Annotated in this window: 54 protein-coding genes and 1 tRNA gene (1 of these 55 only partly in view); 28 read left to right on the forward strand and 27 right to left on the reverse strand. The window is 60.3% G+C overall.

The window, feature by feature from the left end; genetic code table 11:
* The first annotated feature begins 536 nt into the window (after positions 1-536).
* Positions 537-1,049: a hypothetical protein gene (locus ACR0E6_RS16895; RefSeq protein WP_170453266.1), complete on the forward strand. Its 513-nt coding sequence runs from the start codon at positions 537-539 to the stop codon at positions 1,047-1,049.
* Positions 1,050-1,073: 24 nt separating this feature from the next.
* On the opposite strand, the gene ACR0E6_RS16900 is transcribed toward ACR0E6_RS16895, so the two are convergent.
* The 7 genes from ACR0E6_RS16900 to ACR0E6_RS16930 all read right to left on the reverse strand — a co-directional run bounded on the left by ACR0E6_RS16900 (position 1,074) and on the right by ACR0E6_RS16930 (position 8,011).
* Complete coding sequence (locus tag ACR0E6_RS16900; RefSeq protein ID WP_170453265.1) at positions 1,074-1,751, reverse strand: GntR family transcriptional regulator; 678 nt, start codon at positions 1,749-1,751, stop codon at positions 1,074-1,076.
* A 45-nt stretch (positions 1,752-1,796) separates the two neighbouring features.
* Complete coding sequence (locus tag ACR0E6_RS16905; protein WP_480585406.1) at positions 1,797-2,822, reverse strand: trans-3-hydroxy-L-proline dehydratase; 1,026 nt, start codon at positions 2,820-2,822, stop codon at positions 1,797-1,799.
* A gap of 15 nt (positions 2,823-2,837) precedes the next feature.
* Entirely contained in the window at positions 2,838-4,088 is a 1,251-nt protein-coding gene (locus tag ACR0E6_RS16910; RefSeq protein ID WP_480585409.1) for an NAD(P)/FAD-dependent oxidoreductase, read from the reverse strand.
* A gap of 23 nt (positions 4,089-4,111) precedes the next feature.
* On the reverse strand, positions 4,112-5,044 hold the full coding sequence (locus ACR0E6_RS16915) for a 4-hydroxyproline epimerase (RefSeq protein WP_480585412.1): 933 nt from the start codon (positions 5,042-5,044) through the stop codon (positions 4,112-4,114).
* On the reverse strand, positions 5,035-5,994 hold the full coding sequence (locus ACR0E6_RS16920) for a dihydrodipicolinate synthase family protein (RefSeq protein WP_480585415.1): 960 nt from the start codon (positions 5,992-5,994) through the stop codon (positions 5,035-5,037). The genes ACR0E6_RS16915 and ACR0E6_RS16920 overlap by 10 nt, the downstream gene beginning before the upstream one ends.
* 130 nt (positions 5,995-6,124) lie before the next feature.
* On the reverse strand, positions 6,125-7,243 hold the full coding sequence (locus tag ACR0E6_RS16925; protein ID WP_480585418.1) for an acetoin utilization protein AcuC: 1,119 nt from the start codon (positions 7,241-7,243) through the stop codon (positions 6,125-6,127).
* A 69-nt stretch (positions 7,244-7,312) separates the two neighbouring features.
* Positions 7,313-8,011: a GntR family transcriptional regulator gene (locus ACR0E6_RS16930; protein WP_170624190.1), complete on the reverse strand. Its 699-nt coding sequence runs from the start codon at positions 8,009-8,011 to the stop codon at positions 7,313-7,315.
* A 138-nt stretch (positions 8,012-8,149) separates the two neighbouring features.
* On the opposite strand from ACR0E6_RS16930, the gene ACR0E6_RS16935 reads away from it, so the two are divergent.
* From ACR0E6_RS16935 to ACR0E6_RS16965, 7 genes are all read left to right on the forward strand, one after another.
* A complete protein-coding gene (locus tag ACR0E6_RS16935) occupies positions 8,150-9,400 on the forward strand; it encodes an NAD(P)/FAD-dependent oxidoreductase (protein ID WP_480585421.1) in 1,251 nt (416 codons plus the stop codon).
* A gap of 56 nt (positions 9,401-9,456) precedes the next feature.
* Positions 9,457-10,437, forward strand: a complete 981-nt coding sequence (locus ACR0E6_RS16940; protein WP_170624186.1) for a TRAP transporter substrate-binding protein — start codon at positions 9,457-9,459, stop codon at positions 10,435-10,437.
* Positions 10,438-10,538: 101 nt separating this feature from the next.
* On the forward strand, positions 10,539-11,066 hold the full coding sequence (locus ACR0E6_RS16945) for a TRAP transporter small permease subunit (RefSeq protein ID WP_170453256.1): 528 nt from the start codon (positions 10,539-10,541) through the stop codon (positions 11,064-11,066).
* 5 nt (positions 11,067-11,071) lie between these two features.
* On the forward strand, positions 11,072-12,385 hold the full coding sequence (locus ACR0E6_RS16950; protein WP_170453255.1) for a TRAP transporter large permease subunit: 1,314 nt from the start codon (positions 11,072-11,074) through the stop codon (positions 12,383-12,385).
* Between the two features lie 49 nt (positions 12,386-12,434).
* The gene (locus ACR0E6_RS16955) at positions 12,435-12,869 is read left to right on the forward strand and encodes a universal stress protein (RefSeq protein ID WP_480585425.1); all 435 of its coding nucleotides are present in this window, start codon (positions 12,435-12,437) and stop codon (positions 12,867-12,869) included.
* 39 nt (positions 12,870-12,908) lie between these two features.
* Positions 12,909-14,033, forward strand: coding sequence for an enolase C-terminal domain-like protein (locus tag ACR0E6_RS16960; RefSeq protein WP_170453253.1), 1,125 nt, complete (start codon positions 12,909-12,911; stop codon positions 14,031-14,033).
* A gap of 68 nt (positions 14,034-14,101) precedes the next feature.
* The gene (locus ACR0E6_RS16965; protein ID WP_170453252.1) at positions 14,102-15,835 is read left to right on the forward strand and encodes a thiamine pyrophosphate-binding protein; all 1,734 of its coding nucleotides are present in this window, start codon (positions 14,102-14,104) and stop codon (positions 15,833-15,835) included.
* Between the two features lie 87 nt (positions 15,836-15,922).
* On the opposite strand, the gene ACR0E6_RS16970 is transcribed toward ACR0E6_RS16965, so the two are convergent.
* From ACR0E6_RS16970 to ACR0E6_RS16990, 5 genes are all read right to left on the reverse strand, one after another.
* Positions 15,923-16,681 carry an aspartate/glutamate racemase family protein gene (locus ACR0E6_RS16970; RefSeq protein ID WP_170453681.1) on the reverse strand — a complete coding sequence of 253 codons (759 nt, stop codon included), beginning with the start codon at positions 16,679-16,681 and terminating at the stop codon, positions 15,923-15,925.
* A 226-nt stretch (positions 16,682-16,907) separates the two neighbouring features.
* Positions 16,908-18,488: a phage tail sheath family protein gene (locus ACR0E6_RS16975; RefSeq protein WP_480585429.1), complete on the reverse strand. Its 1,581-nt coding sequence runs from the start codon at positions 18,486-18,488 to the stop codon at positions 16,908-16,910.
* Between the two features lie 66 nt (positions 18,489-18,554).
* Complete coding sequence (locus ACR0E6_RS16980; protein ID WP_170624174.1) at positions 18,555-19,025, reverse strand: hypothetical protein; 471 nt, start codon at positions 19,023-19,025, stop codon at positions 18,555-18,557.
* Positions 19,022-20,431, reverse strand: coding sequence for a hypothetical protein (locus ACR0E6_RS16985; RefSeq protein WP_480585433.1), 1,410 nt, complete (start codon positions 20,429-20,431; stop codon positions 19,022-19,024). Before ACR0E6_RS16985 ends, ACR0E6_RS16980 begins: the two co-directional genes overlap by 4 nt.
* Before the next feature lie 194 nt (positions 20,432-20,625).
* A tRNA-Ser gene (locus tag ACR0E6_RS16990) sits at positions 20,626-20,715 on the reverse strand.
* Positions 20,716-21,059: 344 nt separating this feature from the next.
* On the opposite strand from ACR0E6_RS16990, the gene ACR0E6_RS16995 reads away from it, so the two are divergent.
* Both ACR0E6_RS16995 and ACR0E6_RS17000 read left to right on the forward strand, forming a co-directional pair.
* Positions 21,060-21,962: a FecR family protein gene (locus ACR0E6_RS16995; protein ID WP_480585436.1), complete on the forward strand. Its 903-nt coding sequence runs from the start codon at positions 21,060-21,062 to the stop codon at positions 21,960-21,962.
* A 40-nt stretch (positions 21,963-22,002) separates the two neighbouring features.
* On the forward strand, positions 22,003-24,225 hold the full coding sequence (locus ACR0E6_RS17000) for a CHASE2 domain-containing protein (RefSeq protein ID WP_480585439.1): 2,223 nt from the start codon (positions 22,003-22,005) through the stop codon (positions 24,223-24,225).
* Between the two features lie 74 nt (positions 24,226-24,299).
* On the opposite strand, the gene ACR0E6_RS17005 is transcribed toward ACR0E6_RS17000, so the two are convergent.
* The 8 genes from ACR0E6_RS17005 to ACR0E6_RS17040 all read right to left on the reverse strand — a co-directional run bounded on the left by ACR0E6_RS17005 (position 24,300) and on the right by ACR0E6_RS17040 (position 32,359).
* Positions 24,300-25,076, reverse strand: coding sequence for a hypothetical protein (locus tag ACR0E6_RS17005; RefSeq protein ID WP_480585442.1), 777 nt, complete (start codon positions 25,074-25,076; stop codon positions 24,300-24,302).
* 120 nt (positions 25,077-25,196) lie between these two features.
* On the reverse strand, positions 25,197-26,090 hold the full coding sequence (locus ACR0E6_RS17010) for an RDD family protein (RefSeq protein WP_480585445.1): 894 nt from the start codon (positions 26,088-26,090) through the stop codon (positions 25,197-25,199).
* Entirely contained in the window at positions 26,087-27,082 is a 996-nt protein-coding gene (locus ACR0E6_RS17015) for a stage II sporulation protein M (RefSeq protein WP_480585448.1), read from the reverse strand. Before ACR0E6_RS17015 ends, ACR0E6_RS17010 begins: the two co-directional genes overlap by 4 nt.
* Positions 27,082-28,344, reverse strand: coding sequence for a DUF58 domain-containing protein (locus ACR0E6_RS17020; protein ID WP_480585451.1), 1,263 nt, complete (start codon positions 28,342-28,344; stop codon positions 27,082-27,084). The genes ACR0E6_RS17015 and ACR0E6_RS17020 overlap by 1 nt, the downstream gene beginning before the upstream one ends.
* A gap of 17 nt (positions 28,345-28,361) precedes the next feature.
* The gene (locus ACR0E6_RS17025; RefSeq protein ID WP_480585454.1) at positions 28,362-29,318 is read right to left on the reverse strand and encodes an AAA family ATPase; all 957 of its coding nucleotides are present in this window, start codon (positions 29,316-29,318) and stop codon (positions 28,362-28,364) included.
* A complete protein-coding gene (locus tag ACR0E6_RS17030) occupies positions 29,308-30,618 on the reverse strand; it encodes a hypothetical protein (protein ID WP_480585457.1) in 1,311 nt (436 codons plus the stop codon). Before ACR0E6_RS17030 ends, ACR0E6_RS17025 begins: the two co-directional genes overlap by 11 nt.
* Entirely contained in the window at positions 30,615-31,313 is a 699-nt protein-coding gene (locus tag ACR0E6_RS17035) for a hypothetical protein (protein WP_480585459.1), read from the reverse strand. The genes ACR0E6_RS17030 and ACR0E6_RS17035 overlap by 4 nt, the downstream gene beginning before the upstream one ends.
* A gap of 158 nt (positions 31,314-31,471) precedes the next feature.
* A complete protein-coding gene (locus ACR0E6_RS17040; protein ID WP_170453242.1) occupies positions 31,472-32,359 on the reverse strand; it encodes a MurR/RpiR family transcriptional regulator in 888 nt (295 codons plus the stop codon).
* 96 nt (positions 32,360-32,455) lie between these two features.
* Between ACR0E6_RS17040 and ACR0E6_RS17045 the strand changes: the two genes are divergently transcribed.
* From ACR0E6_RS17045 to ACR0E6_RS17070, 6 genes are read left to right on the forward strand one after another with little or no spacing between them, the layout of a single operon-like run.
* A complete protein-coding gene (locus ACR0E6_RS17045; RefSeq protein WP_480585462.1) occupies positions 32,456-33,538 on the forward strand; it encodes an alcohol dehydrogenase family protein in 1,083 nt (360 codons plus the stop codon).
* Positions 33,535-34,113 (forward strand): dimethylsulfonioproprionate lyase family protein, encoded by a 579-nt coding sequence (locus tag ACR0E6_RS17050; RefSeq protein WP_480585465.1) that lies wholly within the window; start codon positions 33,535-33,537, stop codon positions 34,111-34,113. The genes ACR0E6_RS17045 and ACR0E6_RS17050 overlap by 4 nt, the downstream gene beginning before the upstream one ends.
* Positions 34,110-35,216 (forward strand): mandelate racemase/muconate lactonizing enzyme family protein, encoded by a 1,107-nt coding sequence (locus ACR0E6_RS17055; protein ID WP_480585468.1) that lies wholly within the window; start codon positions 34,110-34,112, stop codon positions 35,214-35,216. Before ACR0E6_RS17050 ends, ACR0E6_RS17055 begins: the two co-directional genes overlap by 4 nt.
* Positions 35,213-35,497, forward strand: coding sequence for a cupin domain-containing protein (locus ACR0E6_RS17060; RefSeq protein WP_480585471.1), 285 nt, complete (start codon positions 35,213-35,215; stop codon positions 35,495-35,497). Before ACR0E6_RS17055 ends, ACR0E6_RS17060 begins: the two co-directional genes overlap by 4 nt.
* Positions 35,494-36,600 (forward strand): mandelate racemase/muconate lactonizing enzyme family protein, encoded by a 1,107-nt coding sequence (locus tag ACR0E6_RS17065; protein WP_480585474.1) that lies wholly within the window; start codon positions 35,494-35,496, stop codon positions 36,598-36,600. The genes ACR0E6_RS17060 and ACR0E6_RS17065 overlap by 4 nt, the downstream gene beginning before the upstream one ends.
* Before the next feature lie 34 nt (positions 36,601-36,634).
* Entirely contained in the window at positions 36,635-37,921 is a 1,287-nt protein-coding gene (locus tag ACR0E6_RS17070; protein WP_480585477.1) for an aspartate aminotransferase family protein, read from the forward strand.
* Positions 37,922-38,133: 212 nt separating this feature from the next.
* Here ACR0E6_RS17070 and hemC read toward each other — a convergent pair whose 3' ends face one another.
* The gene (gene hemC / locus ACR0E6_RS17075) at positions 38,134-39,096 is read right to left on the reverse strand and encodes a hydroxymethylbilane synthase (RefSeq protein ID WP_480585480.1); all 963 of its coding nucleotides are present in this window, start codon (positions 39,094-39,096) and stop codon (positions 38,134-38,136) included.
* Positions 39,097-39,202: 106 nt separating this feature from the next.
* On the opposite strand from hemC, the gene hemE reads away from it, so the two are divergent.
* Positions 39,203-40,237 carry a uroporphyrinogen decarboxylase gene (gene hemE / locus ACR0E6_RS17080; protein ID WP_480585483.1) on the forward strand — a complete coding sequence of 345 codons (1,035 nt, stop codon included), beginning with the start codon at positions 39,203-39,205 and terminating at the stop codon, positions 40,235-40,237.
* 58 nt (positions 40,238-40,295) lie between these two features.
* Here the strand turns inward: hemE and ACR0E6_RS17085 are convergent, their stop codons facing one another.
* Positions 40,296-41,405 carry a CaiB/BaiF CoA transferase family protein gene (locus ACR0E6_RS17085; protein WP_480585486.1) on the reverse strand — a complete coding sequence of 370 codons (1,110 nt, stop codon included), beginning with the start codon at positions 41,403-41,405 and terminating at the stop codon, positions 40,296-40,298.
* A 204-nt stretch (positions 41,406-41,609) separates the two neighbouring features.
* On the opposite strand from ACR0E6_RS17085, the gene ACR0E6_RS17090 reads away from it, so the two are divergent.
* The 7 genes from ACR0E6_RS17090 (at position 41,610) to uvrC (ending at position 48,315) form a co-directional block, all read left to right on the forward strand.
* Positions 41,610-42,539 carry an ABC transporter ATP-binding protein gene (locus ACR0E6_RS17090; protein WP_480585489.1) on the forward strand — a complete coding sequence of 310 codons (930 nt, stop codon included), beginning with the start codon at positions 41,610-41,612 and terminating at the stop codon, positions 42,537-42,539.
* Positions 42,536-43,297, forward strand: a complete 762-nt coding sequence (locus tag ACR0E6_RS17095) for an ABC transporter permease (RefSeq protein ID WP_170453233.1) — start codon at positions 42,536-42,538, stop codon at positions 43,295-43,297. Before ACR0E6_RS17090 ends, ACR0E6_RS17095 begins: the two co-directional genes overlap by 4 nt.
* Before the next feature lie 114 nt (positions 43,298-43,411).
* A complete protein-coding gene (locus ACR0E6_RS17100) occupies positions 43,412-44,209 on the forward strand; it encodes a S49 family peptidase (protein ID WP_170453232.1) in 798 nt (265 codons plus the stop codon).
* 1 nt (position 44,210) lies between these two features.
* Entirely contained in the window at positions 44,211-44,381 is a 171-nt protein-coding gene (locus ACR0E6_RS17105) for a hypothetical protein (protein ID WP_170522062.1), read from the forward strand.
* The gene (locus tag ACR0E6_RS17110) at positions 44,378-45,349 is read left to right on the forward strand and encodes a calcium/sodium antiporter (RefSeq protein ID WP_170522064.1); all 972 of its coding nucleotides are present in this window, start codon (positions 44,378-44,380) and stop codon (positions 45,347-45,349) included. The genes ACR0E6_RS17105 and ACR0E6_RS17110 overlap by 4 nt, the downstream gene beginning before the upstream one ends.
* A 21-nt stretch (positions 45,350-45,370) precedes the next feature.
* Entirely contained in the window at positions 45,371-46,150 is a 780-nt protein-coding gene (locus tag ACR0E6_RS17115) for an SDR family oxidoreductase (protein WP_480585492.1), read from the forward strand.
* A 290-nt stretch (positions 46,151-46,440) separates the two neighbouring features.
* The gene (gene uvrC / locus ACR0E6_RS17120) at positions 46,441-48,315 is read left to right on the forward strand and encodes an excinuclease ABC subunit UvrC (RefSeq protein ID WP_480585495.1); all 1,875 of its coding nucleotides are present in this window, start codon (positions 46,441-46,443) and stop codon (positions 48,313-48,315) included.
* Here the strand turns inward: uvrC and ACR0E6_RS17125 are convergent.
* Positions 48,312-49,196 (reverse strand): DMT family transporter, encoded by an 885-nt coding sequence (locus tag ACR0E6_RS17125; RefSeq protein ID WP_480585498.1) that lies wholly within the window; start codon positions 49,194-49,196, stop codon positions 48,312-48,314. The two genes, uvrC and ACR0E6_RS17125, sit on opposite strands and share 4 nt — an antisense overlap.
* A gap of 169 nt (positions 49,197-49,365) precedes the next feature.
* On the opposite strand from ACR0E6_RS17125, the gene pgsA reads away from it, so the two are divergent.
* From pgsA to ACR0E6_RS17140, 3 genes are read left to right on the forward strand one after another with little or no spacing between them, the layout of a single operon-like run.
* On the forward strand, positions 49,366-50,034 hold the full coding sequence (pgsA, locus tag ACR0E6_RS17130) for a CDP-diacylglycerol--glycerol-3-phosphate 3-phosphatidyltransferase (RefSeq protein ID WP_170453227.1): 669 nt from the start codon (positions 49,366-49,368) through the stop codon (positions 50,032-50,034).
* Between the two features lie 3 nt (positions 50,035-50,037).
* Complete coding sequence (gene moaD / locus ACR0E6_RS17135) at positions 50,038-50,283, forward strand: molybdopterin converting factor subunit 1 (RefSeq protein ID WP_170453226.1); 246 nt, start codon at positions 50,038-50,040, stop codon at positions 50,281-50,283.
* A gap of 1 nt (position 50,284) precedes the next feature.
* Entirely contained in the window at positions 50,285-50,755 is a 471-nt protein-coding gene (locus tag ACR0E6_RS17140; RefSeq protein WP_170624137.1) for a molybdopterin synthase catalytic subunit, read from the forward strand.
* A 234-nt stretch (positions 50,756-50,989) separates the two neighbouring features.
* Here ACR0E6_RS17140 and ACR0E6_RS17145 read toward each other — a convergent pair whose 3' ends face one another.
* On the reverse strand, positions 50,990-52,003 hold the full coding sequence (locus ACR0E6_RS17145) for an alpha/beta hydrolase family protein (RefSeq protein ID WP_480585500.1): 1,014 nt from the start codon (positions 52,001-52,003) through the stop codon (positions 50,990-50,992).
* 120 nt (positions 52,004-52,123) lie between these two features.
* Here ACR0E6_RS17145 and ACR0E6_RS17150 point away from each other — a divergent pair, with 120 nt between their 5' ends.
* A complete protein-coding gene (locus ACR0E6_RS17150) occupies positions 52,124-53,155 on the forward strand; it encodes a helix-turn-helix domain-containing protein (protein WP_480585503.1) in 1,032 nt (343 codons plus the stop codon).
* 403 nt (positions 53,156-53,558) lie between these two features.
* Here ACR0E6_RS17150 and ACR0E6_RS17155 read toward each other — a convergent pair whose 3' ends face one another.
* The 3 genes from ACR0E6_RS17155 to ubiA all read right to left on the reverse strand — a co-directional run.
* Positions 53,559-53,879 (reverse strand): prefoldin domain-containing protein, encoded by a 321-nt coding sequence (locus ACR0E6_RS17155; protein WP_170453223.1) that lies wholly within the window; start codon positions 53,877-53,879, stop codon positions 53,559-53,561.
* A gap of 1 nt (position 53,880) precedes the next feature.
* Complete coding sequence (locus ACR0E6_RS17160) at positions 53,881-55,794, reverse strand: OmpA family protein (RefSeq protein ID WP_480585506.1); 1,914 nt, start codon at positions 55,792-55,794, stop codon at positions 53,881-53,883.
* 64 nt (positions 55,795-55,858) lie between these two features.
* Positions 55,859-56,022: the end of a 4-hydroxybenzoate octaprenyltransferase gene (gene ubiA / locus ACR0E6_RS17165; RefSeq protein WP_480585509.1), read on the reverse strand. It continues 799 nt past the right edge of the window; 164 of the gene's 963 nt are visible here — the last part of the coding sequence; the start codon falls outside the window, past its right edge; the stop codon is at positions 55,859-55,861.

A 56,022-nucleotide genomic window follows, 5' to 3' on the forward strand; every position in this document is an offset into this window, starting at 1 on the left:
GGAAGTTAAGCACTGCCGCGCCAATGGTACTTGGGCTTAAGCCCCGGGAGAGTAGGTCACCGCCAAACCTAGTAAAAGCCCATATCTCTCTTACGATCGAAAATCCCCTAACACCAGAATCTAATGCCAATGAAGGCTGTGTTGTTCCGGCGCACCCGCGCTTTCCAAGAAACGCACGGTTCCATATCGACGCGCATTGCATTCGACAAATCAGCTTTGTTCGCGGAATATTGCACGCGTAACCGAAGCAAGCTGAAAGTCGCATTTTGAAGGTCGTGATCCATCAGGGGTTTCACAAAACAGGCACCAGAACCCTGCAAACGATGTTGTTCAGGAACCGGTCCCTGTTGGAGGATCGACTGAACGTTCTAATTCCCCGCGATCTGAAGGAAGCAGGGTTTTCTGCGCGGCGCTATTCCCTTGTTCAAAAGGACCAAGTCCTCAGGAAATTCCGCCAAAGGGTTCGGCATGCCCTTGAGCCTTTCGACGGGCGGACAGACACACCTCTGCTTATCAGCAGCGAGGAGTTTGCCGGGATGATTCCGGGGCGCAAGGATGTGTGGACTTATTCTCAGACTCATGTCCTGGCAGAAACTCTGGTCGATGAAATCGACCGGTTTTCAGATGGTACCGCGCGTATCACCCTGTTCTTCACAACCAGAAACGCCAGCGACTGGGTGCGCAGTGTCTATTGGCAGAACATCCGCGCGGACAGGATTCAGCAAGACCTTGTGGAATATAGCGAGCGCCTGCGACAAGCTGCGGATCTTGACGGCGTGGTGAACCGGGTAGAGGAGGCTGTATCACCCCGTGCGGACGTCGTGCGCCTCAACGTGTCCGGGCTTGATGATCGCCTGTTCCCCGTAACCAAGGCGCTGTCGATGCTTAATGTCAGGTCCGATGATCTGTTGCCCGTCAACAACCTGAATGTTCAGCCTGAAGGAGCGGCAGAGTATTTTCTGGAACTGAACCGATCAACCATGACCGACGAAGACGTCGCGGCGGCAAAGCGCGCCTATCTGGACGGTTTGAAGGCCGCAAGGCGGTAATCCGCAAACCGTCTGTCTGAAAGGTCAGAGGGAACGCTTCCGCTTTGAAGCAATGAGTTCCAGAATTTGGTCCCTGGTTCGCTCAATATGGGTTTTCAACAGCTCACAAGCCGCGTCTACATCGCCGGACCGGGCCATAGACAGAAGCTGGTGATGCTCTATTTTTGCGGGTTCCCTTTGCTTCATCACGCTCAGATGCATGCGGACGTACCGGTCCGCTTGCGTGTTGATGCGGTCGAGCATGTCGCGCGTCAATTGCCTGTCGGCACCTGCATAAAGGGCCGAGTGGTATTGGTGGTTCAGAATACCCCATTTGCCGACGTCATTCTGATCGAAGGAGGCGTCCATCCGGTCCAATATCTCGGCGCAGCGCGCGAAATCCATTTGGGTCATATTTGGAATGGAACGGCGAAACAGGTCCACTTCGATCAGGGTGCGCAGGTCGAATATCTCGCCAATTTCCGTCAGAGAATGCTTGATGACCGAACCACCGCGATTGGTGGACCATTTCACCAACCCCTCGGCGTTCAGCCGTTTCAGGGCCTCGCGGATGGGCATGCGTGAAACGTCGTATTCTTCGGCCAAAGCCTCTTGCCGGATGGTTTCGCCCTCGGCCAGTTCGCCGTTCAGAATGCGTTCCCGCAGGTCATCTGTGATGATGTCCGGCAGGCTTTTCTTGGTGATTGCGCGGGTCCCAGGCATGTCAGGTCCTTTATTGATTAGTGTTGGTGGCAATCGACAGCATCGTCACGCGCCCCACGTATCTGACAGTCGATAGCCACCCGGCCAGGGGTCATCGGGGTCGAGCATGTGTTGATGAACACCGGTGATCCAGCCGCGCCCGCTGATTTCGGGGAGAATTGCGTTGCGCCCTGCGACCTTGGTGGTGCCAAGAATTCTGCCGGTAAAGCGCGACCCGATGATGGATTGCGCGTCGAATGTCTGGCCCGGTGTCATCTGACCTTTCGCCAGCATCAGCGCCATGCGGGCCGAGACTGCTGTGCCTGTGGGGGACCGGTCGATCTTGCCCGGTTGGATGGCGACGGCGGATTTGCCCGCCAAACCGGTTTCCGTTTCGCTTAACGGGCCACAGAAGGCGCAAAAGGATATATGGGTCCAATCCGGGTTGTCAGGATGGCTGAACCCAAGCTGTTCATTGGCTGCGTTGGTGATCCTGACGCCCAATTGGGCAAGCGCCTTGGCTTCGCTTTCGATGATCTCAAATCCAAGATCCTGTGCGTCAACGACGACGAAACTGTCACCGCCATAGGCTGTATCGACGGTTATCCTGCCAACACCCGGAACATCGAGCGAAACCGCGATCTGATCGGCAAAGCTGGGCAGGTTCTGCACGAAGATGCGCTGTGCTTTCCCATCCCGGCATTCCGCCCGAACCTGCACCAGACCGCCCGGCGCTTCGAGCGTCAGGTGGGTTTCCGGTTCCTGCATTGGCAGGATACCCGAATCCAGCAGAACCGTTGCCACGCAGATCGAGTTCGACCCGGACATGGGGGGCGTGTCCTCGGGCTCCATGATGATAAAGGCGGCATCGGCGTCGGGGTGTTTGGGGGGCACCAACAGGTTCACGTGACGAAACACTCCGCCACGCGGTTCGTTCAGGACAAAATTCCTGAGCGTCTGATCCTGAGCGATGAATGTGCGTTGGTCCCAAAGCGTATCTCCGGGCGGTGGCGCGACGCCGCCGACAATGACGTCGCCAACCTCACCCTCGGCATGGGCAGAGATCACATGGATCGTTTTTGTGCTGCGCATCAAGGGCCTCCGAGGTCAGAACCGCGTTGCAGAAAAGGGGGACAGGTCGATTGCGGGATTGGCATCCATCACCAGATCCGCCACCAGCTCGGCCGTTCCGGCGGATTGGGTCAGCCCGAGATGGCCATGCCCAAATGCATAGTGAACCCGCGGGGCCTTGGGGGCGCGGTCGATGACCGGCAGGCTGTCCGGCAGTGAGGGGCGGAACCCCATCCATTGCGTGCCGCCACTGATATCGAGGTCGGGCAGGAACTGGCCCGCTTTTGCCAACAGGGTGTCGGCCCGTTTGAAATTCGGTTTCAGGGACAATCCGCCAAGCTCGACCGCGCCGCCCACGCGCACGCCGCCATTTATGCGCGTCGCCACAAACCCATGGCCGCTGAAGGTCAGATGCGTGCGCAGATCGAACGCACCCTGTGGTAGGGTCGTGTTATACCCCCGCTCGGTTTCCAGGGGGATTATGTCCCCCAGCTGCCGGGCCAGAATATGAGACCACGCGCCAGCTGAAATCACCAGATGTCGGGCGTGAACTTGCCCCGACGGGGTTTCCAGAACAACCCGTTCCCCTTGCTGCGTTACCGATGACACGGGCTGCACATCAATTCGCCCGCCGCGTGCCTGAAATTGTGTGGCGAGATGTTCGGTCCAGGCTTTCGGGTCCCTTGTGTTCATCCAATGCGGCGTGAATCCGGCATGGGTGAAGTGGCGGCTCAGACCGGGTTGTATCTCGGCAATCGCCTCGGGGCTGTGGAGCAGATCGAAATCCACCCCATGATCGCGCCGCAGGGTCCAGGCGGATTGACTGGCGCGGAATTGCGCGATCCCTTCATAAAGTTGCAACTGACCGTCGCGCTGTATCATCGCTTCGCCATCGACCTCGGCGATTTGGCGTTCGGTCGCCAGGCGGCAGTGCTTCATCAGCGCCCCCTGCGCCGCCAGCGACGCGCGATAGCGATCCTTCCAGCTAGATCGCCAAAAGCGCAGCATCCAGGGCGCGATCTGCGGCGCGTAGGACGGGGGCACCGAAAGCGGCCCAAGGGGATCGAGCAGCCATTTCGGTGCCTCGCGCATGATGCCCGGCTTGGCCAGCGGCTCGATCTCGGCAAAGGCGAAGGCCCCGGCATTGCCTTGCGATGCGCCTGCGGCGACCCCTTCACGGTCCAGCACCAGAACATCGCGCCCGCGCCGTTGCAGTTCCAGCGCGATGCTGATGCCGATGATCCCGGCTCCGACGATGACGATGTCAATTGGGTCTTCAGGCGGCATTTGTGCTGTCCGTTTCAGGCGTGTCAGATCGGGATACCCAGTTTGAAGGGGTCATTCTCGGCGAAGACGAGCGTGCTGTCTGCCATGATATGGGCCTGCCCGGTCAGAGTAGGGATGACGCCGCCATTTGGGCCGGGCTGATAGGACAGGCGGTAGGGGCTACCGATGACGCTGTGCTGCACAATCTCGGCGCCGGGGGCCAGCAGACCATCTGCTGCAAGACAGGCCAGACGCGCGGAACTGCCGGTGCCACAGGGCGAACGGTCATAGTTGTCATCCGGGCACAAAACGAAATTCCGGCTGTGGACATCGGGCGTACCTGACGAGTCCTGAAAAATGACGTGGTCCACGGGCTCTCCGCCCTCACCGCCCACGGATTGCGCGATGCAGGCCTCGCGAATGGCGATCGTCATATCGGTCAGGGCGCGGATATTTTCGGGGGCGACGGGGATCGGGCTTGGGTCGACGATGAAGAACCAATTGCCGCCATAGGCGACATCGCCGGTGACTGGTCCGTATTGGGCGGTCTCCACAGTAACCGATTTGCGCACCCTGCGGCTTTCGACATTGGTCACGCTCACGGTGTTCGCGTCGTGGAGGTCGATTGTAATGACGCCTGCAGGGGTCTCGATCTTGCGTGTGCCGGGTGTGATCCGGCCCAGATGGGCCAGAGTGACGCCCAGCCCGATAGTGCCGTGCCCGCACATGCCCAGCACGGCGTCGGCATCGAAATAGATGACGCCGGTGACGCAGTCGGGATTGACCGGCGGCACCAGAAGGGCTGCAACCATGCCGGGCTGTCCACGCGGTTCCAGCAAGACGGATTTGTAGAACGCCTCATGCTCGGTCGCCAGCCGCTGCGCGCGCTCGGCCAGCGGGCCGGTGCCCAGATCCGGCGCGTTGTCGAGGATCACCCGCGTGGGCATTCCGCCGGTATGGCTGTCGATCACATGCATTCAGCGATAACCCCGCCCTGTTTGGACCAATCGGCGAACCAGTTGCGGAACAGGTCATATTGCTGTTCGCAATAGTTTCGCTGTGCGTCCGTCAGCGCGTCGGTTTCATTGAAATGCAGGCGGTATTCCTCCTCGCCGTTTAACACCAACAGGTGCTTGTAATAGAGCACCAGATCGGTGCCCTCATCAAAGCTGGCCAGAACGCCAAACGCCTCTTCCAACTCACGCGCGCGCATCCGGGCTTCGGCATGACCTTCGGCGGCTTTCTGAGCCAGCGCCGCCAGCAGCAACGCCTCTTTCGGCAGGGCGGTGCCGATGCCGGTGATGGCCCCGGTCGCGCCGCAGTTGACGAAACCATGATAGACCTCGGTATCGACGCCTACCATCAGGGTCACCTGATCGTCTTGCGAGGTGATGTGCTCGGCGGCATAGCGTAGATCGTCCTTGCCTCCGAACTCCTTGAACCCGACGAGGTTGGGGTGTTCGGCGCGTAGGGCAAAGAACAAATCAGCCTTGGTGGCAAAGCCGTAGACCGGGCTGTTGTAGATGATCGCGGGCACATCCGGCGCGGCGCTGAGGATCGCCTTGAAGTGGTTTTTCTGCGCAGCCATGGAGGATCCCCGAGACAGCACACGCGGGATCACCATCAGGCCAACGGCCCCCACTTTCTGCGCGTGGGCTGCGTGGGCAACCGCGGATTTCGAATTGATCGCGCCGGTGCCCACAACAACCGGGATACCGGCAGAGGCCAGCCGTTCGACCCCTTCCATACGCTCGGCATCGGTCAGCAGGGGCCAATCGCCCATCGAGCCGCAATAGACCACGGCGGACATGCCTGCCGAGATCATCTCTTTCCCCTTGCGCACAAGGGCGTCGTAATCGGGTGTCCGGTCCGCTGTGCAGGGGGTCATCAGGGCGGGCATTGTGCCCGAGAAGATGGATTTCGTCATCGCAGGGTATCTTTCAGTGGCGGTGGGTCAGTCGGATTCCCGGCATTCATAGTGGATATTGGATCCAAAATCTAGGAATCTGTTGTTTTCCTGCGAAAGGCCCAAGGGGTTTGGGTAAATGGCCGCCGACTTATACCCAAGCCCGCAAACGGCTTGCCAGAAAATCGACCCTTTCTCGGACGGTATCCGAGATAACCCCGTTGCGCGGTGCGTCTTGCAGGGTCGTAAGCCATTCTGCCTTGGGGTCCTGCTTGCGTGTCCTGCCGCGAAAGCTGAGCTGACGCAGCACGGCCTGGGCTGCGTCAGGCAGATGATCGGGTATGTCGTGCCCGGCCAGAATGCCCCATACACCTGTCCAAAGGCGGCCGACGGTCCACGGGTTGTAGCCGCCTCCGCCCAGCACCAACAGGCGTGGTGCCAGCCCGGTAAGGCCGCGCAGAACATCCCAATGGGCGTTGTTGGACAGCGACAGATGCGCCAGCGGGTCATCCTCGACCGCGTCCGCGCCGCATTGCAGGACGATTGCATCGGGGCGGAACGCGGCAACAGCAGGCAGGATCAACCGGTCGCGCACCAGTGCCATTTCGTCATCATGGAAGCCGCGCGGCACGGGAAGGTTCAGGGCGTTGCCGCCTGCGTCATCCTCCAACTTGCCAGTCTTGGGCCACAGGTTCTGTTCGTGGACCGAGATCATCAGGCAATCGGGATCGCCGCCAAAGCCGACCTCGACCCCATCGGGATGATGTGCGTCGATATCGACATAGGCCAGCCGCCGTACCCCATGTGCGCGCAGGTTGAGCATCGCAAGCACCGGGTCGTTGAGATAGCAGAACCCATTGGCCCGATCCGGCATCCCGTGATGGGTTCCACCCGCCGGATTGTAGATCACGCCACCGTTTGCCAACAGTTCGCCAGCCAGGATCGAGCCTCCGGCGGCTGTGGCAGGACGGCGGAACATCTCGGTAAAAATCGGGTTCGAGATTGTCCCGATGTTGAACCGCGCCTTTTGGTCCGGGGTGACGGCTTGCAGATGCTCGGCCTGTTGCAGGGCCTCAATATAGTCCGGGTCATGCCACGCCGTAAGCGCCTGGGGTTTTGCACGGGGCGAGCGGATATACTGCGCGTCCGGCAACCAGCCCAGGGCACGCGACAGGTCCATAACGGTCGAGACCCGAGGGATCCTGAGCGGGTGCCATGTGCCATAAGTCGAGTGGCGATAGATTTCCGAGCCGATGAAACGCGCTGTCATGACGGCGTAGTTAGCGCGGCGGTTGTCCTTGAAAAGGCAATCGGGCTTTCGCCTAAGTACCCCACGCGATCAGAAATCCGGCACGTAGAGTTGGGAATAGGCGACCCGCACCAGTTCGACCGTTTGTTCGCTGCGTCGCTCGATATGGCCGCGCAGGGCAGACACCGCCCGATCCACGTCGCGCGCCTTTACCGCATCCAGAATGATCCGATGCGCCGACATCGAGGTCTGGTCTGTCTCGGCGTTCTCGCGCCGGTCCCGCAGCAGCCTCAGGTTTACGATGCGGACATAGCGGATGCGCTCATTGACGTTATGCAGCAGCTTCAGCAACTCTTGGTTGCCGGAAAGCGCTGCCAGCTTGATGTGGAACTCTTCATCCATGCGCAGAAGCTCATCCAGATCGTGGCAGACGGAATAGGATTTTTCGACCTCGTCCAGATAGGCAATGACCGCGTCGATCTGCTGATCCTCGGCCCCGCCGATGGTGCGCAGCAGCGCCTCGGTCTCAAGCGCGCAGCGCAGTTGGTACAGTTCCAGTACTTTCTCTGGTGTCAGCGGTCGGCAGAAAAACCCCTTGCCCAGCGAAAAGGTCAGAAACCCTTCGGCCACCAGCCTGTTGAGCGCCTCGCGCAAGGGCGTCCGGCTGATGTCCAGCCGCTTGGTCAGCGACGTTTCGTTCAGCCGTTCACCCGGTTTGAACTCGAAGTTGACTGCCATCCGGCGCAGGGCCTGGTAGGCGCGTTCGACATTGCCTTCGGATTTGGACATGGATCTCCTGCCATTCGGTTGGACGTCTTTTACCAAAGACTGCCCCATAATAAACATTAGACTTCACAGAAATCTACAATCCTGTATACAGATCGGCATATCGCCCATTTCAAGCGATTCCCGGCAAGTTGAGGGCACATGACGACCAAGGAAGAACAGGTTGTAGTTGTTGGGGCGGGCATTGTTGGTGTCTCGACCGCGATCTGGCTGCGACGCAAAGGTGTTGAGGTCACGGTTGTTGATCGCAACCCGCCGGGTGACCCAAACGCGACATCTTATGGGAATGCCGGGGTGCTGGCCGCGTGTTCCGTGGCACCGGTGACCGCACCGGGGCTGATGCGCAAGGGCCCCAAGATGGCGTTGGACCCGAACTTTCCCCTGTTTCTGCGCTGGTCCTATCTGCCCAAGCTGATGCCGTGGTTGCTGAAATACATGTCGCATGCCAATGACAGCGACACCCGGCGGATCGCGGCTGGCCTGACGCCCTTGACCAGCGACTCGGTCGAGCAGCATCAGGCGCTGACCAGCGATACCGGTGCGGCGGATTGGGTGCAGACCTCAGATTACAGCTTTGTCTATCCGACCCGTGCGGCGTTCGAGGCCGACAGCTATACCTGGGCGCTGCGCAAGGTGGCCGGGTTCGAGCCCGAGGTGCTGGAAGGCGGCGCGGTTCACGAGTTCGAGCCGAACCTGTCCAAGGATCTGAACCTGCTGGCCGTCATGCGCGACCATGGCTTCAGCCGCGATCCCGGTGCCTATATCGCCGCGCTGGCGGCCGAGGCGGAAAAGCTGGGCGCTGTTTTCCGTCAGGCCGAAGTTGTCGATTTCGAATTGACCGATGGGTCCGTGTCAGCGGTTGTTACCAAGGACGGCACATTGCCCTGCAGCAAGGTGGTTCTGGCGACGGGCGTCTGGTCAAAACCTCTGGCCCGCAAACTGGGCCTGTCCGTGCCGCTGGAAACCGAGCGCGGCTATCATATGGAGTTTGTGTTGCCGGAAAACGGCCCGTCGACTCCGCTGATGGTAACAACCGGCAAGTTTGTCGCGACCCCGATGGAAGGCCGGTTGCGCTGTGCCGGTATTGTCGAGTTCGGTGGGCTTGAGGCCGGGCCGTCCGATGCCCCCATCGCCCTGCTGAAACGCAAGGTTCAGGAAAGCTTTCCGAACCTCACATTCGAAAGCGAAAAGACCTGGCTGGGCCACCGGCCCGCGCCGTCAGACAGTCTGCCGCTGATCGGTGAGATTGGCAAAACCGGTGTGCTGGCCGGGTTTGGACATCATCACATCGGCCTCACCGCCGGGCCCAAGACCGGGCGGATACTTGCGGGGCTGATTACAAAAGACCGTACCAATATCGATCTGGGCGTGTACGATCCAATGCGGTTCTGAACCAAACTTCAACGACGCCCCCTGAAGGGGCACAAAAGTCAACAAGGGAGACAAACATGTCAAAAACACTTACCAAACTGGCTGCCAGCATCGGCGTTATCACGGCCTCTGCGGCGGCAGTGTCGGCGGAAACCTGGGACCTGCCGATGGCCTATTCGGCCACGAACTTCCATTCGGTAACCGGCGCGGTTTTTGCAGAATGCGTGACCCAAGGCACCAGTGGCGCGTTAACTATTCAAACCCATCCGGGCGGTTCGCTCTATGCCGGGGCCGAGATCAAGCGTGCGATCCAGACCGGTCAGGTCAATATTGGCGAGCGTCTGCTGTCTGGGCACCAGAACGAAAACGCGCTGTTTGGCTTTGACTCGGTACCCTTCCTGGCGACGTCTTTCGAGGACTCGGAGAAGCTGTGGGAGTTCGCCAAAGAACCGCTGTCCGAGTTGCTGGCAGAACAGAATCTGCACCTGCTGTATTCGGTACCGTGGCCGGGGCAGGGCCTGTATTTCGACCGTGAGGTCAACACTCTGGCAGATGCGGAAGGTCTGAAGTTCCGCGCCTATAACTCGGCTTCGGCCCGTATGGCGGAATTGGCCGGTATGCTGCCGGTGCAGATCGAGGCGGCTGAAATCAGCCAGGCCTTTGCCACCGGTGTGGCGCAGGGGATGGTATCGTCTGGTTCGACCGGCTACGACCGCAAGGTCTGGGAAAGCCTGTCGCACTATTATGGCGTCGACGCCTGGATGCCCCGCAACTACATGCTGGTCAATCTGGACGCCTGGAACGGTTTGGATGACGCTACCAAGGCTGTTATGAACGGCTGCGCCGTGGCGGCCGAGTACGCGGGCGACTGGCGCTCGATCCAGTACACCGAATTCACGGTGAACGAGCTGGGCAAAAACGGCATGACCACAGGCCCGGCAAGCGAAGAACTGGCCGCCGAACTGCGTGCGATTGGTGAAACCATGACCGCAGAATGGCTGGAAGCTGCTGGTGAGCCTGGTCAGAAAATCGTCAACGATTTTAAAGCTGCACAATAAAAACAACCGTGCGTTCTTTCCCGGCGGCCGTGGCCGCCGGGGGTATCTTACGACCGGCATGGTCGACCTGATCGCCATGCCTGCCTAACGGGGGACCCGCTATGGCGATCTTCTCAACACTGCGCAAAACGCTGGATGTGATCTATCGCTTTGCAGGCTATCTTGCCGCGTGCTTTCTGATACTGATCCTATTCTTCGTAACCCTGCAGATGGTGTCGCGCTGGGGTGGTGAAATCATCACGGGTGCACCGGACTTCACTGGCTATTGCATGGCTGCGGCCTCATTCTTGGCGCTGCCGTATGCGCTGAACGGCGGGGCCCATATTCGTGTCAGCCTGTTGCTGAATGCGCTGGGCCGGTTCCGAAGGTTAGGCGAGATCTGGTGCTGGGCCATTGCCAGCTATCTGACCTTCCTGTTCGCCCGTTACGCAATCAAGCTGACGTACGAAAGCTACCGCTTCAATGACATCAGCCAGGGGCAGGACGCCTGGCCCATCTGGATTCCGCAGATGTCCATGGTCATTGGAACCGTTCTGCTGGCGATCTGCGCGATCGACAACCTGATCACCATCCTCGTGACCGGGGAAGACAACATGCGATCCTCCGCGGTCGACGCACACGCGGAGTAAGCCTGATGGAAGAAGTCTATCTCGTTACCATTTTCCTGTTCGCCCTGTTCCTGTTGCTGGGAACCGGGGTCTGGGTGGCGCTGGCGCTGTTTGGCGTGGCCTATCTGGGGCTTGAAATGTTCACCTCGCGCCCGGCTGGCGATGCGATGCTGACGCGGATCTGGACCGGCTCGTCCAGCTGGACCCTGACGGCGCTACCGCTGTTCATCTGGATGGGTGAAATCCTGTTTCGAAGTCGATTGTCGCAGGACATGTTCCGCGGCCTCAGCCCCTGGATGCAGCGGATGCCGGGCGGTCTGGTCCATGTGAACATCGTCGGCTGCACCATCTTCGCCGCCGTGTCGGGGTCGTCCGCTGCGACGCTGACCACAGTTGGTAAAATGTCGATCCCGGAACTGCGCAAACGCGGCTATCCCGAATACATGATCATCGGCACGCTGACCGGTGCGGCCACGCTGGGCCTGATGATCCCGCCCTCGCTGACGCTGATCGTTTATGGCGTGGCGGTCGAACAGTCGATTTCGAAGCTGTTCATGGCGGGTATCCTGCCGGGCATCGTTCTGGCCGGTCTGTTCATGGCCTATGTCGCCGGCTGGTCCTTTGTGCGCCGGTCCGAAGTGCCCGAGATTGCCGACCGCATGACATTTGGGCAGAAGCTGAATGAAAGCCGGTTCCTGATCCCGATCATCCTGCTGATCCTGGTGGTCATCGGGTCGATGTATGGCGGTTTTGCCACCGCGACCGAGGCTGCGGCCATCGGTGTGCTGGGCGCATTTGCACTGGCCGCGATGCAGGGATCCCTGACCAAACAGGCCTTTATCGAAAGCCTACTGGGGGCCACGCGCACCTCGGCCATGATTGCCTTCATCCTGATGGGCGCCATCGCCCTGACGCTGGCCATGGGGTTCACCGGCCTGCCGCGCGCCCTGGCCGAGTTCATCGAAGGGCTTGAGTTGTCGCGGTTCTCACTGCTGATCGCCCTGATGCTGTTCTACATCGTGTTGGGCATGTTCCTGGACGGTATCTCTTCGGTGGTGCTGACCATGGCGATTGTGCAACCGATGGTCGAAGGCGCGGGTATCGATCTGATCTGGTTCGGCATCTTCATCGTGATTGTCGTCGAAATGGCGCAGATCACGCCGCCGATTGGCTTCAACCTGTTCGTGATGCAGGGGATCACCCGGCACGAGATGGGCTATATCGCCAAGACCGCGTTGCCGCTGTTCCTGATCATGGTCGTGATGGTCTTCATCATGATCGGCTTCCCGGAACTGGCGACCTATCTGCCGGACAGCATGGTGAGTTCAGCGGGCCGATAACCGGCCCGCCCCCCCGATTTACCGATAGCCACCCAAGAGGTGCCAAACCATGACGAAACCGAAAATTCTGGCAGCCGTGGACCTTGTCCACAAGGACAGCGACGCCGCAGTGATCCACGAGGCGATCCTGCTGGCCAAGGCCCATGATCATGAGGTCGAGGTTGTTTTCGTGATCCCGGATCAGGAAAACTCTTACGCGCAGAACTACATCCCGGCGGATATGCATCAACAGGTTGTCGATGACGCCGTGCGCGATCTTCAGGCCTATGCCGCCGGTTTTGACTGGCAGGGCGTGGTCCATGACAGTCAGGTGCTGCGCGGTGTTGTCTATGAAAAACTGATCGAACATGCCGACACGCTGTCCGCCGGTTTTGTGGTGATCGGTGCCAGCAAACCGTCGGTCACTGATCTGCTGATCGGTCCGAATGCGGCCCGCGTCGCCCGCTATGCCGGGTGCAGCGTGATGGTCGTGCGCCCGCGCTAAGACACGAATAACCCAAAAAACTCTCACACGGAGACGACCGTGAGCGATCACAAAATCGAAGCCCTGCGGGTTCACCGCATTCTGATCCCTGCCAAGGCCGTGCATTCCCACGGCTCGGGCGATGTTGCGGGTATCAACGTGGCCATTCTGGAACTTGTCACTGACACCGGGATCACCGGTTGGGGTGAGGCCTCGCCCTGGCCCGTGTTTACCGGCACAGCCGAAGGCAACGCCGCCGCGCTGCACGTGCATCTGCGTCCGCATCTGATCGGTCAGGACCCGGTGCAGGTCGAGAAACACATGAACATGGCCGAAAAGGTGCTGGTCGGCCATCCCGAGGCCAAGGCGGCGTTGGAAATGGCGCTGCTGGACATCACCGGGCAGATCACAGGCCTGTCCGTTTGCGAACTGGTCGGCGGCAAGATGCGCGACAGTATGGGGATGAGCTTTTCGGTCGCCAACCCGGATTTCGACGCCGATCTGGATGACATTGCCGCCATGTGGGACGACGGCGTGCGCATCTTCAAGTTCAAGACCGGCTTTGCCGATCACAAGTTCGATGTAATGCGTGTCGAGAAACTTCGCGAGATTTACGGCGATGAAGTCGATATCCGCATCGACTACAACCAGGGTCTGCTGGCCTATGACGCGGTGCGTTGCATCCGCGACCTCGAAGCCTTCCGCCCGACCTTTGTCGAACAGCCCGTCAAGATGCACGAGCGTGAGGCGCTGGCCCATATCACCCATGCCATCGATACGCCGATCATGGCGGATGAAAGCGTGTTTGATCCCAAAGGCGCGCTCTATGGCGCGCAGAACCGGATTGCCGATATTTTCTCGCTGAAGATCATGAAATCGGGCGGCATTCGCCGCGCGCTTGAGGTGGCAGCAATCGCGCGTGCCGCCGGGATTGAAATCTATGGCGGCTGCATGTTCGAAACCGGTCTGGCCCATGCCGCCGGTGCGCATCTGATGGCGGCTGTGCCCGATCTGGTGCTGCAATGCGAGTTTTACATGGCCACCTACTATGCCGCTGACGACATCCTGACCCAGCCGTTCCCCGTCAAGCACGGGCGCGTTCACGTGCCGGACGGGCCGGGGCTGGGCGTTGCGGTCGATCCTGACAAACTGGCGAAATACGCCGTCGCCGAAACACTGACGTAACTAAAAAACTGCGGATTTATTGTATACAGTCCTGTGCGCAAAAATCCGGCTGAGAAAGGTTCAAACCAATGACCGATGCTGACACCCAGCGCATGAACGGCGCTCAGATCATTCTCAAGATGCTCGAACTGCACGGTGTAAGCCACGTATTCGGCCTGCCCGGGGAAACCACAATCGGGTGGTACAAAGAGTGGCGCGAACACTCGAATATCGAATTTGTGCTGACCCGCGACGAACGTACGGCATCCTACGCGGCCGAATCCTATGCCAAGATCACCGGACGTCCTTGCGTGCTGGAAGCGCCAAGCCCCGGTGTAACTCACTGTACGCCGGGTATTACCGAGGCGTATCTGAGCTCGGTTCCGGTGATCTATTTCAGCTCGGACATCCCGATCAATCAGGACAAAAAGCACGGGCTGACCGGGGTCGATCAGACCAAGCTGTATGACAGCATCTGCAAGGAAAGCTTTGTTCTGACCAATGCCAGGGAAATCCCGTTCCTGATGCGCCGGGCCTTCCGCGTGGCGACCTCGGGGCGTCCGGCGCCGGTGCATATCCGCGTTCCGATCAACATCTTCGGGGAAGAGGCCGAGATCAACGATCTTTATGCCGAACCCGAATACAGCACCTATCCGGCGCATCGCCCCGTGGCCGATCACTCGAAAATCCGCGCGGCGATCGATGTGCTGCTGGCAGCCGAGAAACCGGCGATTGTTGTGGGGCAGGGCGGGCTGATTTCAAAGGCGTCCGAGGCGATCCTGGAACTGGCTGAACTGCTGCAAATCCCGGTCGGGACCACCACACCCGGCAAGGGTACCATCCCCGAGGATCATCCGCTTGCCCTGCGCGTGATCGGCGGGCGCGGCGGCATGGAGTATTCCAACCAATATGTGCACGACGCCGATACGATCTTCTTCATCGGCTCGAACACGGACAGCGCCGCCACCGATCACTGGAAGTTGTATGGCGATCCCAAGGCCAAAACCTTCCTGCATCTGGACATTGCCGAGGCGCATGTTGGCAACAACTTCCCCGTCAAAGTCGGTCTGGTCGGCGATGCCCGCGCGACGCTGGAATACATGAATGTTCTGATCAAAGCAGACCACCCAAACCTGACCCGCCCGAATATCGATCTGAACCCGATCAAGAAGACGGCGCTGGACAAGGTGTTCAACTCGAACATCCCCATGCCCGAAGGCACGATTTCCCCTGTCAAGCTGTCTCAGGTACTGGACCGGATCATGCCGGACAACGCGGTGGTCACGTCCGAACCGGGCGTCAGCGCGATCTACCCTTCGGCCCTGCTGACCTTCCGCAAGCCGGGGCGGCGCTATATCACCAACTATTCGATGGGCGCGCTGGGTTATTCGGTGCCTGCGGGGCTGGGCGCGATCTATGCCAATGACGGGCCGGTTATTTCGTTCACCGGCGACGGGTCGTTTGGATTTGTCATCGGTGACATGGAAACGCTGAAGCGCAGCGGCAAGAACATCACCGTTATCCTGACCCGCAACGACACGTTCGGCTGGATCCGGGGCGAGGCCATCCTGCTGGACGACGTGGACGAGCCGTGGTCAACGGATTTTGGCCGCGTCGATTATTGCAAAGTGGCCGAAGGCTTCGGCTTCAAGACCGCCCGGATCACATCCGAAGACGATATCGAGCCGATCCTGTCCGAGGCCATCGCAAACCCCGGCGCAAACTTCATCGAGATGATGGTTCCGTCGCAGGACAAGATCGTTCCGTTTGTCCCCAATTGGGTGCGTGCGGCGCGGGCAAAGAACCTGCCGCATTTCTATTGATGCCTTCGGTCGGGCGCTCGCGCCCGATCCTTTCAACTTAGAACCCCCGGCTTTGTTTCAGGCCGGGGGTTCTCTTGTGATTTTAGATCAGGGCTGACCTGCCAGCCCAAGCAGCGGATCGTCCAGATCGACCGGGAAACGATCCGGCACCAGTGCCTGATGGAACCAACGAACGAAGCTGTAGATTGAAAACACGGGCAGGCCGGTCAGTTTGCGCACATCCGCTGCATAGGGCGTCATGTTGGTGCATTCCAGAATGATCGCGCCGATATCCTGATGCTCGGTCACCAATTGCCGCGCGGCGTCGCGCATGTCCTCGCGGCAGGCGGCAAAATCGATCTCGGGCGCGTCGCCCAGAATGTCGCGGGTAAAGACCCGACCGCCCTCGGTTCCGACAATCGGCGTATCCAGCGGGACATTCGCGGCCTGCAGATGCGCGGGTGTCAGTGTTTCTTTCGAGATCGTCAAAATCCCCGGACGTTTGCCGGGCGGCAACATGGCCTGCACCATCGGGGTCTGCATCAGCGATGAGGTGGCGACGGGAACCGGCACCGCCTCGGCCAGTTGATCCTGTACGATGGACAGGAAACCGCAATTGGTGGTGATGCCGTCACAGCCCGTGGCAACCAGCTCTTTCGCGGCATCAATGAACAGCCCGACCAGTTCGCGGGCGTCATTGCGGACAACCTTGTCCGGCGTTGCGCTGCGGACGACGCGGTATTGCACGGGAAAGGGCCATGTGGTCGCGTTGCCGATATCGCCCGGAATGCGCGGAAACTGAGTTTCCAGCATCAGGATGCCCAGATTGGCCCCGAACACCGTTTTACCGCCATGCAATTTGTGCATTTTCGCCCCGTCGTATGTCGAACACAGTTGAACACCGTTCTGTATACAGCCTGCCGTTAAGTCAACCATGAATGGTTTGCTTGCCATGTGTCGAGACACGCGTCGCCGAGAACCCCGCGTTTGAACGTCATGTTGACGGATATCCCCGCTTTGCTGGTTTCTTCGAACACCACTTGAAACTTGAATTCCGGCCTTGGGTTTTGCTGCCGACCGGCCAGCGCAACACTTAATCAAGCGCGTCACTGGTTTTCAGCGATATACGGATGATCACGAACTCGGCCGGGCGCAGTGCAGCGACCCCGATCAGCATCACCAACCGGCCGTTTGCAATATCCGCCTCGGTCATCGTGTCCCGTCCAACGGACACGAAATATGCCTCGGATTCCTTTGCGCCCGCCAAAGCCCCCGCGCGCCATTGGGTGCTTAGGAAATTTCCCACCGCCTGCGCGACACTGGACCAGAGCTTTTCGTCATTCGGCTCGAACACAACCCATTGGAGCGAGCGGGAAATGGATGCTTCAAGAAAGATAAAGAACCGGCGGACAGGCACGTATTTCCACTCCGGGCCCGACGACAGCGTACGTGCGCCCCAGACGCAAATCCCGCGCCCGGGAAACTGACGAATGCAATTGACGCTGGCCTGGTTCAGAACGTCCTGTTGGTTTGCGTTCAGATTGAACTCGACATCCACGGCCCCTTTGATCGCCACACCCGCCGGTGCTTTCCAGACGCCGCGTGCCGAGTCCACGCGCGCGTAAACGCCACAGACGGCCCCGCCCGGAGGGACAAGAACCTTGTCGCCCGTCTTCGGGTGTGCCGCAACAATCCAGGGGTAGTAGATCGCTGCATAGTCAGACGCGCGCCGATTGCGCGGAGACAGCGCGTCGGACCGCAAATCTTTCACGCCGCGCGGCGTATCGAGCACTGCAAACCGAAAACGATTGCGTTCGCAATGTGCGATGACTTCATCCTGTATCGCAATCTCGGGCAGCGTGTCGTTTCCAATACCCGGCGCATGGACAATCGCGACAGACGGATATGCATCACGCTCCAGCGCCGCGAGGCCGCGATAGTTGGCCGGGTCTGTGATCACCGCCCCTGCCGCGTCGGTCCTGCCTGCGAACTGGGCGGCGGTAGGTCTTTTACCCTCCTGCCCCCCTTTCAAAGCGCCGCTAAACACCAGACCGGCGGGTATGTCGGCCTGATCGGTCAGATCGAGCGTGATCAGCGCAGATGGGTTTTCCGAGAGTTTCTTGCGCCAGAAATCATCGCTGTTCGTATCCAGCGACAGGTCATCGAAGTCCTCGACCAGAACGGGCCGGGGTTTGCGTTTGGAGTCGTCGAAAGGATCGAATAGATCGCCGGAAAACCCGTGTCCGAAATATGCGACCTGCAACCGAAAACCGATGGGCACTGGCCCGTCTGCACCACGCTTCTGTGCGCTCGACGGCAGGATGCGGACCCAGATGGCGTTGCCGAATTGACCGGGGCCGCTTGCGCTCAGACGGTATCCGGCCGCGTCGATATGGGCCGTTTCCGCGCCATCTCCGACGACCCGGCAGACAACGCAACGCTGCCCGCCGTTGTCGAAAAACGCCTTGACGCTGAATGGTACAAAGCGGTCTTCGGCGAACACATCGCCAAACACACGCAGGTATTCCCGGTACGACGTGATCAGGGGCGGCCTGAGCGGTCCGCGTTCGGTTTCACCGATCATGGCCGTGGTACTGGTTTCGACACCTTCGACGGGCCTTGGGCCCCGACTGACTTCTTCGACGAAAACACCGGGTGCAAGATATTCGGGCATGACAGAGATCCAATCGGTTCGCGGGGTTCTGACGGCGGCGTTTGCCGGCACCGCCGGTCCGGGGCATCAGCGGGACGAAAACTTCCAGTTGCCTTGCAGGGATTTGCGGGCAACGCCGCTGTGTTCAAGCGCGGTCAGGGCTTCGTCCAGATCCGCTTGTGAGCATCCCAGAATGGTTTGCAGTGTTTTGGCAGACAGCCCCTCGCGCCGGTTTGTTGTGGCCTCAAACAGCAATGCAAGCGTGCGTTCCCGAAGCGTCAGGTCGGCCTTTACCGGTTTCTCGCCGCGCAAGGATTTTGCCCATTTTGCGGCCTTGTTGGCCAGCCCGATCATATCGGCAATGCTTTTGGCGGCACCGCTGATGGTCCCGACGGCGACACAAAACGCAAGGATCGCGGCCAGATCCGGCGTGAGTCCGCCCAGAAAGTTCTCTTCTTCATTGGGGCGGTCAGGATCAAGCAAGGCCCTGACATCGTCCAGATCTCCGCCCTGATCCGCTTGGGCAATTGCGGATACAAGTGTTGGATCGTAACTCATACGCGGTCCTCCGAGATGAATTTCAGGTCAAGCGCACCAAACTGCTGCGCGAGGTCAAGAAAGACCGGCTGCCCGTTCAGGTGGCTGGCCGTGTGAAAGGCGGTCCATTTCCCTTCGATTTCGTGCAGGTTGTTGGTCAATCGCTGGGCGCCGCCAACCTGCTTGAATTCATCATAGAGACACCCGGACAAAACGGTTCGCAAAAGCTTGTCCCGGAAGGTTTCAAACGCCTCGGGTGTGACCAGCAGATAGGTGCGCAGGGCCCTTAGCGATTGATGCATATCGGCGGACCAAAGGATTTGATAGGCGCGCACGGACCGCCCCAAGGCCGGGCTGCGATAGTCGGGAACAACCCGCGCCATGATATGATTGATGTAGAACAGCATGATATCGCAACGGGTCAGCCCATCCGGATGGCTGGCCGTTTCGGGGTTTGTCCCCGGTCCAAGCCCCATCGCCTCGGATTGTACTTGCTGCATCGACCAAAGGCCAAAGAAGGCCAGGTTCCAGCCCAGAAATGAATCGCAGATAGCCTCGATGGCGATCCGAGGCTGACCGTTATAGACCTCAAGCAGACATGCGAAATGCCCGAAAACGCTGAAGCAATCGGCGGTGATTTCCGGGTTCCAGCGTGCCAGTTCCGGGGGCAGGATCAAACGCGCGTGCGCGTCCACCGGCTGCGTTCTTTCAGAGGGTGGTGCCCCAGTTGCTGCTGACGCCGCACCAATTCTTGGGCCTTGATCCGCACCGGGAATGTCAACGGATTGATAAACCACCTGCGCAAAACCCTTTGGCAGTTGATCGAACAGCACATGGCCGACCTCGTGCAGAAGGATCAGATTGGCGACGCTGCCCACCAGGTCCTCGAAAACACGCTGGTCCATCGCCCGGGCCTCATGAGCAAGCTGCATCAGGACCGGGTCAAACACACGGTTCTTCGATAGAACGACCGACAGGATCAGCCATGTCGCCAGTTGCCTGAGCTGAGGGTTACCCCCGGAAACACCAAGCAGGAATTGGGTCAGAGTCAGGGTCATAGCCGTGCGAAAATCAATCTTCACCGCATGGCAGCCATTGCGTTCAAGCACAGAAAACCCATTGCGCGCCTCGCCCACGAAAACAAAAATTTCAGGCAGTTCGATGCTTTGGCCATAGAGTTTGTGCATAACCTCGGGCAGGCGCTCCCGCAGACGTTGCAACGCCAAAGCCGAGCCGTTCTGATACGCAATCAGGTAGTCGCATTCGCACGCATGAACGGTCGCCCGGCCGGTCGGGAATGGCGACATATGGCTGTTTTCGGCCCGGTTCTGACCGAGATTGGCCGTGATCCACGCAAGGTAATGCGCATGTGCCTCTGGGATCGGGCCGATATCATCCAGAATGACGTCAACGTTCGGAAGTCGCATAACGTTCTCCCTTCTCGCGACCCTTTCGCGCTGCAAAGCGTTGAGGGTTAAGTCGATTGGTCGAAGCTTGGTGCCATGCTTCCCTAAATGACGATCGAACGCGACCCCTGTCAACGTTTCAGGTGTTTTTGGGGTGTTGGGTGAGGTCGTACTACAGGCTGATCGGCCAAACCAAGGCAATGGGCTTGATGTAGTGGCGGAGACGAAGGGATTCGAACCCTCGAGACGGTTTCCCGCCTACTCCCTTAGCAGGGGAGCGCCTTCGACCACTCGGCCACGTCTCCGCCGACGGGTATATCCGTGCATGTCACCGAGATACAAGGTCGATTCTTAGCCTCATGTCATTTTTCTGAACTCAAGTCTCCAATCCGAAACGCTCGATCCCAAGCCACTGTGCCTGACATGTTGGTTGGGCGTTTGGTTGGCACGGAAGTCCTTGCACCAAGGCCCGCACAACACTGTCTGTGAGGGGCATTTTTCGAAATACTTGCAAAGAATGCGATGTTTACGGCATATTTGTCTGTATTTAACAAATAAATGATAGCGCAAAGACTTTACGCAGGGGGCAAAAAAACCGGGCAGCGGGCGTTGAACGCTCGGACATTACCTTTGGGGGAAGGAAAGACTGTTGGCCTGGTTAAAAGTGTTTTGTGTTGCGGTTTGCCTGCTGATCATTCCGTCTCAGGTGCTGGCGAATATCGGAACGGTCGTGGCGGTCAAACCGGGGGCCGAGATCACGCGTGACGGAAACCGGCAGCCGTTGAAGATGGGGATGGAGGTCGCCTCGGGCGACGCGATCTCGACGGATCGCAGCGGTGTGGTGCAGCTGATTTTCGTGGACGAGACGAAGATTGCAATCGGACCCAATGCCAGCATGGTGCTGGACGTCAAGATGCTGCGGGGAAATCGCAAGGCCAAAAGCTTTGCAGTGCAGGCGCTGGGCGGCAGTTTCAGGTTCATATCCGGCAAAAGCAGGAAACGGGCGTATTCCGTCCGCACGCCGACGGCGACCATGGCCGTGCGGGGTACGATTTTCGACATATGGATCGCGCCGGGCAATCAAAGCTCGATGCTGGTGTTGCAGGGCACGGTTCAGATGTGTGGTCTGAATGGCGGGTGCCGGTCCACAGGTCGGCAATGCAGCCTGTATGCCACCAGCCAGCGTGGCCGTGTCGGGCGTCCGATCGATCAGGAGCAATACGACAAAGCGATCCAAAGCGGCTTCCCGTTCATACAGGCGCAGGAACGGCTGCTTGTCCCGCTGCGGGTCAATATCGAAGGCTGCGCGCGCGAGGCTGCTCCGGTACGGCCCGAGAAACCTGATGGGCCGGAACGGCGCGAAGCGCGGGCGCGCGAACCCGAGCCATCGCGGCCCTCGCGGCCCGAACCGGATCCAACGCCCGATCCCCCTTCGACAACCGACCCCGGAACGCCCGGACCAGAGGGCGGCGGCGGTGAATCTTCGCCCGCCGCGCCTTCCGGAACTGGTCAGGGCAACCCAACCGGTCAGCCAGAACGCGAACCCGAATAGGGCCGGACCTTGACCCTTTCGCTTGTCCAGCGAGGTTGATGTGACCAAAAAACCGCAGGAAAAGAACGGTCGGTGGCGCGTTTTTCGGATCGTGGGGCTGGGGCTGATCCTGTTTGGCTGCTTCATCCGGGTGCTGGATCCGTATCCCGTTCGGATGTCGCGTCTGGTGTATTTCGATATTCTGCAACGCCTGTCGCCGCGCGCGTTCAATCCTGATCTGCCCGTGCGCGTGGTGGATATCGACGAGGCCGCGCTTGAGACATGGGGTCAATGGCCCTGGCCACGCACTTTGCTGGCGCAGATGGTCGAACATCTGGGGGAATATGGCGCTGCCGCGATCGCCCTCGACATGCTGTTTGCCGAGCCGGACCGGTATTCCCCCGCGCGCCTTTTGAACGATCCGGCATTGTCCGGCGTGCTGTCCGTGGATCGCACGGCGCCGGATTTGGACAATGATGTTCTGTTCGGGGCCGAGATGGCCAATTGGCCGGTCGTGCTTGGCGTTGCTGCGCGGCTGTCCGGCGAAGACCAACCTGTTTTCGCCAAGGCCGGGATCATCGAAATCGGGGACCAACCGACCGAGGGGCTGGTGTCCGTCCCGCAATGGACCCCGCTGGCCCCGCCACTGGATCAGGACGCGACAGGTATCGGCGGCGTCAATGTCTCGCCCATGGGTGATACCGGCGTCGTGCGCCGGGTGCCTGTGCTGTGGGGCGGCCCCGACGGCGCGCTGCCTGCGCTGGGGATCGAGGCGCTGCGGGTCGCGATGGACGAGCCGGTCATTCTGGCCGAAGGCGCGCAGGACGAGGCAGGCATCATGCTGGGTGTCGAGATTGGCGCGTTTATCCTGCCCACCACCGAAAACGGCGAGGTCTGGATCAGATACCGCCACGAGAACCCGGCGCTCTATCTTCCGGCCAACAGGATCATGCAATCCGGGGACGACCCGGAAATGCGCGCGCAGATCGAAGGTCGGATCATTCTGGTGGGCACCTCTGCGGCGGGTCTGTTCGACATGCACCTGACGGCGCTGGGTGAATCCGTTCCGGGGGTTTCGATCCATGCGCAACTGCTTGAGCAGATCCTGACCGATGAGATGATCAGCCGGTCGGACGTGAACGCCGCGCTGGAATTGCTGGCCTTCGCGTTGCTGGGCCTTGTCGTCATCGTTGTCATGACACGCCGGGGCGCGGTGGCCTCGTTTGTGGCCGGAGGGATCTCGGCGGCTGTGGTTCTGGGGATCAGCTGGCTGGCCTTTCGAAACCATCTGGTGCTGTTCGATGTCACTTTCCCGCTTCTTGGGGGTATGGCCAATTTCGGAGTTCTGGCCGGGTATCTGTTCGTTTCGACCGAACGCGAAAAGCGGGTGATCCGCCGCATCTTCTCGCGCTACGTATCACCGGAAATTCTGCACGAGCTTGAAGGCTCGGGCCATGCGCTGCAACTGGGGGGTGAGACGCAGGACATCACCGTGATGTTCTCGGACATCCGCGGCTTCACGCCCCTCTCGGAATCCGTGTCGGCGACAGATCTTGTGGCCATATTGAACGAGTTGTTTTCGCAGGTCGGGGATCAGATTCTGGCCCAACAGGGCACCATCGACAAGTTCATCGGCGACGCCGTGATGGCGTTCTGGAACGCGCCGCTTCCGGTTGCGGATCATCCGACACGGGCCGCACAGGCTGCGTTGTTGATGCGGCAGGCGCTGGTGGCGTTCAATGCGTCCGGGGTCATGCGCGGGCGGCCGCCGATTGCCTTGGCAACCGGGTGCGCAACGGGACGGGCCTGCGTCGGCAATATCGGCTCGCGGCGGCGGTTCAACTATACCGTCATCGGGGATGTGGTGAATGTCGCCGCACGGCTGGAACAAAGCTGCCGCCATGTCAATTATGACATCGTGATCTCGCGCGCGGTCGTTGATGACACACGAACCGAGCTTGCGGTGCTTGAGGCCGGGTTTGTGGAACTGAAAGGCAAGGCCGAACTGGAACCGGTTTACATTCTGGTCGGTGACAAATCGGTTCTTCAAAGCGCGGCGTTTCAGTCCTTGGCCGAGACGCACAAGTCCCTGATCGCGTCCATTCGGGACGGTGCATCGCACGATCTGGTGCGGGCGAGGTGTCAGGACTGTGCCAGCCTTGCAGCGGACATCGAGCCGGGACTAAGCGCATTCTATGACGCGCTTCCCGGTCGGGCGGCGGATTTCAGGTCGGATGTGCAGTCAAACCAGGTGTTGTTCAGCCACCGCGCCGCAGGGCAGTGAGGGCTGTTTTTGCAAGGTCGGTCGGGGGTCAAGACACCCGGTGGCCTTGGCGACCACCGGGCCATTTTCGTCGACTACCGGAAGACATCCGCCAGATCGGATACGCTGACGCCTTCTTTGATCTCCTTCAATCGGGCGAAGATCATCGCGATGGCAACACCGGTCCACCCGTACCCAATTGCTGATCCGATGCTTTCCGAGATGATTTCTGCCCCTTGCGAGTCGAAGGACAGCAACGCCAGGCCAAAGATGAAACCGATGGCGGCGGCAAACAGGAAGATGCACAGGACAATCAGGATCAATGCGCCGACAATGGGCCAGCGGTAGTTTTTGGTCAGTTCCGCGCTGCGCCCGATGGCGCCAAACCCGGCCCGATCAATGACGATGGCGGGCACCACGACCGAGAAAACCGCGTAAAGCCAAATGCCCGGCACCACCAGCAACACCCAGCCGATCATGGTCAGGATACCGGTGATAATCGACAGGATTGCAATCGCGGGCAGGTTGTTGAACGCCGAGGCGAAATAGTGTCCGATCCGGGCCGGGCGGTTGAGCTTGGTGTCATAGGCGAACTGGATCACCATGGCCGAGGTGAATGCGACGGCAACCATGGACACCAGAACCAGCCCGGCAAAAGCGGGCCAGAACGCGGCCCAGTCAATATCGGCGGCCGGCGTCGTTTCGAACGAGCTGTCAAACAGCCACAGGCTGAGGACCACATCGACAAGCGCGGGAATGAAGCCCAACAGCAGGACGATATGTATCTTCCGAAAGAAAATCGAAAACGTGTCACTGATCACAGTGCCAACGCCAAAGGGGATGTGAATGTGCGGGTTCGCTGTGTCGGTCATCTTCAATTCCTGAACAAAGGTCTTTGGGTTCTGCGTCAATAAAGCCGCGCGACACCGGTCATCCGCAAGAGGAAGTCGCGACTAAACCTTCGCCCTTGGGTAAAACGGCAACAGGGGCGCCTAGGCGTCTTCGTTGTTCAGGGTGTGGTGTTTGTCCTTGCGCTTGTCTCCGAACAACTGGCGCTGTTCCAGAAACGCGCGCTGGGCCTTGTAGAAGGCCTCAAGAAAGGCCTGATGATCCTGATCCGGCACCGGATCGGCATAGTCGATCTTGCGGCGCACCTGCGCGAAAATCGCGGCCAGCGTCTCCTTTTGACGCCTGTAAGCCTCGGGCCCGCCTGCGCGGTTGGCATTGCGCAACACGGATTCCAGCGTCTGCAACTCAAAGGCACCGTAATGTTCCAACTGATGCGAGAGGAACCTGTAGGATGATTGCGCATTGGTCCGGGGCCGCATGGCGTTGGACATGTCCTGCAACAGAATAGGTTTCGGCAGGTGGATGACATAGGTGCCAGCGATGATGTCGCCAAGCCGCTGGCGGCGTTTGTTGAACAGGGGCACCGCCAGAACGCCCAGCACCCAGGCCAGAGATATAAGCGATGGCACAACCGCCTCGGTCGTCAGGGTCAGAACCAGCGTGCCGGGCAGAAAGATCTCGGCCTCTTTCATCAGGTTGCGCACGACCAGCGACTGAGTGGTCAGGGCCTGACCGTCCGCCGCGACCACCTTGATCTTTAGCAGCCTCTTGCCCAGTGTCTGGCCGTTCCAGATCAGCTCGGACGCGGCGTAGTAGGGGATGCGGGTGACAAAGAACAGCATCGCGCCAATGGCCATTGCGGTGCTGGGTGTCACCAGATCGAAGGCGGCGACAAGCAGGAACAGGGCAACGGCGGCAGCGACGGTGATCAGCAGATCGGTGATCTGCGCCGCGATCCGCACACCCACGCCCGCGACCCGGAAGAACAGGGGCACGCCTTCGGGTGGCAACAGACGGTCCAGCGCGACTTGGGTCATGACCGTTTCCTTCCGCCCAGCACAAACCACGCAAGCCACAGCGCGCCGACGCCCCAGCCGACTGCAATTCGGGTTGATCGATCCTGAACCAACTGCCGCCCGAACCCTTCCAGCAACGCCGCAACCACCAGCATCAGGGCCGCAATCACAGCCAGTTTGACCGCATCGTGGCCTGCCGCGCGCAATGCTTCGCGCCGCGTGTGATGGCCGGGAAACAGGACGGCGAGGCCCAGCTTCAACCCGCCTGCGGCTGCGATACTGATCGCCGACAGTTCGGTCACACCATGGATGGACAGCCACCCGAACATATCCCAGCCCAGCCCCCGGTCGATATGCAGGGCGTAGAAGACGCCCAATATCAAGCCGTTATAGAACACCAACATGACTGTCGGCGCGCACAGAAACGCGCCCAGCCCGAAGACGAAGATGGCGATACGCGTGTTGTGTGAAAACAGATATGTCGCAAAGGCCCCAAGGCCCGAGGTGTCATCTTCGCCATAAATTGCCGCCCGCAGATAGTCGGTGCTGGCATCCGGCCCGCGCCCTCCGGCCAGTTCAGACGGCATGAAGACATAGAACCATTCGGGGTTGTCGAAATAAAAGAAATACCCCGCCAGCGCCCCCGCCGCCATGCACAAAAACCCCAGCAGCGTCACCCGCCACGAGGCGCGCATCGCCCGCGGGCCACCGCTGGTCAGGAATCCGCGGATGGTCCCTCCCAACCGTTGCTGCGGGGCGTAGACGCTGAGGTATGCACGGCTGGTCAGGGCTTCGAGATATTCCAGCAAGGCGCGATCCAGCGAAATCTCACGTGCGATGGACAGGGATGTGGTGGCCTGACGGTACAGATCGGCCAGATCGCGGGCCTCTTGGAAACTCATCCGATGCAGGCCCTGATTTTCAGCTTTGTCCACCAGATCGGACAATCTGAGCCAGTCGCCTTCGCGTTCCCGCCGAAACCGGGCCGAGCGGATCAGGTCGCTGTCAGCCATCAGATCATCTCTCGCGCTTTGATTTCCAGATAGGTCGAGATCAAACGGGCCGACACCTCGCCGGGTTCCGCGTCAATCACCGTCACACCCAACTGGTGCAACCGTTCCAGCACAAGGCGGCGCTCGCGTAGCAATTGCCCGGTCGAGATCGTCTCGGCCACGCCATCCATGTCTTCGGCGGCCTGATTGACCTGCGTTTCAAGGATCGGATCGCGAAGGGTGACAAAGACGATCAGATGCCGCTTGGCCAGAACGCTGACGTTTTCGACCATCAACTCGGCCGTGGTCGTATCGACGAAATCCGAGAACACGATGATCAGGCTGCGCTTCGGGGTGCGCCCGTTCAGTTCGGTCATCGCCAGCGTGTGGTTGGTCTCAACGCTTTCGTAGCTGAGTTCGGCAGTGCGACTGCGCAGCCGGTTGAACGCGGTACGCCCCGGTTCCGGGGGCAGGAACATGCGCGGCTTGGCGTCATAGGCATACAGCCCGACCAGATCGCCCCCGATGGCTGCGGCCCAGGCGGTGGCCAGCGCGGCGGTGATGGCGTGGTCGATCTTGGGCAGGCCTGCGACCTGCTCTCGCATCTGATAGCCGTTATCCAGCGCGATGATCACATGGTGGTTGCGCTCGGCCCGCACCTCTTTGGCCACAAGCGAGCGGTATCTGGCCGAGCGTTTCCAGTCGATCGAACTGGCATCCATGCCACGCACGAAATCGCGCAGTTGGTGGAACTCGGTGCCTTCGCCGATGGCGCGGTTTTCTTTCACGCCGAACAGGCGCGATTGCACGGTGGTCGAAATCTCACCCGACATGACGCGGCGGATATTGGGAACGACCGCCACGGACAAGCCAAAGGCCAGCTTTGGGACAAGTTCGAACAGTTTCAGCCTTGATGGCCAGGACAGCCACAGGTTGGACAGCGCCCATGTGCCCCGCTGGCTGGCGCGAAACGAGATCTGGGCAGTTCCGCCCGACAGATCAAACACCGACGGTCCGTCCAGTCCGGCGGGCCAGTCCAGTTCTCCCCGCATCCCCGGCGCGGCGGGGGAGACGGACAGATCAATTTGCCCCTCTTCGCCCACAAAGATATCCGACATCGGCTCGACCGAGACAGACCGGCGGCGGGGCCAGGACAGCAACAGGTCGAGGATCGCCAGACCGCACAACACAAGCCACGGCAACCCGGCGATGGGACGCGTTGCGTCGCCCAGGACAATCGCCAGCAGCGTCAGGCACAGCGCCGCGCAGGCTGCGATCAGCAATATGCGGGATGGCCGGATCAGCGTGGGGCCTCGATCTGGTTGAGGATGTTTTCCAGCACCTGCCGCGCGCCGCGTCCTTCGATCTCGGCCGAAGGGGACAGCACGATCCGGTGTTGCAGCGCATGGATGATCAGGGTTTTGACGTCGTCGGGGATGGCAAAGTCGCGCCCGTTCAGAGCTGCCGTAGCGCGCGTCGCCCCGGCAATCGCATCAGCGGCGCGGGTCGAGGCGCCAAAGGCGATATCAGCGCTTTCGCGGGTCGCGCGGACCAGCCGCAGGATATAGTCCAGAATGTCGTCATCCAGCACGATCCCGTCGATCAACTGCCGCGCCGCCGCCATGGTGGGCGCATCCAGCAGCGGCTGTACGGTCTGCGTCGCGCTTAGGAAATCCAGCGGCTCATTGGCGTGCTGGCGCAGGATCGACAGTTCCACATCCTCGGGCGGGAAGGTCAGGTTCACCTTGAACAGGAACCGGTCCAACTGCGCCTCGGGCAGGGGATAGGTGCCTTGCTGTTCAATCGGGTTCTGGGTCGCGACCACGATAAACTCCGAACCCAGAAGGTGGTCGGTGCCGTCAATCGTCACCATCCGCTCATTCATCGCCTGTAGCAGCGCGGCCTGCGTTTTGGGCGGCGCGCGGTTGATCTCGTCCGCCAGCAGGATCTGGCTGAAGACGGGGCCTTTGGTCAGAACAAACTCGCTGGTCTGGAAATTGTAGATCGAGGTGCCCAGCACGTCTCCCGGCATCAGATCGGGGGTGAACTGGATGCGCCCGAATTGCAGGTTCAGCGCCCCGGCAAAGCTGCGCGCCAACAGCGTTTTGGCCGTGCCCGGAGGGCCTTCGAGCAGCACATGCCCGCGTGCAAACAAGGCCGTCAACAGCAGATCGACGGCCTCTTGCTGGCCTTGCACAACTTTGCCGATCTCGGCCCGCAGGGCCTCGGCGCGGGCGAACAGGTCTTCAAGATTCATCGGCAAGGTGCTCCAGTATCATTTCGAATTGGTCAATGTGGGAAATGGCGTCTGCCGCCGCCAGATGCGGGGGCAGGGCGCGAATGGTTTGGATCAGCGCGTCCAGTCGGGCCGCGAGGTCAGGTTTTCGGGCTCGGACATATTTCAGATAGGCCTCTTCCGGTGTGCCCATGGTCTTGTAAGTGCTGCCGAACACCGCCGCCGCGCGGGCGCGCAGGCGGGTATCAACATAATCGGACAGCATTGCACCGTCCTGGTCTGTCATACGCATCAGCCGTGCCCTTGCGCGGTTGGCCATGCGTTTGCCGGTGCCCAGCGTTGGGGCGATATCGATCACCGGGCCACTGCGCACCCCGCCCCGCCAGATCGCTAAGGCCAGCAACAGCCCCGCGCCGATCCAAAGCGAGCGGAACGGTGGTTCAAACAAACGCTTGAGGTCATCCCATGTGCGTTCGCGGGCCTCAACGAGTTCCGGCGCGGTCAGCCAGTTCTGATCGCTGTAGTCAATGATGATGCGCTGATCGCCCGCGATTTCGGGCAGAACCTGCGCCGCGATCCATGCATTGTCGCCCAGCGTCAGCCCGTGATTGTTCAGCAGATCGGGGTCGGACAGGATATAGATCTTCTGGCCGTCCTCGGACCCCGGCAGAGGGCACGCGCCCAACAGCATCCCTCCGGCCTGTCCAACGATGGGGTCACATCCGTGCCCGGCGAAGGTTTGGGCGGCGTAGATACGGGCCTTCAGTTGCGGGTCAGCGGCCAGTGCGTAGTCGGAAAACGGACGGCGCGCCAAAGCCATCGGCCCGACATCAGGACCGGCAATCTGGTGCAGGATGGTCTGAATCTCTGCGCGCGGAGACATCAGAAACGGATGCCCGAACCCGGTCAGGCGCATACCGCTGCGCCATTTGGGCAGGATCACCAGGCTGGGCACGGATTGCGCCTTGTCGCGGATCACCTCGATCTCCTGATCGAACTCATCCGCCTGAAACAGCAGTTCTTCTTTGGTTCTGGCCGCGTTGCGATCTGTGTCCAGACGCGTGTCATAGACCGGCTGCACCAGCAGACCCACGGTGCTGCGGTCCAGAGGCCAGCCTCCGGTAAAGCTATGTGTCGTGTGGGACTGGCTGTTCAGCCAGCGATCCAGACCGTCAAATCCGCTGGCCGACTCGCGCAGGGCGTATTGCCGCCCAGCCATGACGTACAGAAAAATCCCGACGCAAACCGCGACCACAACGCCCACGATGACCCAATCCAGCCGGATGCGATCGGTCGGGGGCAGGCTGGTCGTGTCGCTCATGCGGTGACCTCGCGCAGGACGGGTCTGATCCGGTTCAGAAGGGCCTCGAAATCGCCCTCGGTGATCGAGTGATGGCCGAAATTAATGCGTTCACTGGCCAGAACCAGGGCGCGCAGGTCGGGGATGTACCAAAGCGTCTGCGGCATGCTGCGCAGGGCCTCGCGATGGGTCCAGCTGCGTTTGAACAGCACTTCGTTTTTGGACAGGCAATGGCTCAGCGCCAGTTGCGCCAACCCGGTGACCGCCAGATCGCGATCTTTCAATTTCAGAAGCGCGTCAAGATCGGGAATGTTCTGCCTGGTGTCCGATAACTCTGGGTCGTCCCGCCCGCCTTTGCGCCGCGCATTGCCCACGGATTTGCGGAACGAGACCGAGGTCTTCCCGGCAGTGTTGTAGATGAACAAGGTCAGGAAAATCAGAATGACCGCAGCCAGCCCGCCGACGATCCAGCGGTTGTCAACGGACAGCTCGACAGTCCGGTCGGGTTGCGGCGTTGCATCTGTGTCCAGCGGCGGCGCGGGTTGCGTGGGGTCGAAATAGACAACATCCGTGTCGATCCCGCGATACCGAACGGCTTTCAGATAGTCCTGTCCCGACGCGCTCAGATCCGGTCGGGAAAGCGTGGTTTCCTGCGCGCTAGCAGGGAAAAAGGCGCATAAGAAAAACGCTGAAACAATGGCAAAACCAGATCTCATTCCGGTATCGATAGATCACTCTCGCAAGGCAGGCAACAACCTGAGCGGAATTCTCGTAAGGATTGTTCATGACCTTGTGTCAACGCGGTCTACCCGGCCTTTTTGGCGCTGAAACGCAGGTGAGTGGCATGGCTCAGGCGTTCAGGGTGCCGGGCATCTTATTCCGGTTCCGCCGCGTATAGCCCAAGCTGGTGCCTGCGCTGATGAAACCGCTCGACCCGTTCGACGATTTCATCGCTGGATACCGCGATCACGAAGGACAGAAGCGTTTCCAGCAAGGCGATGGTCGACACAGAGGACGGGAAATATTGCGGGGTGTCGGCTGCCACGACAAATCCGTGCTGCGCGTTCAGGATCACCGGGCTGGCCGGGCTGTCCGAGATACCGACAACCGTCAGCCCCTGCTGGCGCGCCAGTTTGATCGCATCGATCACCTCGGTCCGGTAGGGATGGCAGGTGATCGCAATCAGCACGTCCTGTTCATCGGCCCAGGCCAGATCGTCCACCGGGGTCGAGCCCGAGCGGGGAATGGCGTGAAACTGCTTCATCCCGGTCGAGGCCAGATAGGTAAAGTTCCGCGCGTTTGAATTGTTGACGCCGACGCCCAGCGTGAAAATCTGACGGCAGTTCCAAATATCTTCGGCTGCAGCGCGCAGCCGGTCGGCATCGATACCGGCAAATGTCTCTTCAATATTGCGGATCGTGGCACCGATCATGTCGGCGTAAAGGCCACCCATTTCACCGGATTTGCCTATTTCCTGCAACCAGCGGGCGCGGTCGGGAAACGAAACCGTCCCCTGCCGGATGGCCTGCCGGAACGGGGCACGAAAATCCTCGTAGCCTTCGAAGCCGACCTGCCGTGCCATGCGGACAAAAGTGTTGGGTTTGACGTTGGCGGCCTCGGCAATCTCGCGCACGGTGGAAACGCCCACATCTGTGGGGTTTTCCAGCACATAGCGCGCGGCTTTCTGGGCCTCGGGCGTCAGGGCGTCCCATTCCTCGGTCAGGCGATCCAGGACGATAGATGATACATTTGTGTCATTCATGATTGACGATGGTACAGTTGTGAAATTAGCCTGTCGAGCAGAATCGCAGGCCGGGAAACGCGCATCGACCTGTGGCCCAACTCAGGAGACTAAAGGATGAGTCTGCCCGACACAATGAAAGCCATGGTGACCATGGGTCACGGCGGTCTTGAGCAAATGGTGCTGCACAAGGATTGGCCGCGCCCCGAACCCGCGGCGGGCGAGGTGCTGATCCGCGTCGCGGCCTGCGGGTTGAACAATACGGATGTGAACACGCGATCCGGCTGGTACTCGAAGACCGTAACTGATGCCACAACCGGCGGCGCGTTCGAGGAAGTGGGCGAAGACGATCCCACCTGGGGCGGCGCGCCCATCACCTTCCCGCGCATTCAGGGGGCCGATATCTGCGGTCATATCGTTGCCGTGGGCGAGGGTGTGGACAGTGCGCGTATCGGACAGCGGGTGATAACAGACGGCTGGTTGCGCGATCCCGACGATCCGCAAAACATGGACAAGGCCGGATACTACGGGTCCGAGCGGGATGGCGGCTTTGCCGAATATGCCACAACGCTTGCGGTGAATGCGGTGCCGATCACGTCGGACCTGTCGGATGCGGAACTCGCCACATTCTCCTGCTCGTACTCAACGGCCGAAGGGATGTTGACCCGGGCCAATGTGACCAGCGCAGACACGGTTCTGGTGCCGGGTGCATCCGGCGGCGTTGGCGGTGCGCTGGTGCAACTGGCCAAGCGCCGGGGCGCGCGTGTCATCGCGATGGCGTCCGAGGCCAAGCACGAAGACGTCGCCAAGCTGGGCCCCGACATGATCCTGCCCCGCGCGCCTGACAATCTGCGCGCGGCGCTTGGGGCCGAGAAAATCACCGTTGTCGCCGATGTGGTGGGCGGGCCGTACTGGCCGCAGCTGATCGACATTCTGGAACGCGGCGGGCGCTATACCTGCTCTGGGGCCATCGCTGGCCCGATGGTCGAGTTTGATCTGCGCACCTTCTACCTGCGCGACCTGACCTTCACCGGCTCGACCGTGATTGACCCTCAGGTGATGCAGAACCTCGTGAAATACATCGAAGCGGCTGAGATCAAACCGGCCCTCGCCGCCACCTATCCGCTGGAGGAATTGCGGGACGCGCAGGCCGCATTCATCGCCAAACAACACACTGGAAATATCGTGGTGACGCCATGACACTGGATGATGTGCTCGAAGCCGCGCGGCGCTTGCATCAGGCGCATCCCGACCTGTCTGCATTTGGTTCGTGGCCCACGGATTTGTCGCCTTCCCCGTTGACGGCCAATCATATTCCGGCGGCTGATCTGGTGAAGGACTTTGAAATCGCTGGCAGCGATCTGACCCAGCCGCTTATTTCCGCCATCTCTGCCACAACGCATCTGGCGCAGTGGAAACAGACCTATACCGAAGACGAGGTCGGCGCGGATTTCCTGCGACGCTATGGGTATTACGAGCTGTTCGGGCCGACGGGTCATTTCCACTCGACCCAATTGCGCGGCTACATCGCCTATTGGGGGCCGGGGCTGAATTACGACTGGCACAGCCATCAGGCCGAGGAAATCTATCTGACCCTTGCAGGCGGTGCAGAATTCAAAACCACCGAGGATACGGGTGTTGTCGGAACAGATCAGACCCGCCTGCATACCAGTTGGCAAAGCCACGCGATGGTTACAACCGATCAACCGATCCTGACCTTTGTGCTGTGGCGCGGAGAGGGGATAGGTGATCTGCCCAGAATGGATGCGGCATGAAAATCACTCGGATACGCGTCTATCAGACCGGGCTTCCGTATGTCGGCGGGGCATATGTCTGGGGGGCTGGCAACGCCATCGAAACCGCCACCGCCTCGGTCGTGGTCATCGACACCGATGCCGGCCTGCAAGGCTGTGGCGAGTTCACGCCCTGCGGTGAAAACTACATGGTCGCCCATTCCGAAGGCGTGGGTGCGCTGGCGCGGCTGGTGGCTCCGCATCTGCTGGGCGAAGACCCGCGTCAGGTGGCGCGGATCGAGCAGTTGATGGATCATCTGGTGCAGGGTCACGGCTATGCCAAGGCCCCGTTCGATGCGGCCTGCTGGGACATTCTGGGGCAGGCCTGCGATCAGCCGGTCTGGATGCTGCTGGGCGGCAAGCTGACCGACGGCGCGCCAATGTACCGGGTCGCGCCGCAGAAGGCGGTGGATGAGACCGTGGCCGAGATGGATCGTTACCGCGATCAGGGTTACCGGCAGTTTCAGGTCAAGGTGGGCAGCGACTGGGCCACCGACATTGACCGTATCCGCACTACGGTTCCCTTGCTGAACCCGGACGAGAAGGCGATGGCCGATGCCAATCAGGGCTGGCGCGTGGACAATGCGATCCGGGTGGCCCGCGCTACGCGCGATCTGGATTTCATTCTGGAACAGCCCTGCCGCACCTATGAGGAATGCCAACAGGTGCGCCGCGTTGCCGAACAGCCGATGAAGCTGGATGAATGCGTCACCGGTATCCACGCGGCACAGCGCATCGTCGCGGATCGCGGGGCTGAAATCTGCTGTCTGAAAATCTCGAACCTCGGCGGGATCAGCAAGGCGCGGCGGGTGCGGGATTATCTGGTCGACAACCGCATCCCGGTTGTCAGCGAGGATACCTGGGGCGGCGAGATCACATCCTCGGTTGTGGCCCATTTCGCCGCCTCAACCCCGCCAGAGTACCTGCAGAACACAACCGATTTGATGAACTACAACACCCGATCCACCGGCAACGGCGGCCCGACTGCCCGTGACGGCAAGCTATACGCGCCCGACACGCCCGGACTGGGCGTCAAAGCGGATTTCGAAAGCCTCGGCGCGCCTGTGGCGGAGTACGCGTTATGAGACCACAGGCCGTTGCCACTCAGATGATCGACGATGCACGCGTGCGCGTGACGCGGTTTGACTTTGCGCCCGGTGCGGAAACCGGATGGCATCGCCATGCGATGGATTACGTCATCACGGCGATCACCGATTGCCACATGCGTTTGGACCTGCCGGACGGAACGGTCAACGAGGTGACTGTGCCCGCCGGAACCGCTTATCGCCGCGATGAAGGGGTCGAGCATAATGTCATCAATGCCGGGGATGCCCCGATGTCCTTCGTGGAAGTGGAATTGAAATGAAAATCTCCCGACTTTCGGTCTATCACGTCGATCTGCCTTTGGAGCATCCCTACTGGCTGTCCGGCGGGCGGTTGAAGTTCGAAATGCTGGACGCGACGCTGGTGAAGATCGAAACCGATGCCGGCCTGACTGGCTGGGGTGAGGGTACCCCGTGGGGCCATACCTATGTGCCCGCGCACGGGCCGGGCATCCGCGCCGGGATTGAAACGATGGCGCCTTTCATCCTGGGCCTTGATCCACGCAAAGTTCTGGATGTGGAACGGGCGATGGATCTGGCCTTGCCGGGGCATCTCTATGCCAAAAGCCCCATCGACATGGCGTGCTGGGATATTGCCGGACAGGCGGCTGGGCTTCCGATTGCTGATCTGATGGGTGGCGGGTCCAGGACACCGCGCCCGATTGCGTCCTCGGTCGGGGCCAAAACGGTCGAGGAAACCCGCGAAGTGATGGAACGCTATCGCAGCCGGGGCTACATCGCCCATTCGGTGAAGATCGGGGGCAATGTCGAACGTGATATTGCGCGGATCCGCGATGTCGAAAGCATCCGGCGACCGGGTGAGATTGTCCTCTATGACGTCAATCGCGGCTGGACCCGGCAACAGGCCCTGCGGGTCCTGAGCGCCTGCGAAGACCTGAACGTGATGTTCGAACAACCCGGTGAAACGCTGGATGATATCGCCGCGCTCTCGGGCCAGCACGCCTCGCCCGTGTCGGTGGATGAAAGCCTTGTGACCCTGCAGGACGCCGCCCGCATCGCGCGTGACGGGATCGCTGAGATATTCGGGATCAAGCTGAACCGTGTCGGCGGCCTGACCAAGGCCGCGCGGATGCGGGATATTGCGCTGGCCCATGGTATCGACATGTTCGTGATGGCCACGGGTGGCAGCGTGCTGGCCGATACCGAAGCGCTGCATCTGGCCGCCACCATCCCGGATGACAATTGCCATGCCGTCTGGGCCTGTCAGGACATGCTGACCGTTGACATTGCAGGCGGTCGCGGCCCCCGCAATATCGACGGCCACCTGCATTTGCCCGAGACCCCCGGCCTTGGCGTACACCCGGATGAAGACGCGCTGGGCGATCCGGCTGCCGTTTACGAATAGACACTGATTTTATTGAATATGGAGATCGCGTGACATGCTGAAGATCAACACTCAATCCGAATGGATCGACCGCGCGAAGGCTGTTTTGCCCGCAGGCGGGTTTGGGAATTTCGATCCGGGCATCATCATCTCGCACGGCGAGGGCAGCCGCGTCTGGGATGAGGACGGCAACGAGTATATCGACTATCTGATCGGATCGGGGCCGATGCTGCTGGGCCATGGCCACCCCGAGGTGATGGAAGCCGTGCTGGAGCAATTGCCCAAGGGCATGACCTTCTTTGCCAACAACACCAAAGGTATCGAACTGGCCGAGGCCATCATCGACGCGGTGCCCTGCTGCGAACAGGTGCGCTTTGTCGCTTCGGGCGGCGAGGCGGATATGTATGCGATCCGGCTGGCGCGGGCCTATACCGGGCGAGACAAGATCCTGAAATTCGAAGGCGGCTATCACGGCATGAGCGCCGAGGCGCAGATGAGCCTGGCCCCCAGCCGTCAGGTCAATTTCCCGCAAGCCGTGCCCGACAGTGCCGGTATTCCGCAAGGCGTGGCCGATCAGATGCTGATTGCGCCTTATAACGATCTTGAGGCGGTGGCGGCGCTGCTGGACGAACATGACGACATTGCCGCCGTCATGGCCGAACCGTTGCAGCGGATCATCCCGCCGATGCCCGGTTATCTGCAAGGGCTGCGCGAATTGTGCGACAAGCATAACGTGCTGCTGATCTTCGATGAAATCGTTACCGGCTTCCGCCTGGACTATGGCGGGGCTCAGGAACGGTATGGGGTTACGCCCGATATCTGCACCCTGGGCAAAATCACCGGCGGCGGGTTTCCTTTGGCAGCGTTGGGCGCAAGTGCCGAGATCATGAAGCATTTCGACAAGGCGCAGGTCGGTCAGGAGGGATGGCTGATGCAGCTTGGAACCCTGTCCGGCAATCCCGTCGCGTCGGTTGCCGGTCTGAAAACGATGGAGATTCTGCGCCGCGAGGGGACCTATGACCGTTTGCGCGATATCGGTACCCGGTTGCAGCAGATGCTGACGGGCGCTTTGGATCAGGCCGGAATCGCGCATCAGATTTGCGGGGACGTGACCCTGTTCGACGTTTACTTCACCGACAACGCCTGCCGAGACTATCGCAGCGCCAAACATGATGACCCCAAGCATAATGTCGTGTTCAATGAGGTTCTGCGAACCCATGGCGTGTTCAAATCACCGGGCAAGCTATACCCGTCACTGGCGATTACCGAGGCCGATCTGGAGCAGACGCAGAACGCCATTCATCATGCGGTCGCAGCGCTCAGCGAGACCATGCAGGGCTAGAAAATAGTCGGGTCGCTGTTGTTTCCAACAGCGACCCTGCACCTTCTGAATGTCGGGCTCAGCCTCGCCCCCTCGAATACTTATTAAAACACCAACTATCTGAAACTCTTCGATACATTTCGAGACTGATCCAACTTTTCAGCCGGTATGATCACAGTCTTGCCGCAATCTGAGACGTGGAACAGTGAACTAGTTCACATTGGTTAAAATTATCAGGAGTTTCTCCAATCGAAGAAACCGGGGCCTGCGTTTTTCAACAGGATTTCGGCCATTGCGCGTCCCATCTCGGCCCCATCCTCGATGGACCCAACGGTATCCTCGGAAATCGCTTCTGATCCATCGGGGCGCAGAACTTCACCGCGCAGGCGGAGTTGGCCCTCCTGAATCTCGGCCAGACCGGCGATGGGGGTTTCGCAGGATCCGTCCAGCGCTGCCAGCAGGGACCGTTCAGCGCTGAGGCGCTGGCTGGTTTCAGCGTGGTGAATGGCCTCCAGCAGAGCGGCCGCGCGGGCGTCATTGCTGCGCCGCTCGATCCCGATCGTGCCTTGTGCAATCGCGGGCAGCATATCGTCTGGCGAGATTGCGGTTGCCGGAACCTCATCCATATCCAGCCGCCGAATGCCCGCCATCGCCAGAAAGGTGCAATCCGCCACGCCATCGGCCAGCTTTTTCAGCCGGGTCTGAACGTTACCGCGAAACTCGACGACGTTCAGATCCGGGCGGCGGTTCAAAAGCTGCGCCCGGCGGCGCAGAGACGAGGTGCCGACCACCGCGCCCTCGGGCAGGTCGTGAATCGATTGCAGATGCGGCGAGATGAACGCATCCCGCACATCCTCGCGCGGCAGGAACGTGTCCAGCACCAGCCCGTCGGGCTGTGCCACCGGCATGTCCTTGGTGGAATGTACGGCGATGTCGATGTCTTCGCGCAGCATCGCCTCTTCGATTTCCTTGGTGAACAGGCCCTTGTTGCCGATCTCTTTCAGGGGACGGTCCGCGTCGATCATCGCGCGGTTGTCGCCGGTGGTCTTGATCACAACGATTTCGAACGCGTCATCGGTCAGATCAAACGCGTCACGCAGCCTTTGGCGCGTCTCGTAGGCCTGAGCCAGAGCCAGCGGCGAGCCTCGGGTCCCAATTCTGAGAGGTGATGCGGGGGTGGGCAGGGTCAAAGTCATACGCACAGCTTTAGTCGCGTCACATTGCCCTGACAATGGGGGCAGAGCTTGACAAATTGCCACTGAGCGCCGACCCGTTGCCAAAACCTGATTTCTGGGGATGACAATGGCCGAGACGAAAAAACTGCTGCGGGCACTGGCGGGTGAAGTACAGGATGTGCCGCCGATCTGGATGATGCGTCAGGCCGGTCGGTATTTGCCCGAATACCGCGCGACCCGGGCGCAGGCGGGGGATTTCCTGTCGCTTTGCTATAACCCGGAACTGGCGGCCGAGGTCACATTGCAGCCCATTCGCCGCTATGGGTTCGACGCGGCGATCCTTTTTGCCGATATTCTTTTGGTGCCGCAGGCGCTGGGTGCGGATTTGTGGTTTGTGACAGGCGAGGGGCCTCGTCTGTCGACGATCACGCAGCAGTCGGAATTTGATGCGCTTAGACCGGTTGAGGATATTCACGAGACCCTGTCGCCGGTCTACGAGACGGTTCGCATCCTGTCGCGGGAACTGCCGTCCGAGACCACGCTGATCGGATTCGCAGGTGCACCCTGGACGGTGGCGACCTACATGATCGCGGGGCGCGGCACGCCGGATCAGGGGCCTGCCCATGCGCTGCGGGAAGAGAACACCGTATTGTTTGAGGCGCTGCTGGAGCGGATTACGCTGGCGACGATCGAATACCTCTCGGCCCAGATCGAGGCCGGGGCCGAAGTGGTCAAGATCTTCGACAGTTGGGCCGGATCGTTGAAAGGTGAAGCCTTCCGAAAATATGCGGTCGAGCCGTGCCGGGTGATCACTCAGGCGATCAAGGACCGGCATCCCGGCATCCCGGTTATCGGCTTCCCGCGTGAGGCTGGTGACGGTTATATCGGGTTTGCACAGAAGACCGGCGTGGATTGCGTGGCGCTGGACAACTCGGTCGCGCCGGATTGGGCGGCAGAGCAGGTTCAGGTGGATGGCTGCGTGCAGGGCAATCTGGCCTCGTCCCATATGGTGACCGGCGGGCAGGCGCTGGTGGATGAAACGCGGCGCATTGTCGAGGCGTTCTCGAAAGGGCCGCATATCTTCAACCTTGGGCATGGGATTACACCGGACGCGGATCCCGAGAATGTTCAGTTGATGATCGACGCGGTGCGCGGGCGGTAAAGGGGAAGGGGGCCAGCCCCCTTCTTGGCCTGCGGCCAATTCATCCCCCGAGATATTTTTAGCCAGATGAAGGGGCGGATCCGCGCTGCTTGTCTAGCTCGGCTCTGATGTCCTCGCTGTGTTCGCCGCGGGTAGGGCTGGGTTTGGCAGTCCACGGATGGTTCGAGAATCGTGGGGCGGCGGCGGCCTGCAGGGTGCCATCCACCGTCTGCCAGGTTTGGCGGCTTTTGTTCATCGGGTGTGTCAGGGCTTCGGTCGGGCTGAGCACCGGGGCGACGCAGGCATCGGTGCCCTGAAACAGCGCGGCCCAGTGATCGCGCGGGTGTTTGCAGAACAGCGCGGCGAGGCGTCGGGTTTGATCGGGCCAGAGGGCCGGGTTGAATTGTTGGGCGAAGTCGGGATCGTCGGTCAGGCCCATGAGGTGTAGGAATTGGGCGTAAAACTTGGGTTCGAGGCATTGCACAGTGACATAGCGCCCGTCTGCGCAGGTGTAGGTGCGGCTCCAATGCGGGCCGTCCAGCATGCTTTGGCCCCGGATGTCGGACAGGTTGCCGGTCTGCCGCATGGTCATCAGCAGGTTCATCATATGGGCCGAGCCATCATAGATGGCGGCGTCGACGACGGTGCCTTGCCCGGTACGTTGCGCATTGATCAGACCCGCCAGCAGGCCCGACACCAGATAGAGCGCGCCACCGCCGATGTCGCCGACCAGTGTGGCGGGGGTTTGGGGCGGCGTGTCGGGTGTTGAGCCGTACCAGAGTGCGCCCGATAGGGAGATGTAATTCAGATCATGCCCGGCCGTTTGCGCTAGCGGGCTGTCCTGCCCCCAGCCGGTCATCCGCCCGAAGACCAGCCTGGGGTTGCGTGCAAAACAGGCGTCGGGCCCAAGGCCGAGCTTTTCCATCACGCCGGGGCGAAACCCTTCGATCAGGGCGTCGGCGGTGTCGATCAGGCGTTTGGCCGTTTCAAGATCGTCGGGGTCCTTGAGGTCCAGCGCAATCGACCGTTTGCCCCGGTCCAGCACCGACTGGTCCGGCATGCCGGGCGTGGGGTTGCCGGATTTGCGGTGGATGGTGATCACATCCGCGCCCAGATCGGCCAGCAACATGGCGGCAAACGGGGCGGGCCCCAGCCCTTCGATTTCGATAACACGTATTCCGTTAAGCATTCGGTTCCTCCATGATGCGGCCTTCGGGGTATCGGCAGGCGGGCAAGGGATCAATGCGTTTCTGGCCGCAGCGCAGTGGGCGATCGGGGCGGTGTGCGTCGCACTCTGATTGACCTTTCGGCAAAAATGCTCAGAACACTGTGCGGAAGTGACCTGTTCCGCGTGCGGATCGCGGGATATGGTCGGCCAAAACGGGGACCGTGCATGACCGCCATTTTGTCCATAAAGGATTTGCGCAAATCCTATGCTGACGGGTTTGAAGCGCTGAAAGGCGTGTCGCTGGATATCGAAGAGGGTGAGATTCTGGCGCTGCTGGGGCCAAACGGGGCGGGCAAGACCACCTTGATCTCGACAGTTTGTGGTATCACCACCCTTAGTTCAGGGTCGGTCACCGTTGGTGGGCATGACATTCAGACCGAGTTTCGCGCCGCCCGCAAGATGATCGGGCTTGTGCCGCAGGAGATCGCGCTGGAGCCGTTCGAGAAGGTCTATAACACAGTGCGGTTTTCGCGCGGCTTGTTTGGCCACGGCCATGACAGTGCGCGGATCGAGGAAATTCTGCGCAAACTGTCGCTGTGGGACAAACGCAAGAATGCGATCAAGGAATTGTCCGGTGGGATGAAGCGCCGGGTGTTGATCGCCAAGGCGCTGGCGCATGAGCCACGTGTGTTGTTTCTGGATGAGCCAACCGCCGGGGTCGATGTCGAGCTGCGCAAGGATATGTGGGAGATCGTGGCCGAATTGAAACGGGCCGGTGTCACCATCATCCTGACCACCCATTACATCGAAGAGGCCGAAGCCATTGCCGACCGCGTCGGGGTCATCGACAAGGGTGAGTTGCTGCTGGTGCAGGATAAGGACACGCTGATGGCGCAGATGGGCAAGAAGCAGATCGAGGTCATGCTGACCGAGCCCATCACCGACATTCCCAACGCTCTGGCGGCGCATAATCTGGTTCTGAACGGCAATGGCGACGCGCTGGTCTACACCTATGACACCCATGCCGACCGAACCGGGATCACCACGCTGTTGAATGATGTGGCGCAGGCCGGGCTTGTCTTGCGGGACGTTCAGACGCGGCAATCCAGCTTGGAAGAGATTTTTGTCAATCTGGTGTCGGGAGAGCCCGCATGAACTGGTCAGCCGTTGCCGCCATTTATCGATTTGAAATGGCGCGGTTTTTCCGTACTCTGGCGCAGAGCTTTCTGTCGCCTGTCCTGTCCACGTCTTTGTATTTCGTCGTTTTCGGCACCGCCATCGGCAGCCGGATTCAAGAGGTCGAGGGCGTCTCCTACGGGGCCTTCATCGTGCCGGGGCTGATCATGCTGTCAGTGGTGATGCTGTCGATCTCGAACGCCTCATTCGGTATCTATTTTCCCAAGTTTCTGGGTACGATTTACGAACTGCTCTCCGCCCCCGTGAATTTTATCGAGATCGTCATCGGCTATGTCGGGGCGGCGGCGACCAAGGCGTTGTTTGTGGGAATCGTGATCCTGATCACGGCGACATTCTTTGTGGATATTCGCATCGAACACCCCTTTGCCATGGCCGCGTTTCTGATCCTGTCCTGTCTCAGCTTTTCCTTGCTGGGCTTCATCATTGGCATCTGGGCCAGCAATTTCGAGCAGATGTCGCTGGTCCCGCAGCTTGTTGTGACCCCGCTGATCTTTCTGGGCGGGACGTTCTATTCGATCTCGATGCTGCCGCCGCTGTGGCAGACCATCACCCTGTTCAACCCGGTTGTGTACCTGATCTCGGGCTTTCGGTGGTCGTTTTATGGGCTTGCAGATGTGCCGATTGTGTTCAGCCTGCTGGCGATTGTGGCCTTCACCGGGATCTGCCTTGGCGTCATCGGATGGATCTTTAAAACCGGTTGGCGCATCCGCAGCTAGGCCACTGGCGGGCGTTGCATTTTTGCCCATTGGTGTCAGGAAATTGTCTCACGTCACGTTTTGCGATCTGAGAGTCCCTTGTTTAGACGTTGGGGGCACTCTACATCGGCACGCATGAAACTCAGCCTGCCGTTTGTCAAAAAGCACCCCGTTGTGGCCGTCGTGCGCCTGTCCGGAGCCATTGGTATGGCCGGGCGCGGGGCGTTGAACGATACCTCTCTGGCGCCCGTGCTGGAGAAAGCGTTTCGCAAGGGCAAACCGGTTGCCGTCGCGCTTGAGGTCAACTCGCCCGGTGGATCGCCGGTGCAAAGCTCGCTGATCGGGGCGCGGATTCGGCGGTTGTCAGACGAACTGAAGATCCCCGTGATTGCCTTTGTCGAGGATGTTGCTGCCTCGGGCGGGTATTGGCTGGCCGCGGCGGCGGATGAAATCTGGGCCGACGACAGCTCGGTCCTGGGATCAATCGGGGTGATCTCGGCCGGGTTCGGGGCGCATGAGTTTCTGGCAAAGCAGGGGTTTGAACGGCGCGTACATACGGCAGGCAAGTCGAAATCGATGCTTGATCCTTTCCGGCCGGAAAAGAAAGAGGATGTGAAGCGCCTGCAAGGCCTGCTGGGCGACATCCATGAAAACTTCATTGCCCATGTCAAATCCCGCCGGGGCGACAAGCTGGACGAAAATGCCGATCTGTTCACGGGCGAGGTCTGGCTGGCAAAACGCGCGCAGGAACTGGGTCTGATCGAAGGCATCGCCCATCTGAAACCCAAGATGCAGGAACGGTTCGGCGAGAAGGTCAAGTTCCGTCGCTACGGTCTGCGCAAACCCATCTGGTCGCGCTTTGGGGCCTCGCTGGCGCAGGACGCCATTGCAGGGTTAGAGGAGCGGGCAGCCTACGCGCGTTTCGGTTTGTGACGTGATCATCAAGATTGTCACTTTGTTTCTGGTCGCCATGGGTGTTTTGGCGATGTTCGGCAAGCTGCGCTTTCCGGGGCAAAAGCGGTTGAGTTCCGCAAAATGCCCGCGCTGTGGCCGGTTTCGGATCGGCAAGGGCCCGTGCGCCTGCGAAAAAGGAGGCCGGACATGACGGCATGGCTGCTCTCCGGCCTTGGGTTGGTGATCCTGCTGCTGGCCGGCGATGCGTTGGTGCGCGGTGCGGTGAACCTGAGCCTGCGGCTGGGTGTGCCAGCGCTGATTGTCAGCCTGACGATCGTGGCCTTTGGCACCTCGGCCCCCGAGTTGCTGATTGCGATCAGCGCGTTGAAGGAAAACGCGCCGGGGATCGCGCTGGGCAACGTTGTAGGGTCCAATACCGCCAATATACTGCTGGTGCTGGGTGTCCCTGCCTTGCTGGCGACCCTGCACACCAGCGAGTGTGACAGTCGTAAGAACTATGTGTTCATGCTGCTGGCCAGTGTGTTGTTCATCGGTCTGGCGTTTTGCGGCGTCTTCAATCTGGTCAGCGGTGCCATTTTGCTGGCCGCGCTTGGCCTTGTTCTGTGGAATGCGTTCCGCGAAGCCAAAGCCCACCGCAAAGCCTGTGCCGATGCCGAGAACGGATGCGCCGAGGATGAAGAACTGGACGGTCTGGAAGAGGCCGACCCTGACATGCCGTACTGGAAGATCTCGATCTACCTGATCCTGGGTCTGATCGGCCTGCCCATGGGCGCGCACTTGCTTGTGGACAATGCCACCGTCATCGCGCGGATGTACGGGATCAGCGAGACGGTGATCGGGCTGACTCTGGTTGCGGTTGGAACGTCCCTGCCCGAACTGGCCACAACCGTTATGGCGGCGCTGCGGCGTCAGGCGGATGTGGCGCTGGGCAATGTGATCGGGTCGAACATGTTCAACCTGCTGGCCATCGTCGGCATCGCCACATGGTTCGGCAACATCCCCGTCGACCCGGAATTCCTGGAATTCGATCTGTGGGTCATGCTGGGCGCATCGTTGCTGTTGATCCCGTTTGTGTTCTTCAAACAGGACATTTCCCGGATCTGGGGTCTGGTGTTGACTTTCCTTTATGCGCTTTATGTCACCACATTGCTGATGTGACCTGACAGAAAGAGGTAGCCCATGACCCGAGCGTTAGTGACCGGAGCCGGTATCCGTCTGGGCCGCGCCATGGCGCTGTATCTGGCCGGGCGCGGGTATGATGTGGCGGTGCATTACGCGACGTCCGAAGGACCGGCGTTAGAGACCGTTGCGCAGGTTGAGGCCCTTGGCCGGGAAGCCGATGCGCTGCAGGCTGATCTGCTGGATGAGGCTCAGGTCACCGCCCTGCTGCCACGCGCGGTCGAGGCGCTGGGCGGGCCGATCACCTGTCTGGTGAACAACGCCTCGATCTTTGAATACGACAATATCAAAACCGCAACGCGCCAAAGCTGGGACCGGCACCTCGACAGCAATCTTCGCGCGCCGTTTGTGCTGACACAGGCCATGGCCGAACAGGGTTTGCAGCCCGAAACAGATGCTCAGGGTGAGCCTGTGGCGACCGGGCTGATCGTCAACATGGTCGATATGCGGGTGCGCAAGCTGACGCCCGAGTTCATGACCTACACCATCGCCAAGATGGGTCTGTGGGCACTGACCCGGACGGCGGCGCAGGCGCTGACGCCCTCAATCCGCGTCAATGCCATCGGGCCGGGGCCAACCATGCAAGGCCACCGCCAGTCCGAAGCACATTTTCAGGCGCAGCGCGCCAACACCGTGTTGGAACGCGGGGCGAATCCGTCGGATATCACGGCAGCTTTGGGCTATTTCCTGGATGCGCATGCGGTCACAGGACAGCTTTTATGCGTGGATGGCGGGCAGCATCTGGGGTGGCAGACACCGGATGTGCTGGGGGTAGAATAAGCAATTCCCGTGCAAGTTTTGCACCGCTCTCATTCATGTTACCTGTCCGTTACAAAAATGTCTTTTTTTTCATGCACTTGCTAAGTGTTCAAAAAAATAACATTTAAAAACAATACGATATGGCACTGCCTATTTTTTGTGCAACTTGACGAAACAGCAAGGAAACAAGGAAAAATCCAGCCTCACGGAAACTTATCTTCACACTTATCCACAGAAACCGTGGATTTGTTTTCTCTTGAACTGAGACGCGCAAGATTGCAGCCATTGTCAGGGAATCATATCTCAGGGCCATGACCTCCCACAGCGAATCAACTTCGGACACTCAGCCAACCGGCTATGCCTGTATTCAGCGTTACGTGAAAACGCTGGACAGCTCTCCGGGTGTGTATCGGATGCTGGATGGGGATAGTCGGGTTCTGTATGTGGGCAAGGCGCGGAATCTCAAGGCGCGGGTGTCGAATTACACGCGCCCCGGGCATTCGGGGCGGATCGAGAAGATGATCGCCGCGACCGCCTCGATGATGTTCCTGACCACACGGACCGAGACTGAGGCTCTGCTGCTGGAACAGAACCTGATCAAGCAGCTCAAGCCCAAGTACAACGTGCTGCTGCGGGATGACAAAAGTTTCCCGAATATTCTGGTCGCCAAGGATCATGCCTTTCCGCAGATCAAGAAACATCGCGGGGCAAAAAAGGAAAAGGGTGCCTATTTCGGGCCGTTTGCCAGTGCAGGCGCAGTGAACCGGACGCTGAACCAGCTGCAAAAGGCATTCCTGCTGCGCAACTGCTCGGATTCCATGTTCGACAGCCGCACGCGGCCCTGTCTGCTGTATCAGATCAAGCGGTGCTCGGGGCCTTGCGTTGGGCTGATTTCCGAAGACGATTACCGCGAAAGCGTCAGGGATGCGGAACGCTTCCTGTCGGGCCGTTCGACCAAGGTGCAGGAGGAACTGGCAGAACAGATGATGGCCGCGTCCGAGGCGATGGAGTTCGAACGCGCCGCCGGTCTGCGCGACCGTATCCGGGCGCTGACGCAGGTGCAGACGTCTCAGGGCATCAACCCGCGCGGCGTGGCCGAGGCGGATGTGATCGGCCTCTATATGGACAGCGGGCAGGCCTGTGTGCAGGTGTTCTTCATCCGGGCCAACCAGAACTGGGGCAACAAGGATTTCTATCCGCGCGTGGGGGCCGATGTGTCCCCGGCCGAGGTGATGGAGGCTTTCCTTGGCCAGTTTTACGACAACAAGGAACCGCCCCGGCAGTTGATCCTGTCGGATGGGATCGAAAACGCCGATCTGATGCAGCAGGCGCTGACCGAGAAAGCAGGCCGCAAGGTGGAAATCCTCGTGCCCCAACGCGGTGAGAAGCAGGAACTGGTCGCGGGAGCCCTGCGCAACGCGCGGGAATCTCTGGCCCGGCGCATGTCGGAAAGCGCCACGCAGGCCAAGCTGTTGCGCGGCGTGGCTGAGGCGTTTGATCTGGACGGGCCTCCTGCGCGGATCGAGGTTTACGACAACTCTCATATTCAGGGCACCAACGCGGTCGGCGGCATGATCGTGGCTGGCCCTGAGGGGTTCATGAAAAACGCCTATCGAAAGTTCAACATTCGGGGCGATGACCTGACGCCGGGCGATGACTTTGGCATGATGAAAGAGGTTCTGACCCGCCGTTTCACCCGCCTGCAAAAGGAAGACCCCGACCGCGACAAAGGGTTATGGCCCGATCTGTTGCTGATCGACGGCGGCGCGGGGCAGGTGAGTGCGGTGCATGAGATCATGGTGGAACATGGCGTCGAGGATATCCCCATGGTCGGCGTTGCCAAAGGTATCGACCGTGACCACGGCAAGGAAGAATTTCACCGCATCGGCCAGCGCCCCTTTGCGCTGAAACGCAACGACCCGGTGCTGTATTTCATCCAGCGTTTGCGGGATGAGGCGCACCGGTTCGCCATCGGCACCCACCGTGCGAAACGGGCCAAGGCCGTGGGCGCGACCCCGCTGGATGAAATCCCCGGCGTGGGCGCGGCGCGCAAACGCGCCCTGCTGGCGCATTTCGGCAGCGCCAAGGCGGTCAGCCGGGCCAATCTGGCGGATCTGAAAGCGGTCGAGGGGATCTCAGCCGGGTTGGCGCAGAAGGTTTACGATTTCTTCCACGACAAGGGCTAAGTCCGCCGCCCGCGCCACAGGATATACAGCCCCGAGGCGACGATCAGTGCGGAACCGATCCACATGGTCTGGTCCAGACGTTCTCCGAACATCACCACGCCCAACGCCACACCGAACAGCAGGCGGGAATAGCGGAACGGCGTGACGGCTGCGACCTCTCCGGTGCGCATGGCTTTCATCAGCGATGCGTAGGCGATTGTTCCGAAACCCACGGCTCCGGCAACGTGCAGGCTTGTGTTCAAATTCAGCGCGGCGACCGGGGCCTGTTCCCAAAAGCTATAGGCAAACCCGGCGATGATCACGCAGGCAAAGCCATAAAAGCCCAGAACTTCGGTGCCCAGACTGGCCGGGGCCGCACGGCTGGCCAGATCGCGCCCGGCAAATCCCAACATGCCAAACACAGCCAGCAGAGACAGCAGCGTGAAACTCTCGCCGGTTGGTTGGATGATGATCACAACGCCGAGCAAACCGACGAGAATGGCGCTCCACCGTCGCCAGCCGACGGTTTCGCCAAACAACAGCGCGGCGCAGGCGACGACGACCAGCGGGGTGGCCTGCAGGACCACGGTGGCCGAGGACAAGGGGGTCAGCGTGAAGGCCAGTATGTAGAACAGGCGTCCCAGAATCTCGAACACGGCGCGGATTTTCATCGCGGGCGACAGCACGTCGGGCTGCCATAACCGTGTGCCACGCGCAAACGCGACACTGGCAAAAATCACCACGCCGCCCGCACCGAACAGGACCAGAATCTGCCAGATCGGCAGCGTCAGGGCGGCAGCCTTCAACAGCGCGTCCTCTAGCGCGAAACACGCCATCGCGCCGATCATCCACGCGCTGCCCGTCAGGTTCGCACGCGCATCGGTTTGAATATTCGGGGTCATATGTCGCCCTTGGCCAAGTCACCCGCAATCTGACGCCATTCCGACCTGGGGCCAAGAGGCAATGCAGCCCCGCACCGAGCCCGTGTCGCTTTGAACAACCGCCTGTGATTGGTGCAGTTTTTTGCGCGTTCGTCTTTTCTGTCCTGACCCGGCGATGTAGGGTCTGCGCATGAAGTGGAACTTGCCCAATATTCTGACCCTGCTGCGCCTGCTGGCCGCACCCGGTCTGGCCGTGATGTTTCTGTATTTCACTCGCCCCTACGCAGACTGGTTTGCCCTGATCCTGTTCATGTCGGCGGCGATCACGGACTGGTTCGATGGCTATCTGGCCCGCGCGTGGAAGCAGGAAACCAAGATCGGAGCGATGCTGGACCCGATTGCCGACAAGGCCATGGTGGTGATCGCGCTGATGATCCTTGTGGGATACTCGACCGAGCACTGGACCCCGTGGCTGGTGCTGCCCGCCACCGTGATCCTGTTTCGTGAGGTCTTTGTCTCGGGCCTGCGCGAATATCTGGGGGATGTTGCCGGGACGCTCAAGGTAACAAAGCTGGCGAAATGGAAGACCACGGCGCAGATGTTCGCCATTGCAATTCTGTTTTCGCAGGGGATCTTTGAACACTACTTTGTGATGGCAACGTTTGGCATGGACGCGCCGACCATCGATCAGGTTTTGACCGGCCAGATCGAGGATGTAAACAACATCGCCTGGACGTTAGAGGGCATGTATTGGTCGGGCCAGATCGGGTTGTGGCTGCTGTGGATCGCCGCGACTCTGACATTGATCACCGGCTACGACTACCTACGTAAAGCCATGCCCCATCTGAAGGAGAGCTAAGCGATGGACGTGCTGTATTTCGCCTGGGTGCGCGAACGCATCGGCCTGCCGAAAGAAAAGGTCGAGACCGAGGCTGCGACCGTGTCCGAGCTGGTCGCCGAGCTTAGCGCACGCGAAGATCGCTATGCCGCCGCCTTTGCCGACATCTCGGCCCTGCGCGTGGCGCTGGATCAGGAATTGTCCGACTTCGATGCCCCCTTGGCCGGGGTGCGCGAGGTGGCGTTTTTCCCGCCCATGACCGGTGGCTGAGATGCGTATCGCGGTTCAGGAAGCGCCATTTGATCTGGGGGCCGAGGCCAATGCTTTTGCTGCCGGTGACGACGCCAACGGCGCCATTGTGACCTTTACTGGGGTGGTGCGCGATCTGGCCTCGGGCGATCTGGATGTAATGGAAATCGAGCATTATCCGGGCATGACCGAACGCGCCCTGACCAAGATCGCGGAAGAGGCGCGCGCGCGCTGGTCATTGGGCGACGTGCTGGTTATTCACCGCCACGGGCGGCTGGCTCCGGGCGATCGCATCATGATGGTGGCGACCGCTGCGCGGCACCGCAAGGATGCGTTCGAGGCGGCCGAGTTTCTGATGGACTACCTCAAATCCCGCGCGCCGTTCTGGAAGAAGGAAATCACCAACTCCGGCGCGGAATGGGTTGCCGCCAAGGATGAGGACGAAGACGCGCTGACCCGTTGGGATGGAACGTCGCAACTCTCTGAGTCTTGATGCGAGTTTTCTGGATCAAAGCAGCTTGCCCCGACACGCAGCATTGGCCCGAACACCGTGCATTGCTGATCCAGCGTCGGCTGTGTGGACGAAGCTCCAATTCGCGGCACCCGCGCTAATGGCTGCTTACAAAATTCGGGAAATGGCAGAAGGAGGGAGTTTTCGCAGTGAGTTCCGCCTCCCGCATCATTGGCAGCAGGCGGAGCTCTTATGAATGGATTGGACGGGACTCCTCTAGAGGCCAAGTCCGGACGCAATTGCCCCGATGAGTTGCACGTGCACAGTGGCGCGGTCCGTGCCTTCCGGGTCCGTGCAGATCGGGTCGTCCTGTTCCTCTTCAAGCAACGCGGCAGCACGAGGTTTGCACGTGCCGAGGAAGGTGAAGTGGTTCGCCGGAGCAATCTCAACATAGGAAGCATCAGGCAATCTGTTCGCAAGGGCATTGCCATCCGGTCCTACGTCAGCAGCTCCGAGCCGGTCTACGTCACCCAGGTTGATGAGAGTAATGCCTGCCAAAGCGTCCTGAAGCGACTCTGGATCAACACCACCGCCGAAGCCGGGGTCGACAATCACGGCTCGTGAGATACGCGGATCGCGCGCATCCGCGTCAAAACCGGGATAGTCAGCGAAACGCACACCGCCCCGGCGGAAGAACACACAATCGGCGGCCTCCGGACTCGCACTACAGTTTGTGTCTTGAGCCGCACCATCGAAGCGGACACCGGCCAACCCGAGAGCGGTTGCCCCGCCCAGGGAAAATCCGACGACGCCGATCTGATCCGGATTGACGAAAGGCGCAAAAGCTGGATCGGCGAGGATCATGTCGAGTGCGGCGGTCAGATCATTTGCACGCGCTTCCAGATCAACCGACCGGCGCGGAGAGCTGTCTCCGCTTGTTGAGCCTGGATGGTTCACAGCCAAAACCATCGCTCCGTTCGCCACAAGACCGCTTGTCAGCCATCCCAGGCTATCGGCATTCCCGCCTGAACCATGGGACAAAAGGACAAGCGGGTGCTCACCCTCCGCGATGGCAGGGCCGATGAACGCGAATGTCGGGTCAAAGATCGGGCCATCTCCGACGGGGGCGCGATAGGTGGGGTTCGCCGCCGGATACCAGATCGAGGCGGCTATCGGCCGGGCGCGGTGGTCGGCTGTCAGATCGAACCGGTCGTAGCCGGGTAGCATATCCGCCGCGACAGGGCCTGCGTGGGGCAGTGCGAGCATGGCAAGAAAAGCAAAGCGTTTCATAGGAACCTCCGTTTTCGAACGCATGCCTTTGGATTTGCGGACAAATGCGGACTATCGCGTCCTGTTTTCGGGATTCAGGTCGTCACAATCGGGATTCTGGACAATAGTCGCGACATGCCCATGCTCCCGATCCCCGCCTTTGCCGCCATCGTTCTCGCCTATCTTGCGGTCCGCACTCTTCTGTCAGAGGGCAGGCCGCTACTGATCGCTTTTCTTGCCGCCTGCGCAATGCAATCGTTTCTGGTCGCGATGGTCATCGGATATGATGTCGCTTGGCTCCGACCCGTTCTGCCGGTCAGTGCCACGGTCATCCCGCCGCTTGCGTTGATCACATTGCAGGATGCCCTGATCAGCCGGGTATCGCTTCGCCAATCAACTCTGCACGGTATAGCACCAGCATTCACACTGTTCTGTCGTATCTTCGCGCCTGAGACGACGGACATCGTCGTGCCGCTCATCTTTGCGGGCTATGGTGTTGCGATCCTCCATCTGTTGCGCAGCTCCGGAGACATGCCCCTTGCCCGGTTGGACGCCGGGCCTGTTCCAAAGGTTATTTGGCAGGCCTTGGGGTGGGCGCTGATTGCTTCGGCCATCAGCGATGTGTTCATCGCCGTAGCATTCATAACGGGCAACGAACACTGGGCCGGATGGTTGATCACTTTCTCTTCGTCCCTGGTGCTCGTGCTTCTGGGGTTGCTTAGTGGTAGCCCCTCCGCATCTGGTGTGGCTGGTGAAACTTCAGCCGAGCCAGCGCCGCAGCCCAGAGAAACGAGCAAAGAAGACATCGAAATTTTGCAAGCGCTTGAGGCTTTCTTGAAACGAGAGCCTATGCATCTTGATCCAAATCTCACCTTGTCGCGGCTGGCACGTCGCCTTCAGCTGCCCGAAAAGCGTCTTTCCAGGGCAGTCAATCGCGCGACTGGTGCCAATGTCTCTCGCTACGTAAATACTTGGCGCGTTCGCCATGCCTGCAAGTTGATCGAGGGCGGCGCGACTGTCACCGACGCGATGTTCGATAGCGGGTTCAACACAAAGTCGAACTTCAATCGTGAGTTCCTGCGAGAAACAGGCCTCCCGCCGAGCCAATGGAAACAAGGGATGCAATCGTCGTCGAATGTGACGCGGATTTCCGACGCAAGCAAAGGCGGTTGAACTGGCAAGCATCTGGACAACCGCCCCCTTACAGACCCTATCCGCCAATAGCGGTCGTTTTTGCCACTGCCGTTGATATCGCAGGATTCATTGATAAACATTGCGCCTAAAACCTTGGCAAAAGCTCTTTTGATTTTGACACGTTTTTGGCCACGGCCCACGGTGCGGACATTCGTGCAGTCCGCAGCATCCGATAAAGTGGGCTCACCGACGACATTTTCTAAAGTGCGTCGTACTGATCAATACTTATGCGCCTAATCTCTTTGCTCCAAGGATGTTTGACTGGCGCACATCTCTGAAGTCGAACACTCACCTTGTTAGTGATGCAACTATAACGGTTCGGTCAGGTTCATGTGACGGTCAACAGCTTGCAAGCGCGAAGGTCTCAATTCTGAGGAATATCCTAGTCCGCGTTGTTGATGCGTCCGCGCAGTTCTTCGGCCTCTTGCCGGGCGGCGCGCAGGCCGTCCATGGCGGCGGCGAGTTCCGCTTCGGTCTGGGTCAGCTGGTTGGTCAGTTCGGCTTCGCGCTGTTGCAGGTAGGTGATCGCCTGATCGCGGGTTTCTTCGGCCTCGTGCAATTCCTGGCTCATCCGGTCCAGATCGGCCACGTCGCTTTGGCGCACGCGGGACAGGCGGTGGGCCAGCCAGTTGGCGAACCAGCCCATGCAGAAGGCCGCGAACAGGATGACGGCGGTGGCGATGATGAATTCGGTTCTGTTCACTCTATTGATCCTCTGCATCCGCATCCGGTGCGGTCGTGTCGGTCTGGTCCGGCTCGGTCGCGCCGGTTTCCAGCGCTTCAAGCCCGGTTTCGGTGTTTTCGACCGGTTCCGGACGGATCAGGCGGAACTCGATCCGGCGGTTTTCCTCGCGGCCCGCTTCGCTGTCATTGTCGGCGATGGGCTGCGTTTCCCCATACCCGATGGCGGTATAGCTTGAGGTCGGAATCCGCCGCCCGCGCAATTCGTTCAGGATGGATTGCGCACGCGCCTGGCTGAGTTGCTGGTTCATCTCTTCGCGGCCCTGACTGTCGGTATGGCCCTGGATTTCCAACCGGATCGGGCCGCATTCGCGCAGGATATCGGCGATCTGGTTCACCGTATCGCGCGAGTCCGCTGCGATTGTTGCCGAGCCGGGCTCGAACGCAATTTTGCTGGCTTTCTGTACCTCGGCAATCCGTTCCTCGCACAGCTCGGGATCGGGCAGAGCGTCCTCGGGTTCCGGCGGCGGTACATAGGTGATGGACAGGGTGAAATCCTGCGCTTCGCCCAATTTCTCGGACAACATCCCGGCGATGCGGGCCTTGGCGTCTTCGTCATGGCTGTTGCCGCTCAGGTCCACTGATTCCGGTGTCACGGTCAAAGCGCCGTTTTGCAGAAGGGACAGCGCCTCAAGCCCCGCCAGAACACGGACAGGCCAGTCTGCGGGCAGATCAGTGACGACGCGGGTGGCTGTATAAACCTGTTCCGACCCAAAGGCAGCGCGAGCATAGCTGTCGGCCATGTCCCGCAGGGTTTCATCGCCTACGCGCCCGCGCAATTGCACCAGTCCTTCGGGGCTGCGCGTGGCTGAAAACTCAATCGGACCTGTGGGTTCTTCGTCCTCGGGCTCGGGCAGTACGGCGTGCAGGGCGAAGACCTCGGGCAGGGCGTTTTCCAGTTCGCCCACCACACGGTCGAACAGGGCGGGATTGGTTCCTTGCGCGGCAATCAGGGTGATATCTGCATCGGACAGGGTGATCGATCCCTGCCCAATCTCGGCCAGCGCCTTGATGCCAAGGGTTGCCGCGTCTGCCCAACGGGGCGACGGCACACCCAGACCGATGGTGCAGGTATACGTCGTGCTCAGACCGGCCTGCTGCGCGGCGGCAATGATCTGATCCCGCGCCTCTTCATCCTGGGCCGAGCAGGCGTCAAACTGGCCACCATCCGCGCCGATCAGGTAACGCAGGGTGAAAGGCGTGATAACCGGGCGCGGGGCCGAGATCGACAGGCCGATGCGCAGGCTGGGCGGCGCGGCGCGGGTCAGGTCCTGTTCCAGCTGTTCTTTCTCGGCCTGACTGTCGGCGATGGCGGTTACTTTCACCAGTCCCGGACTTGCCGAGATCTTTGCACGCGGCAGGCGCGACAGGGCGCTGACCGCATAAGCAATCGCCTCATCCCAGCCATCGGGTTTCGGGTAGTCGGCAGTTTCCATCAGATCCGCAACAGGGGCCGCGCGATCCAGATCGCTAAGCCTGTCGACAAGGTCATCGCGGCTTTCGCTGGCCGGGAACAGGCCAATGACCGAGATGCCGCTGTCATTGCGCAGAATCTCGACCGAAAAGCGCGGCGCGGCCAGCGCGGTGGTGGCGGTGACCTCCATCTCGTCGATGACGCGCGAGGTATCGACCTCGGTTCCCGCAGCGGTCAGGGCATTGAACCGTGTGGCCTCGTCCGGTGCGATGCCGGTCAGCACCACGCGCAGCCCGTCTGACTGGACTTCGGCCCAGTCATGGCCCTTCAGGTCCAGGGCTCGCCGCACAGCAAATTCCGAGCTTTCCTCGATCTTGGTGACGGCAAAACCGGCTGCCAGCAGTGACACCCCTGCGGATACAAGAAAGATCAGGGACACGGACAGAAAATACGGCAGACGCATGTGCGGGCTAGTGACTCCTCAGGCGTTTGGGCGGACTCTTACAGACCCCGGCCCGCAGGTGCAATCAGAGCATCAGCGCGACGCAGAGGAAGATCAGCGGAATAAGGCCGGTGTCCCGGTTCGACTGGAACAATTGCAGCAGTTTGGCATTGTTTTCCAGATCCAGGCCGCGCAATTGCCACATCATGTGCCAGCCCATCGCCCATGGACCGCCAAGGGCGATAACCA

The organism is Ruegeria sp. AP12 (genome assembly GCF_056540025.1).

Excerpts from the sequence above, each read along its gene's own strand:
- ACR0E6_RS16970 (WP_170453681.1), bottom strand. The coding sequence starts at position 16,681 with ATGCACAAATTGCATGGCGGTAAAACGGTGTTCGGGGCCAATCTGGGC.
- ACR0E6_RS17060 (WP_480585471.1), top strand. The coding sequence starts at position 35,213 with ATGAGACCACAGGCCGTTGCCACTCAGATGATCGACGATGCACGCGTG.
- ACR0E6_RS16915 (WP_480585412.1), bottom strand. The coding sequence starts at position 5,044 with ATGCATGTGATCGACAGCCATACCGGCGGAATGCCCACGCGGGTGATC.
- ACR0E6_RS17100 (WP_170453232.1), top strand. The coding sequence starts at position 43,412 with ATGAAACTCAGCCTGCCGTTTGTCAAAAAGCACCCCGTTGTGGCCGTC.
- ACR0E6_RS17145 (WP_480585500.1), bottom strand. The coding sequence starts at position 52,003 with ATGAAACGCTTTGCTTTTCTTGCCATGCTCGCACTGCCCCACGCAGGC.
- ACR0E6_RS17030 (WP_480585457.1), bottom strand. The coding sequence starts at position 30,618 with ATGAGCGACACGACCAGCCTGCCCCCGACCGATCGCATCCGGCTGGAT.
- ACR0E6_RS17005 (WP_480585442.1), bottom strand. The coding sequence starts at position 25,076 with ATGACCGACACAGCGAACCCGCACATTCACATCCCCTTTGGCGTTGGC.
- ACR0E6_RS16910 (WP_480585409.1), bottom strand. The coding sequence starts at position 4,088 with ATGCCGCCTGAAGACCCAATTGACATCGTCATCGTCGGAGCCGGGATC.
- ACR0E6_RS16950 (WP_170453255.1), top strand. The coding sequence starts at position 11,072 with ATGGAAGAAGTCTATCTCGTTACCATTTTCCTGTTCGCCCTGTTCCTG.
- ACR0E6_RS16980 (WP_170624174.1), bottom strand. The coding sequence starts at position 19,025 with ATGAGTTACGATCCAACACTTGTATCCGCAATTGCCCAAGCGGATCAG.
- ACR0E6_RS16900 (WP_170453265.1), bottom strand. The coding sequence starts at position 1,751 with ATGCCTGGGACCCGCGCAATCACCAAGAAAAGCCTGCCGGACATCATC.
- ACR0E6_RS17025 (WP_480585454.1), bottom strand. The coding sequence starts at position 29,318 with ATGAATCTTGAAGACCTGTTCGCCCGCGCCGAGGCCCTGCGGGCCGAG.
- ACR0E6_RS16955 (WP_480585425.1), top strand. The coding sequence starts at position 12,435 with ATGACGAAACCGAAAATTCTGGCAGCCGTGGACCTTGTCCACAAGGAC.
- ACR0E6_RS17115 (WP_480585492.1), top strand. The coding sequence starts at position 45,371 with ATGACCCGAGCGTTAGTGACCGGAGCCGGTATCCGTCTGGGCCGCGCC.
- ACR0E6_RS16985 (WP_480585433.1), bottom strand. The coding sequence starts at position 20,431 with ATGCGACTTCCGAACGTTGACGTCATTCTGGATGATATCGGCCCGATC.
- uvrC (WP_480585495.1), top strand. The coding sequence starts at position 46,441 with ATGACCTCCCACAGCGAATCAACTTCGGACACTCAGCCAACCGGCTAT.
- ACR0E6_RS16935 (WP_480585421.1), top strand. The coding sequence starts at position 8,150 with ATGACGACCAAGGAAGAACAGGTTGTAGTTGTTGGGGCGGGCATTGTT.
- ACR0E6_RS17065 (WP_480585474.1), top strand. The coding sequence starts at position 35,494 with ATGAAAATCTCCCGACTTTCGGTCTATCACGTCGATCTGCCTTTGGAG.
- ACR0E6_RS17055 (WP_480585468.1), top strand. The coding sequence starts at position 34,110 with ATGAAAATCACTCGGATACGCGTCTATCAGACCGGGCTTCCGTATGTC.
- ACR0E6_RS17040 (WP_170453242.1), bottom strand. The coding sequence starts at position 32,359 with ATGAATGACACAAATGTATCATCTATCGTCCTGGATCGCCTGACCGAG.
- ACR0E6_RS17150 (WP_480585503.1), top strand. The coding sequence starts at position 52,124 with ATGCTCCCGATCCCCGCCTTTGCCGCCATCGTTCTCGCCTATCTTGCG.
- ACR0E6_RS16965 (WP_170453252.1), top strand. The coding sequence starts at position 14,102 with ATGACCGATGCTGACACCCAGCGCATGAACGGCGCTCAGATCATTCTC.
- ACR0E6_RS16940 (WP_170624186.1), top strand. The coding sequence starts at position 9,457 with ATGTCAAAAACACTTACCAAACTGGCTGCCAGCATCGGCGTTATCACG.
- ACR0E6_RS16925 (WP_480585418.1), bottom strand. The coding sequence starts at position 7,243 with ATGACAGCGCGTTTCATCGGCTCGGAAATCTATCGCCACTCGACTTAT.
- ACR0E6_RS16920 (WP_480585415.1), bottom strand. The coding sequence starts at position 5,994 with ATGACGAAATCCATCTTCTCGGGCACAATGCCCGCCCTGATGACCCCC.
- ACR0E6_RS17045 (WP_480585462.1), top strand. The coding sequence starts at position 32,456 with ATGAGTCTGCCCGACACAATGAAAGCCATGGTGACCATGGGTCACGGC.
- ACR0E6_RS17140 (WP_170624137.1), top strand. The coding sequence starts at position 50,285 with ATGCGTATCGCGGTTCAGGAAGCGCCATTTGATCTGGGGGCCGAGGCC.
- ACR0E6_RS16895 (WP_170453266.1), top strand. The coding sequence starts at position 537 with ATGATTCCGGGGCGCAAGGATGTGTGGACTTATTCTCAGACTCATGTC.
- ACR0E6_RS17090 (WP_480585489.1), top strand. The coding sequence starts at position 41,610 with ATGACCGCCATTTTGTCCATAAAGGATTTGCGCAAATCCTATGCTGAC.
- ACR0E6_RS16945 (WP_170453256.1), top strand. The coding sequence starts at position 10,539 with ATGGCGATCTTCTCAACACTGCGCAAAACGCTGGATGTGATCTATCGC.
- ACR0E6_RS17070 (WP_480585477.1), top strand. The coding sequence starts at position 36,635 with ATGCTGAAGATCAACACTCAATCCGAATGGATCGACCGCGCGAAGGCT.
- ACR0E6_RS17050 (WP_480585465.1), top strand. The coding sequence starts at position 33,535 with ATGACACTGGATGATGTGCTCGAAGCCGCGCGGCGCTTGCATCAGGCG.
- ACR0E6_RS17160 (WP_480585506.1), bottom strand. The coding sequence starts at position 55,794 with ATGCGTCTGCCGTATTTTCTGTCCGTGTCCCTGATCTTTCTTGTATCC.
- ACR0E6_RS17010 (WP_480585445.1), bottom strand. The coding sequence starts at position 26,090 with ATGACCCAAGTCGCGCTGGACCGTCTGTTGCCACCCGAAGGCGTGCCC.
- ACR0E6_RS17085 (WP_480585486.1), bottom strand. The coding sequence starts at position 41,405 with ATGCTTAACGGAATACGTGTTATCGAAATCGAAGGGCTGGGGCCCGCC.
- hemE (WP_480585483.1), top strand. The coding sequence starts at position 39,203 with ATGGCCGAGACGAAAAAACTGCTGCGGGCACTGGCGGGTGAAGTACAG.
- ACR0E6_RS17095 (WP_170453233.1), top strand. The coding sequence starts at position 42,536 with ATGAACTGGTCAGCCGTTGCCGCCATTTATCGATTTGAAATGGCGCGG.
- moaD (WP_170453226.1), top strand. The coding sequence starts at position 50,038 with ATGGACGTGCTGTATTTCGCCTGGGTGCGCGAACGCATCGGCCTGCCG.
- ACR0E6_RS16975 (WP_480585429.1), bottom strand. The coding sequence starts at position 18,488 with ATGCCCGAATATCTTGCACCCGGTGTTTTCGTCGAAGAAGTCAGTCGG.
- ACR0E6_RS17110 (WP_170522064.1), top strand. The coding sequence starts at position 44,378 with ATGACGGCATGGCTGCTCTCCGGCCTTGGGTTGGTGATCCTGCTGCTG.
- hemC (WP_480585480.1), bottom strand. The coding sequence starts at position 39,096 with ATGACTTTGACCCTGCCCACCCCCGCATCACCTCTCAGAATTGGGACC.
- pgsA (WP_170453227.1), top strand. The coding sequence starts at position 49,366 with ATGAAGTGGAACTTGCCCAATATTCTGACCCTGCTGCGCCTGCTGGCC.
- ACR0E6_RS16905 (WP_480585406.1), bottom strand. The coding sequence starts at position 2,822 with ATGCGCAGCACAAAAACGATCCATGTGATCTCTGCCCATGCCGAGGGT.
- ACR0E6_RS17035 (WP_480585459.1), bottom strand. The coding sequence starts at position 31,313 with ATGAGATCTGGTTTTGCCATTGTTTCAGCGTTTTTCTTATGCGCCTTT.
- ACR0E6_RS16930 (WP_170624190.1), bottom strand. The coding sequence starts at position 8,011 with ATGTCCAAATCCGAAGGCAATGTCGAACGCGCCTACCAGGCCCTGCGC.
- ACR0E6_RS17015 (WP_480585448.1), bottom strand. The coding sequence starts at position 27,082 with ATGGCTGACAGCGACCTGATCCGCTCGGCCCGGTTTCGGCGGGAACGC.
- ACR0E6_RS17125 (WP_480585498.1), bottom strand. The coding sequence starts at position 49,196 with ATGACCCCGAATATTCAAACCGATGCGCGTGCGAACCTGACGGGCAGC.